Annotated in this window: 47 protein-coding genes and 1 pseudogene; 20 read left to right on the top strand and 28 right to left on the bottom strand. The window is 62.9% G+C overall.

All coding sequences use genetic code 11. The annotated features are described in order from the left end of the window. Positions 1 to 16: 16 nt before the first annotated feature. Positions 17 to 1,216 carry an imidazolonepropionase gene (gene hutI, locus VN004_RS16635; RefSeq protein ID WP_325612329.1) on the bottom strand — a complete coding sequence of 400 codons (1,200 nt, stop codon included), beginning with the start codon at positions 1,214 to 1,216 and terminating at the stop codon, positions 17 to 19. A gap of 100 nt (positions 1,217 to 1,316) precedes the next feature. On the opposite strand from hutI, the gene VN004_RS16630 reads away from it, so the two are divergent. Next, a complete protein-coding gene (locus VN004_RS16630) occupies positions 1,317 to 2,681 on the top strand; it encodes a formimidoylglutamate deiminase (RefSeq protein WP_414710336.1) in 1,365 nt (454 codons plus the stop codon). A gap of 44 nt (positions 2,682 to 2,725) precedes the next feature. Here the strand turns inward: VN004_RS16630 and VN004_RS16625 are convergent, their stop codons facing one another. The 4 genes from VN004_RS16625 to VN004_RS16610 form a co-directional block, all read right to left on the bottom strand. Then, positions 2,726 to 3,580, bottom strand: a complete 855-nt coding sequence (locus VN004_RS16625; protein WP_325612325.1) for a p-hydroxycinnamoyl CoA hydratase/lyase — start codon at positions 3,578 to 3,580, stop codon at positions 2,726 to 2,728. Positions 3,581 to 3,602: 22 nt separating this feature from the next. Next, positions 3,603 to 4,562 carry a Bug family tripartite tricarboxylate transporter substrate binding protein gene (locus VN004_RS16620; protein WP_325612323.1) on the bottom strand — a complete coding sequence of 320 codons (960 nt, stop codon included), beginning with the start codon at positions 4,560 to 4,562 and terminating at the stop codon, positions 3,603 to 3,605. A gap of 48 nt (positions 4,563 to 4,610) precedes the next feature. After that, a complete protein-coding gene (locus VN004_RS16615) occupies positions 4,611 to 5,255 on the bottom strand; it encodes an alpha/beta hydrolase (protein WP_325612320.1) in 645 nt (214 codons plus the stop codon). A gap of 61 nt (positions 5,256 to 5,316) precedes the next feature. After that, entirely contained in the window at positions 5,317 to 6,255 is a 939-nt protein-coding gene (locus tag VN004_RS16610) for a ring-cleaving dioxygenase (protein WP_325612318.1), read from the bottom strand. Positions 6,256 to 6,373: 118 nt separating this feature from the next. On the opposite strand from VN004_RS16610, the gene VN004_RS16605 reads away from it, so the two are divergent. From VN004_RS16605 to VN004_RS16565, 9 genes are all read left to right on the top strand, one after another. Next, complete coding sequence (locus tag VN004_RS16605) at positions 6,374 to 7,300, top strand: LysR family transcriptional regulator (protein WP_325612315.1); 927 nt, start codon at positions 6,374 to 6,376, stop codon at positions 7,298 to 7,300. A 152-nt stretch (positions 7,301 to 7,452) separates the two neighbouring features. Continuing rightward, positions 7,453 to 7,995 (top strand): chemotaxis protein CheW, encoded by a 543-nt coding sequence (locus tag VN004_RS16600; RefSeq protein ID WP_325612312.1) that lies wholly within the window; start codon positions 7,453 to 7,455, stop codon positions 7,993 to 7,995. A gap of 122 nt (positions 7,996 to 8,117) precedes the next feature. Continuing rightward, positions 8,118 to 9,014 (top strand): protein-glutamate O-methyltransferase CheR, encoded by an 897-nt coding sequence (locus VN004_RS16595; RefSeq protein WP_325612309.1) that lies wholly within the window; start codon positions 8,118 to 8,120, stop codon positions 9,012 to 9,014. Continuing rightward, positions 9,011 to 9,652, top strand: a complete 642-nt coding sequence (locus VN004_RS16590) for a chemoreceptor glutamine deamidase CheD (RefSeq protein ID WP_325612307.1) — start codon at positions 9,011 to 9,013, stop codon at positions 9,650 to 9,652. The genes VN004_RS16595 and VN004_RS16590 overlap by 4 nt, the downstream gene beginning before the upstream one ends. 11 nt (positions 9,653 to 9,663) lie before the next feature. Further along, a complete protein-coding gene (locus VN004_RS16585) occupies positions 9,664 to 10,743 on the top strand; it encodes a chemotaxis response regulator protein-glutamate methylesterase (protein ID WP_325612305.1) in 1,080 nt (359 codons plus the stop codon). Between the two features lie 447 nt (positions 10,744 to 11,190). Next, entirely contained in the window at positions 11,191 to 11,562 is a 372-nt protein-coding gene (locus VN004_RS16580) for a response regulator (RefSeq protein WP_325612333.1), read from the top strand. Positions 11,563 to 11,577: 15 nt separating this feature from the next. Next, entirely contained in the window at positions 11,578 to 13,821 is a 2,244-nt protein-coding gene (locus VN004_RS16575; RefSeq protein WP_325612301.1) for a chemotaxis protein CheA, read from the top strand. 61 nt (positions 13,822 to 13,882) lie between these two features. Then, on the top strand, positions 13,883 to 14,272 hold the full coding sequence (locus tag VN004_RS16570; protein WP_325612299.1) for a response regulator: 390 nt from the start codon (positions 13,883 to 13,885) through the stop codon (positions 14,270 to 14,272). Then, on the top strand, positions 14,273 to 14,746 hold the full coding sequence (locus tag VN004_RS16565; protein ID WP_325612297.1) for a hypothetical protein: 474 nt from the start codon (positions 14,273 to 14,275) through the stop codon (positions 14,744 to 14,746). On the opposite strand, the gene VN004_RS16560 is transcribed toward VN004_RS16565, so the two are convergent. Next, entirely contained in the window at positions 14,743 to 15,252 is a 510-nt protein-coding gene (locus VN004_RS16560; protein ID WP_325612295.1) for a hypothetical protein, read from the bottom strand. The genes VN004_RS16565 and VN004_RS16560 overlap by 4 nt on opposite strands. Further along, positions 15,249 to 15,875 (bottom strand): response regulator, encoded by a 627-nt coding sequence (locus VN004_RS16555; protein WP_325612293.1) that lies wholly within the window; start codon positions 15,873 to 15,875, stop codon positions 15,249 to 15,251. Before VN004_RS16555 ends, VN004_RS16560 begins: the two co-directional genes overlap by 4 nt. A gap of 208 nt (positions 15,876 to 16,083) precedes the next feature. On the opposite strand from VN004_RS16555, the gene VN004_RS16550 reads away from it, so the two are divergent. From VN004_RS16550 to VN004_RS16540, 3 genes are all read left to right on the top strand, one after another. Next, the gene (locus VN004_RS16550; RefSeq protein ID WP_325612291.1) at positions 16,084 to 16,422 is read left to right on the top strand and encodes a hypothetical protein; all 339 of its coding nucleotides are present in this window, start codon (positions 16,084 to 16,086) and stop codon (positions 16,420 to 16,422) included. A gap of 161 nt (positions 16,423 to 16,583) precedes the next feature. Beyond that, positions 16,584 to 19,448 carry a penicillin-binding protein 1A gene (locus VN004_RS16545; RefSeq protein ID WP_325612287.1) on the top strand — a complete coding sequence of 955 codons (2,865 nt, stop codon included), beginning with the start codon at positions 16,584 to 16,586 and terminating at the stop codon, positions 19,446 to 19,448. A 10-nt stretch (positions 19,449 to 19,458) separates the two neighbouring features. Continuing rightward, positions 19,459 to 20,469 (top strand): hypothetical protein, encoded by a 1,011-nt coding sequence (locus VN004_RS16540; RefSeq protein WP_325612284.1) that lies wholly within the window; start codon positions 19,459 to 19,461, stop codon positions 20,467 to 20,469. A gap of 48 nt (positions 20,470 to 20,517) precedes the next feature. On the opposite strand, the gene VN004_RS16535 is transcribed toward VN004_RS16540, so the two are convergent. Continuing rightward, positions 20,518 to 20,961 (bottom strand): heme-binding protein, encoded by a 444-nt coding sequence (locus VN004_RS16535; RefSeq protein WP_325612282.1) that lies wholly within the window; start codon positions 20,959 to 20,961, stop codon positions 20,518 to 20,520. Then, positions 20,945 to 22,138 (bottom strand): acetylornithine deacetylase, encoded by a 1,194-nt coding sequence (argE, locus tag VN004_RS16530; protein WP_325612279.1) that lies wholly within the window; start codon positions 22,136 to 22,138, stop codon positions 20,945 to 20,947. The genes VN004_RS16535 and argE overlap by 17 nt, the downstream gene beginning before the upstream one ends. A gap of 41 nt (positions 22,139 to 22,179) precedes the next feature. On the opposite strand from argE, the gene VN004_RS16525 reads away from it, so the two are divergent. Beyond that, entirely contained in the window at positions 22,180 to 22,833 is a 654-nt protein-coding gene (locus VN004_RS16525) for a DUF1028 domain-containing protein (protein ID WP_325612277.1), read from the top strand. A 10-nt stretch (positions 22,834 to 22,843) separates the two neighbouring features. Here the strand turns inward: VN004_RS16525 and VN004_RS16520 are convergent, their stop codons facing one another. From VN004_RS16520 to VN004_RS16495, 6 genes are all read right to left on the bottom strand, one after another. Further along, a complete protein-coding gene (locus tag VN004_RS16520) occupies positions 22,844 to 23,971 on the bottom strand; it encodes an ABC transporter ATP-binding protein (RefSeq protein ID WP_325612275.1) in 1,128 nt (375 codons plus the stop codon). Next, complete coding sequence (locus tag VN004_RS16515; RefSeq protein ID WP_325612273.1) at positions 23,952 to 24,770, bottom strand: ABC transporter permease; 819 nt, start codon at positions 24,768 to 24,770, stop codon at positions 23,952 to 23,954. The genes VN004_RS16520 and VN004_RS16515 overlap by 20 nt, the downstream gene beginning before the upstream one ends. Beyond that, positions 24,770 to 25,579 carry an ABC transporter permease gene (locus VN004_RS16510; protein WP_325612271.1) on the bottom strand — a complete coding sequence of 270 codons (810 nt, stop codon included), beginning with the start codon at positions 25,577 to 25,579 and terminating at the stop codon, positions 24,770 to 24,772. The genes VN004_RS16515 and VN004_RS16510 overlap by 1 nt, the downstream gene beginning before the upstream one ends. 136 nt (positions 25,580 to 25,715) lie before the next feature. Further along, positions 25,716 to 26,744, bottom strand: coding sequence for an ABC transporter substrate-binding protein (locus VN004_RS16505; RefSeq protein ID WP_325612268.1), 1,029 nt, complete (start codon positions 26,742 to 26,744; stop codon positions 25,716 to 25,718). A 222-nt stretch (positions 26,745 to 26,966) separates the two neighbouring features. After that, positions 26,967 to 27,383, bottom strand: coding sequence for a RidA family protein (locus tag VN004_RS16500; protein WP_325612266.1), 417 nt, complete (start codon positions 27,381 to 27,383; stop codon positions 26,967 to 26,969). 162 nt (positions 27,384 to 27,545) lie between these two features. Beyond that, positions 27,546 to 29,000, bottom strand: coding sequence for a 4-hydroxyphenylacetate 3-hydroxylase family protein (locus VN004_RS16495; protein WP_325612262.1), 1,455 nt, complete (start codon positions 28,998 to 29,000; stop codon positions 27,546 to 27,548). Between the two features lie 111 nt (positions 29,001 to 29,111). Between VN004_RS16495 and VN004_RS16490 the strand changes: the two genes are divergently transcribed. Continuing rightward, positions 29,112 to 30,074 carry a LysR family transcriptional regulator gene (locus VN004_RS16490; protein WP_325612260.1) on the top strand — a complete coding sequence of 321 codons (963 nt, stop codon included), beginning with the start codon at positions 29,112 to 29,114 and terminating at the stop codon, positions 30,072 to 30,074. On the opposite strand, the gene VN004_RS16485 is transcribed toward VN004_RS16490, so the two are convergent. From VN004_RS16485 to VN004_RS16455, 7 genes are all read right to left on the bottom strand, one after another. Next, the gene (locus VN004_RS16485; RefSeq protein ID WP_325612258.1) at positions 30,027 to 30,962 is read right to left on the bottom strand and encodes a glyoxylate/hydroxypyruvate reductase A; all 936 of its coding nucleotides are present in this window, start codon (positions 30,960 to 30,962) and stop codon (positions 30,027 to 30,029) included. The two genes, VN004_RS16490 and VN004_RS16485, sit on opposite strands and share 48 nt — an antisense overlap. After that, positions 30,959 to 31,414 carry a type II 3-dehydroquinate dehydratase gene (locus VN004_RS16480; protein ID WP_325612256.1) on the bottom strand — a complete coding sequence of 152 codons (456 nt, stop codon included), beginning with the start codon at positions 31,412 to 31,414 and terminating at the stop codon, positions 30,959 to 30,961. The genes VN004_RS16485 and VN004_RS16480 overlap by 4 nt, the downstream gene beginning before the upstream one ends. Positions 31,415 to 31,735: 321 nt before the next feature. After that, positions 31,736 to 32,752 carry a DUF4142 domain-containing protein gene (locus tag VN004_RS16475; RefSeq protein WP_325612252.1) on the bottom strand — a complete coding sequence of 339 codons (1,017 nt, stop codon included), beginning with the start codon at positions 32,750 to 32,752 and terminating at the stop codon, positions 31,736 to 31,738. Positions 32,753 to 32,898: 146 nt separating this feature from the next. After that, complete coding sequence (locus VN004_RS16470) at positions 32,899 to 34,176, bottom strand: TRAP transporter large permease (RefSeq protein ID WP_325612248.1); 1,278 nt, start codon at positions 34,174 to 34,176, stop codon at positions 32,899 to 32,901. A gap of 3 nt (positions 34,177 to 34,179) precedes the next feature. Further along, positions 34,180 to 34,653 (bottom strand): TRAP transporter small permease, encoded by a 474-nt coding sequence (locus VN004_RS16465; RefSeq protein ID WP_325612246.1) that lies wholly within the window; start codon positions 34,651 to 34,653, stop codon positions 34,180 to 34,182. A 49-nt stretch (positions 34,654 to 34,702) separates the two neighbouring features. After that, entirely contained in the window at positions 34,703 to 35,701 is a 999-nt protein-coding gene (locus tag VN004_RS16460) for a TRAP transporter substrate-binding protein (protein WP_325612243.1), read from the bottom strand. 55 nt (positions 35,702 to 35,756) lie between these two features. Further along, positions 35,757 to 36,962, bottom strand: a complete 1,206-nt coding sequence (locus VN004_RS16455; RefSeq protein ID WP_325612240.1) for an acyl-CoA dehydrogenase family protein — start codon at positions 36,960 to 36,962, stop codon at positions 35,757 to 35,759. Positions 36,963 to 37,103: 141 nt separating this feature from the next. On the opposite strand from VN004_RS16455, the gene VN004_RS16450 reads away from it, so the two are divergent. After that, positions 37,104 to 37,667, top strand: a complete 564-nt coding sequence (locus VN004_RS16450) for a MarR family winged helix-turn-helix transcriptional regulator (protein WP_325612238.1) — start codon at positions 37,104 to 37,106, stop codon at positions 37,665 to 37,667. On the opposite strand, the gene VN004_RS16445 is transcribed toward VN004_RS16450, so the two are convergent. The 6 genes from VN004_RS16445 to VN004_RS16420 form a co-directional block, all read right to left on the bottom strand. Then, on the bottom strand, positions 37,651 to 38,634 hold the full coding sequence (locus tag VN004_RS16445; protein ID WP_325612235.1) for an amidohydrolase family protein: 984 nt from the start codon (positions 38,632 to 38,634) through the stop codon (positions 37,651 to 37,653). The two genes, VN004_RS16450 and VN004_RS16445, sit on opposite strands and share 17 nt — an antisense overlap. An 85-nt stretch (positions 38,635 to 38,719) precedes the next feature. Then, entirely contained in the window at positions 38,720 to 40,345 is a 1,626-nt protein-coding gene (locus tag VN004_RS16440; RefSeq protein WP_325612231.1) for a CocE/NonD family hydrolase, read from the bottom strand. 155 nt (positions 40,346 to 40,500) lie between these two features. Next, positions 40,501 to 41,391 carry a VOC family protein gene (locus VN004_RS16435; RefSeq protein WP_325612229.1) on the bottom strand — a complete coding sequence of 297 codons (891 nt, stop codon included), beginning with the start codon at positions 41,389 to 41,391 and terminating at the stop codon, positions 40,501 to 40,503. Between the two features lie 30 nt (positions 41,392 to 41,421). Then, positions 41,422 to 42,291 carry an NAD(P)-dependent oxidoreductase gene (locus tag VN004_RS16430; RefSeq protein ID WP_325612227.1) on the bottom strand — a complete coding sequence of 290 codons (870 nt, stop codon included), beginning with the start codon at positions 42,289 to 42,291 and terminating at the stop codon, positions 41,422 to 41,424. Between the two features lie 46 nt (positions 42,292 to 42,337). Then, positions 42,338 to 42,706 (bottom strand): YciI family protein, encoded by a 369-nt coding sequence (locus VN004_RS16425; protein ID WP_325612223.1) that lies wholly within the window; start codon positions 42,704 to 42,706, stop codon positions 42,338 to 42,340. Between the two features lie 48 nt (positions 42,707 to 42,754). Further along, positions 42,755 to 43,687, bottom strand: a complete 933-nt coding sequence (locus tag VN004_RS16420; RefSeq protein WP_325612220.1) for a fumarylacetoacetate hydrolase family protein — start codon at positions 43,685 to 43,687, stop codon at positions 42,755 to 42,757. A 193-nt stretch (positions 43,688 to 43,880) separates the two neighbouring features. On the opposite strand from VN004_RS16420, the gene VN004_RS16415 reads away from it, so the two are divergent. The 4 genes and pseudogenes from VN004_RS16415 to VN004_RS16400 form a co-directional block, all read left to right on the top strand. Next, complete coding sequence (locus VN004_RS16415; protein WP_325612218.1) at positions 43,881 to 44,528, top strand: TetR/AcrR family transcriptional regulator; 648 nt, start codon at positions 43,881 to 43,883, stop codon at positions 44,526 to 44,528. 203 nt (positions 44,529 to 44,731) lie between these two features. Beyond that, positions 44,732 to 45,940: an acetyl-CoA C-acetyltransferase gene (locus tag VN004_RS16410; protein WP_325612215.1), complete on the top strand. Its 1,209-nt coding sequence runs from the start codon at positions 44,732 to 44,734 to the stop codon at positions 45,938 to 45,940. A gap of 11 nt (positions 45,941 to 45,951) precedes the next feature. Further along, positions 45,952 to 48,069, top strand: coding sequence for a 3-hydroxyacyl-CoA dehydrogenase NAD-binding domain-containing protein (locus VN004_RS16405; RefSeq protein WP_325612212.1), 2,118 nt, complete (start codon positions 45,952 to 45,954; stop codon positions 48,067 to 48,069). A gap of 46 nt (positions 48,070 to 48,115) precedes the next feature. Next, a pseudogene (locus tag VN004_RS16400) lies at positions 48,116 to 48,316 on the top strand (NAD(P)-dependent alcohol dehydrogenase); the annotation flags it as partial.

Below are 48,316 nucleotides of genomic sequence, written 5' to 3'. Positions count from 1 at the left end.
AAGTGATCTCAGTCATTCAGTGGCCGTTCCGGACGCGCGTATGCAAGGGATTGAAGCCGAGCCGGTACACCAGTTCGGCGGGGCGCTCGATGTCCCAGATCGCAAGGTCGCAGGCCTTGCCGGGTTCGATGGTGCCGATGTCGGACAACTTGCCGAGCGCGCGCGCGGCCTCCCGTGTCACACCGGCGATGCATTCCTCCACGGTGAGGCGGAACAGCGTCGCCGCCATGTTCATGGTAAGAAGGAGCGAGGTCAGCGGCGATGTGCCCGGATTGCTGTCGGTCGCGATCGCAATCGGCACCTTGTGACGGCGCAGCGCATCGACCGGCGGAAGCTGTTTCTCGCGCAGCATGTAAAAGGCGCCGGGCAGCAGCACCGCGACGGTGCCGGCCTGCGCCATCGCGGCAACGCCGGTCTCGTCGGTATATTCGAGATGATCGGCCGACAGCGCGTCATAGCGCGCGGCGAGTGCTGCGCCATGCAGATTGGAGAGCTGGTCGGCATGCAGCTTCACCGGCAGGCTGTTCGCCTTCGCGGAATCGAAGACGCGCGCGGTCTGTTCCGGAGAGAAGGCGATGCCCTCGCAGAAGGCGTCAACCGCATCGGCAAGGCCGGCCTGTTTGATCTGCGGGATCATGGCGCAGACCTTGGCGATGAAGGTGTCCTTGTCCTGCGCTTCCGGCGGCAAGGCATGGGCGCCGAGGAACGTCGTCGTGACGCCGACATCGCGCTCGCGGCCGAGCCGGCGCGCCGCCCGCAGCATCTTGGTTTCGCTGACGAGATCGAGGCCATAGCCCGACTTGATCTCGATGGTGGTCACGCCTTCGGCGATCAGCGCGTCGAGCCGCTTCAGCGCCTGCGCGACGAGTTGATCCTCGCTCGCCGCACGTGTCGCCTTCACAGTCGAGACGATGCCGCCGCCGGCGCGCGCGATCTCTTCGTAACTTGCGCCCTTCAGGCGCAGCTCGAATTCATGCGCCCGGTCGCCGCCATAGACGAGGTGGGTGTGGCAGTCGATCAGGCCGGGCGTGACCCAGCGGCCGTCGAGCTTGACCGTCCTCGCCGCATCCCAGCCGGTCGGAAGCTCGCTTTCCGGCCCGACAAAGGCGATCCGCCCGTCCCTGGCGGCGACAGCGCCGGTCACCTCGCCGAGGCCCTCGCGCTGCGGCGAGAGCGTCGCGATCCGGGCGTCGCGCCAGACGGTATCGAAATGCATACGCTGTCCCAACGGTATGGTCCGGTCCAGGCCGGGCGCTTCGCACGCAGCCCTGAATGACGATATAGAGGTCAAATACCGTATGTCGAGCGAGGCCAGGTTGCGCGCATTTCGATTCAAGAGAGCCCTTCTTCCGACGGGCTGGTCCGATGATGTGACCGTCGAGATCGGGGATGACGGCCTGATCGCCAGGGTGACGCCCGGGGGCGGCCCGGACGGCGCCGAGCGGGTGGCCGGGATCGCCATACCCGGATTGCCGAACCTGCATTGCCATGCGTTTCAGAAGGGCATGGCGGGTCTCGCGGAGCGGCGCGGGCCGGGCGGCGACAGCTTCTGGACCTGGCGCGAGGTGATGTACCGCTTTCTGTCGCGGCTGACGCCCGACGATGTCGAGGCGATCGCGGCTTATGCCTATGTCGAGATGCTGGAAGTCGGCTTCACATTGGTCGGCGAATTCCATTATCTGCACCACGATCCGCAGGGCCGGCCTTATGCCGATATCGGTGAAATGGCTGGCCGCATTGCGGCGGCGAGCCGCGCGACCGGGATCGGCCTGACCCTGCTGCCTTGTCTTTACACCTATGGCGGCTTCGGCAACGCCGCGCCCAATCCCGGACAGATCCGCTTCATCAACGCCACGGATCGTTTCGTGACCTTGATGAGCCGCTCGCGGGAGATTGTCGGACAGCTTCCGGGCGCCGTGATCGGCATCGCGCCGCACTCGCTGCGCGCGGTGTCAGCGGAGCAATTGCGCGAGGCCGCGGCGATCTTTGCCACGGGTCCCGTGCATATCCATGCGGCCGAGCAGACCAAGGAAGTCGATGACTGCATGGCGGCGCTCGGCGCGCGTCCGGTGCAATGGCTTCTGGATGAAATGGGCATCGATCAGCGCTGGTGCCTTATTCACGCAACGCACATGACCGATGACGAGACCGCGCGGCTTGCACGATCCGGCGCCGTCGCAGGCCTGTGCCCGCTGACCGAAGGCAGTCTTGGCGACGGCATCTTCAACGGCGAGACTTATCTCGCGACGCAGGGCCGGTTCGGGATCGGCACCGATTCCAACATTCAGATCGATGCGCCGGCTGAGTTGCGGCAGCTTGAATATTCGCAACGGCTGAAGGCCCGCGCGCGCAATGTCATGACCGCAAGCGAAGGTGAATCGACGGGACGTTCGCTCTACACGCGCGCCCTTGCCGGCGGCGCGCAGGCGCTCGCACAGCCGATGGGCGCACTCGCGCCGGGCAACCGCGCCGATATCGTTGTCTTGGATGCGGATCATCCCGATCTCGCGGGGGCGTCCGGCGACATGGTGCTGGACGTCCTCGTATTTTCGGCGGGACGCGGCCTGATCCGCACGGTGATCGCCGCGGGACAATGCGTGGTGTCGGACGGACGTCATCGTGCGCGTGAGGAAATTGCGAAGCGCTATCGCGAGGTCGTGTCGCGCCTCGCGCGATCCTGATGCGCGCTTGAAGCGCGCACTTGAAGGACAGCGTGGCGGGCCGCTCACTCGCGCCGGTAATTCTTCAGGCCCGGCCGGTAGGACTTCTCTTCGAGGAACTGGTCCATGCCTTTCTTGCGGCCCTGTTCGGGATCGGTCGAATAGGTCGCCTGCGCCTTCGCGTAGAGATATTCTTCCGCCTCGTCCCAGGACATCGACCGAAGGCGGCGGGTGGCGTCCTTCACCGCCCAGAGGACGTGCGGGTTCTTCTCCATCAGCTTGCGCGCCAACGCCGCGGTCCGCTCGCGCAATTGCGCGCGCGGCACGCTCTCATTGACGAGGCGCATCGCGCTGGCTCTCTTGCCATCGAAGGTCTCGCCGGTCATGGCGTAATACATGGCGTCGGCCGGGCTGACCTTGTCGGCAAAGGCCTTGGCCACATTGCCGGCCGGAATGATGCCCCAGTTGATCTCGGACAGCCCGAAGGTCGCTTCGTCCGCGCAGATCGCCAGATCGCAGGAGCATAGCGGCGTGAACGCGCCGCCGAAGCACCAGCCATTCACCATCGCGATGGTCGGCTTGGGAAAGGTCTGAAGACGACGCCATTGCCACGCCATCGAGTCGCGCCGGACCCGCATCACCTCGACCGGCGTCGCCTTGTCGACCTCCTTGAAATATTCCTTCAGGTCCATTCCGGAGGAGAAGGATTCGCCGGCGCCGGTCAGCACCAGGACCTTGCAACGGTCGTCGACCTCGAGCGCGTCGAGAACCTGGAGCATTTCCCGGTTGAGCGTCGGGCTGAGCGCATTCTTCTTGTCCGGCCGGTTCAGCGTCACCCAGGCAATGCCGTCATCGAAATCGATCTTGACGGTCTGCCATGAATAGAGACGCTCCGCGGTCGACGAGCCGGGATTGACCATTCGATATCTGTCCTTCTTTCGCTTAGCGTTTTTCCAGTCCGGCCTTTTCCGCGACCTCTTTCCAGAGCTTGACCTGGCTGCGAACCTTTTCGGTGACTTCTTCCGGCGTGCTGGACACCGGCACGCTGCCGAGACCCTTCAGCTTGTCGGAGACAGTCGGCACCGCAATGGCGCGGCGCACTTCCGTATTCAGCTTGTCGACGATCGGCTTGGCGACGCCCTTGGTGGTGGCGACCCCGGTCCAGGCGAGCACTTCAAAGCCCGGCGCGCCGCTCTCTGCAATGGTCGGCACATTCGGCAACGAAGCCCAGCGCTGCTTGCCGGACACCGCGAGGGCGCGGAATTTGCCCGCCTCGATCTGACCGAAGATCGCCGTTCCCGGCGCAATGATGAAATCCACGTTGCCGCCGAGCAATGCGGTCACGGCGCCCGCATCGCCCCGATAGGGCACATGCACGAACTTGCTCTTCAGCGACACCGCGAACAGTTCCGAGCACATATGCTGCCCGGTGCCGACACCGGCCGTTCCGACCGTCAGAGTGCCCGGCTTTTCGCGCGCGGCCTTGACGAGATCGTCGATCGTCTTGAAGCGCGAATCCGCGCCGACCACGATGAAGAACGGAAATTCCGACACGGTGGAAATGAAGGAGAAATCCTCGACCGGATCAAAGCCCAGCGACTTGTTCAGCGCTGGAGAGATCACGTGGCCGGTGGTGAAGAGAACGATCGAATAGCCGTCCGGATCGGACTTGGCCACGGCATCGGATGCGAGATTGCCGCCCGCGCCGACCTTGGCCTCGTTGATGAAACCGGCCTTGAAGGTCTTCGACATCTCCTCGGCGAGGACCCGGGAAATCGTGTCCGCATTGCCGCCCGGCGCGAAACCCTGAAGAAAGCGGATCGGCCGTGTCGGATAATCCTGTGCGATTGCGGCATCGAACGCGAACATCGCCCCGATCAGGGCGGCGGCAAACCGGATCATCAAAGTCCCTCCCGATGACATTTCTTGTTACCGGGAGGTTATAGAGACTTATGGCGGGCTGACAATCGCGGGCGCTTCCCGCCTGATGAAATCGCGGGCCAGCGTGACGTCCGCCTGCGAGAGGCCATGGCCTGTCGGCAGCGTCCGGTGGTGGACATTCGCACCCGCAGCGCGAAGCTGTGCTGCGAGCCCAGCTGCGTTGTCAGCGGAGACCATCGGGTCCATGGAGCCGGACAGGATCATCACCGGCTTGCCGGAGAGATCTGCCGCAGGCGGCTCGGCGAGCGGCACCATGGCGCGGATCAGCACGGCGCCTGCGAAGGCTTCCGGCCGCAGCAACAGCGTCGCCGCCGCGATATTGGCGCCGTTGGAAAAGCCGAGCGCGATCGGCGCGGGAAGGCCGTAGGCCGCGCGCGCTTCTGCGACGAAATCCGCAAGCTCGTGTGAACGCCGCCTGACGTCGTCTTCGTCGAAAACGCCTTCCGCGAGTCGCCGGAAAAAGCGAGGCATGCCGCCTTCCAGGACCTTGCCGCGCGGGGACAGCAAAGTCGCGTCAGGGGCGACCATGCGGCCGAGCGCGATCAGGTCGTTCTCGTCGCCGCCGGTACCGTGAAGCAACAGAAGGGGCGGCGCGTTGCGGTCTGCGCCGGGCTCGAAGCGATGCGTGAAGGAGAGCTGTTTGGCGGTGGTCATGATCGACCTCATTGGCGGAGGAAGACTCCTCCCGCCACAGTGGCGGGAGGAGCAGTAATCGTCAGGCGACTTCGGGCAGGACCTGTTCGATCTCGCGGCGCCGGCTTTCATAAACCGGCGGCAGCTTGAGCGACTGGCCAAGCGAAGCCACCGGCTCGTCGATGGCAAAGCCCGGGATGTCGGTCGCGATCTCGAACAGCACATGTCCGGGCTCGCGGAAGTAGACCGAGCGGAAGTAATTGCGGTCCCGCTGCTCCGTCGTTTGGAGACCGTGATTCTCCGCAAGCTTCCTTGCCATCGCCAGTTCTTCGGCATCGTCGGCGGCGCGGAACGCGATGTGGTGGACGCTGCCGGCGCCCATGCGGCCCGGCAGGAAAGCGCCGGCCTCATGGATGTCGACAATGCCACCGATCGCGGTGTCGCCCGCCTTGAAGCGAACCAGCGAACCTTCGCGTCCGACTTCACTGAAGCCGAGCACGTCGGTCAGGATCGCACCGGTCGGCGCGGCTTCCTTCAGCAAGAGGTTCACGCTGTGGAAGCCGCGGATCGCGAATTCCGCAGGCACCTCGCCGGTCCAGGCCGGTTCGCTCTCGATGCCGGGTACGCCGACCAGCGCGAGCCGTGTGCCGTCCGGATCGCGGAACGACAGAACGGCTTCGCCGAAGCGGCGCACCAGCGCGTCATACGCGACGCCCTTTTCGACGAAGCGATGCGTCCAGTAGCCCATCGCGCCTTCCGGCACGCGAAACACGGTCTCCTGAGTCTCGCCGATTCCAAGCCGTCCGGGCGCCGCATGCTCCCACGGGAAGAAGGTGAGGATGGTGCCGGGTGAGCCGGCCTCGTCTCCGAAATAGAAGTGATAGGTGCCCGGATCGTCGAAATTCACCGTCTTCTTCACGAGCCGCAGCCCGAGGACGCGGGTGTAGAAGTCGAGATTGCGCCGGGCCGGTCCCGCGATCGCGGTGACATGGTGGATGCCGTGCTTGGTGGTGGCGGTCATAGCGAGCCTTCCTTCCTCAGCCGCCGTGATTGGCAACGCTGTTTCGCCCCCGAAGGTATTGACCGCTCTTGTGAAATAAATAGAAACTAAGGAAATCCATTGTTTCCGAATTTTACCAATGCTCCCCGACCTCGAGGCGCTCGCGATCTTCGCCAAGGTGGCCGAACTGCGCTCCTTCTCAGCAGCATCGGACGAGCTTGGGCTGTCCAAGCCGACCGTCTCCAAGGCGATCGCCCGGCTCGAAAACCGGCTCGGCACCCGGCTGCTGAACCGTACGTCCCGCCGGCTGGCGCTGACCGATGCCGGCCGCAGCCTGCTCGATCGTGCGTCGCGGATGCTGGCGGAGGCCGAGGCCGCCGAGAATGAAGCGCGCGCGCAGTCGGCTGTCCCGCGCGGGCTCGTTCGGCTCGCCGCCCCGATGTCATTCGGATTGCGTGAGGTGGCGCCGGCGCTGCCGGATTTTTTCCGGCGATATCCGGAGGTCTCGGTCGATCTGCATCTCAGCGATGCGACCGTAGACCTGATCGGTGAAGGCTTCGACATCGCCTTGCGGATCGCAGCGCTCGAGGACTCGTCGCTCCTCGCGCGACGGCTTTGCGCGGTGCCCCGCGTCGTAGTGGCAGCGCCCTCGTATCTGAAGGCGCATGGCACGCCGCGACATCCCCGCGAGCTCGCGACCCATGTCTGTCTTGGTTACGCGTATTTGCCGGCGGCGGATGTCTGGCGCTTTACGAACAAGTCCGGTGAGGACGTCGCGGTGCGCATCAGCGGACCGTTGCGCGCCAACAACGCGGACGCGCTCATGCCGACGTTGCTGGCCGGATATGGACTTGCGGTGCAACCGCTCTTTCTGGTGCGCGATGCGCTGAGGAAGCGGCAGCTCGTCACGCTTCTCGACGGCTGGTCGTTGCCGGACATCGCATTGCATCTCGTTATGCCCGCGGGCGGGCCGCGCCCGGCGCGCGTCGATGTCCTTGTGGACTTTCTGCGCGCGCGGTTTTCGAGCCGTTTAAGCGCCGCGGACGAATTGAGCGCGCGCTCGTAGTTAACCCTTTCCTAAAGGTTTACCTGCAATTTTTGGCATCGAAATAAGCGGTGTCTTTCTGAGCCTGCGCGGTTGCTCCGTCTCTCCCAGGTCTCTCCCGTCGGACTACGTCGATTTGGCCTCAGAAAGAGGGCAGCGAGCGGAATCGTGCAATGACTCCTGGTACTCATCGGCCGGAGGCGGCGGCCGACATTCCCGGCGTAGGCGACTGGCAGACCACTGCCGCAATGCGCGCCTCCTCGGCGCCAAGCCAGATCATCAGTTTCGCGATCGATGACGACCAGTATGGCGTCGACATCATGGCGGTTCGCGAAATCAAGGGCTGGTCGGAGATCACGCATTTGCCGCGCCAGCCGGAGTCGGTGCGCGGCGTCCTCAATCTGCGCGGCGCCATCGTTCCCATCATCGATTTGCGATGCCGGTTCGGTCAGGGCCTGACCGAGGCGTCGCCAATTCATGTCGTCATCATCGTGCAGGTCGGGACGCGGCAGGTCGGACTTCTGGCCGATCGCGTTCTCGATATCGTGTCGTTCGACGCAAGCGCGGTACAGCCGGTTCCGAAGATTGCCCAGGCGTCACGCATCGACTTTCTGTCCGGGCTGGTGACGGTCGATAACGCAATGATCGCGCTCATTGACCTTCATAATCTTCTTTCGGTTCCGGTGAGCGATGCTGATCGGCCCCAGGCGAATTGAGCTGCGGTTCCGATGCTGACGCACCCGCGCTCTGGTACAGCTGCCGCGTCCTCTCGCGCCGCGCGCGGTAACGCCGCGCTGGTGCGCACGCCTGCACAGCTCCGGCAAGAATGCTAGCGGCAATGGCTGTACCGCGCGTAAAAGAAGCGTCTGCTGCGAGCGCGACGAGCGGGCTGACGACCGCAGAAGCGGTTCGCGAATTCGCGTTCTCCGATGCCGATTTCCGCAGTCTCGCTCAGCTCGCGCGGGAGCATGCAGGCATTGCGCTGTCGGACAGCAAGCGCAATCTTGTCTATACGCGCGTGTCGCGACGGTTGCGCGCGCTCGGATTGACCGCATTCAAGCAATACCGAAACTACCTCGCGCAGAATGAAGCCGAGCTGGAAAGCTTCATCAATGCCATTTCGACCAACCTGACCAAGTTCTTCCGCGAATCCCATCACTTCGATCATTTTCGCAATCATGTCGTGATCCCGTTCGTCAGCGGTCCGCGCAGCGGCGACGGGCGGTTTCGCGTGTGGTCCGCCGGCTGCTCGACCGGGGAAGAGCCCTACACCATCGCCTGTGTGCTGAAGCGCGAAATTCCGGCCGGGTCGCGCCATGACATCCGGATCCTTGCGACGGACATCGACAGCGATGTGCTCGCAAGGGCGGCCCGCGGCCTCTATCCGGTCAGTGCATTCGACAACGTGCCGCGCATCTACCGCGAGTATTTCAAGCCGGCGAGCGGCGGTCGCGATGGGGACAATCTTATGGCAAGCGAAGACATTCGCTCGCTGATCGTCTTTCGGCGTCTCAATCTGATCGAGCCGTGGCCGTTCCGCGGGAAGTTCGACGCCGTGTTCTGCCGCAACGTGATGATCTATTTCGACAACGCGACGAAGTCGGCGCTGATCGATCGGTTCATCCAGACCATCAAGCCGGGCGGCTTCCTTTACATCGGACATTCCGAATCCTTCCACGGGTTGCATCCCGAGCTTCAACTCGTTGGCCGGACCACCTACCGGAGGAAGCCATGAGCCTCGCGGCGGCGGTCCGCCCTCTCGATCACGTGAAGGCTGAGGTGGTTTCGCCCGGCACGCGTCGCTTCTTCGACGCTTCGGCCGGAACCTGGATGGTCAAGATCTTTCCGGGCGAGTTCTACGTCACCGACAAGCCTGACGAGACCCTGGTGACGGTGCTCGGCTCGTGCGTCGCCGCATGCATTCGCGATCCGCGCCTCGGCATCGGCGGCATGAACCATTTCATGCTCCCGCAAGGACGCAGCGGCGGCTGGGGGCGCGATTCGGAATCGGCCCGGTTCGGCAATTTCGCGATGGAGAAGCTGATCAACGAGCTGATGAAAATGGGCTGCGCTCGTGAGTCGCTCGAGATCAAGGTGTTCGGCGGCGGTAACGTCACTGACAGCAACATCGCCGTCGGATCGAACAACGCGCAATTCGCGCTTCGCTATCTCGAAGCGGAGCGCTTGCGCTGTGTTGCGCAGGATCTGGGCGGGCGGTTTCCGCGGCGCATTCACTATTCCCCGACAACCGGGCGCGTCGTCCGACGTCTCCTCGCGAGCGATGCGTCGAGCGCCGTCGCACGCGATGAACTCGAGCATGCAAAGCGTCTTTCGACCCGCGCTCCGGCGGGTGAAATCGAACTCTTCGAGTGAAGGACAAGGCCATGGGCAAACCGGTAAGGGTTCTTGTTGTCGACGACTCGGCCTTGATCCGCCAATTGCTGACGACGGTGCTTTCCGCGGACCCGGAGATCGAGGTCGTGGGAACCGCGGACGATCCTTATGTCGCGCGCGAGCGCATCAAGGCGCTCAATCCGGACGTCGTGACACTCGATATCGAGATGCCGCACATGGACGGAATCACCTTCCTGCGGAAGATCATGACGCTGCGGCCCATGCCGGTGATCATGATCTCGACTTTGACGCAGGCCGGCGCGGACGTCACGCTCGAGGCGCTGGAGATCGGCGCGGTGGATTTTATTGCCAAGCCATCGGCTGACGCCGCTCATGCGCTGCCGGCCCTCGCCAGTGAGCTGCAAGCCAAGGTCAAGGCCGCCGCGCGCACCCGCATTGCCGCTCGCGCCGCAAGAGCGCCGACCCCGGTCAGAAAAGTCGCGCGCTCTGTTCGTGCGAACGGCAAGATCGTCGCGATCGGTGCATCCACCGGCGGGGTCGAGGCGCTCAAGGTGGTGCTGATGAATCTTCCGGCGGATTGCCCTCCTATCGTCATCACGCAGCATATGCCGCCGCGATTCACCACGGCCTTCGCGCAACGTCTCGATCGCGAATGCCCGATGTCGGTCAAGGAGGCCGCGGAAGGCGATGTGATCGAGCAGGGACACGTCTATATCGCGCCAGGTTCTCACCATCTCCAGGTCGTGAACAGTGGCAGCGGTTATCGTTGCACGCTCGATGACGGCCCGGCCGTCACTGGACATCGCCCCTCGGTCAATGTGCTGTTCAGCTCGATGGCACGAGCGGTCGGGCGATCGGCAGTCGGTGTCATCCTGACCGGCATGGGCAAGGACGGCGCCGACGGATTGCTGGAATTGCGCAACGCCGGCGGGCTCACGATTGGTCAGGACGAAGCCTCGTCGCTGATCTACGGCATGCCGCATGTCGCGTTCGAGCGCGGGGCTGTCATGCAGCAATTTTCCTTGAACCAGGTTGCCGACGCGATCCTCGACGCGTGCGAAGGCAAACTCGAAGCGAACCGGGCGTCCCGGATGGCACACGCTGTTTGATACTGACGTAATGGGAATGACGAAAATTCATTCGAATGCATTGAGAGGCCGGTCATGAAACTGCCCAAGGTGCTTGATCTCGCAGCCGCCATCGGCCTGCATGAAGACATTCTGCGCGAAGCCCAATTCAAGGGCGGTGTGCAAATCGACGCCTCGGACGTCGAGGTGCTGACGCTGCCGTGCATCCAGATCATTCTGGCCGCGAAGCGGGACACGGCCGTCTCGATCGAACGGCCTTCGGAGGCCTTCATCAGCGCCTTTGCGGATCTCGGCCTCGACTGGGCTGAGGGTCTGCAAGCGGTGCCGGCCAGCCCCGCGCTCGAAATGGCCGAAGCGCCGTCCGGTACCTTGTCTTCGATGCCGAACGCGGCATCCGAGGTCGGCGCTCCCTCGGCGTCGTCAAGTGATGACAGTCCTGCGACGAGCCTCACCGAGGAGTCCGTATCGATGGCCAGCAACCTCCGCATTCTGACCATCGACGATTCCAAGACCATGCGCGACATGCTGATGCTGACGCTGGCCGATGCCGGCTTCGACGTCATTCAGGCGGCCGACGGCAAGGAAGGTGTCGATCTTCTTGAGCGCGAAAACGTCGACGTCGTCATTACCGACATCAACATGCCGAGGATGGATGGATACGAGGTGGTGCGTCAGCTGCGCGCGCGTCCTGAGCACAAAACCACCCCGATCCTCGTTCTGACGACCGAAAGCGAGGCCGAGAAGAAGAACATCGCGCGCGAGGCCGGCGCCACCGGATGGCTGGTCAAACCGTTCGATCCGGAGCGGTTGATCGCCACGGTGCGCAAGGTGGCCTGCTAGGCGAGGAACGAATCGATGGCGAGCTTCGAGCAACTCAAGCAGACCTTCTTCGACGAATGCGCAGAAGGCATGCAACTGATCGAGCAGGGCCTGAGCGATATGCGCGAAGGTCAGGGCTCCGACGACACGATCAATGCCGTGTTCCGGGCCGTACATTCGGTGAAGGGCGGCGCCGGAATTTTCGGGTTTGAAGCGCTGGTCGGCTTCGCTCATGTCTTCGAAACCACGCTCGACGCTGTCAGGCGCGGCGATCTTGCGGCAACGACCGACGTCGTTGACGTGCTGCTTGCGGCGAGTGACGTGCTCTCCGACCTCGTGCAGATTTCGCGGGCGGGCGATGCCATCCCGGCCGGGTTCGGGGATGATACGCGCCATGCGCTGGAGCGTCTTCTTGGGCAGGAGTCCGAGGAGACCGAAGCAGCGCCTGCGGAGTTCGAGGGCCTCGACTTCGTTCCGGTGCGCGCCGACACCGCCGACGATGAGGAGATGGCGGAGTTCGACGGTATCGATTTCACCCCTGTCAAAGCGGATTCCTACACCGAAGAAGACAGCGTTCGCGCGTTCAGGATCGAGTTCCGGCCGAACGCCGACATGCTACGGAACGGCAGCGATCCGCTGTTGCTGATGCGTCAGCTGCGGCAACTGGGTGACCTCGTGCTCACCGCCGATACCGCGCGATTGCCGGATCTGAAGGCGATGCGTCCGGAGATTCCCTACCTGAGCTGGACGGCGACGCTGCGAACAGCCGGCACGCGCGAGCAGCTCCAGGACATCTTCGATTTTGTCGGTGATTGCGAAGTCACGATCACGGAGACCACGGAGGCCGCGGAGGAGATCGCGCCGCTCCCGGTCATCGACACTGCGCCACCTGTTGCGCCAGCCATCGTTGCGCCGCCGGTAGAGGTGTCCGCGCCGCCACCACATCCGATCGCTCATGCCGACGCGCCAGTCGCCCCGCAGACGGCGCCGACACCGGCGCCTGCGCCAGCCCCTGCAGTCGCGGCTTCGGAGAAGCCAGCGGCGCGGGCGGTCAAGCCGCAGGCCACCACCACGCGGATCGAACTCGAGAAGATCGACCGCGTCGTCAATATGGTCGGTGAGCTCGTGATCGCGCAGGCCATGCTCGGCCAGATCGTGCAGGACCTGCCGGAAGGCGTCAGCAGCCGGCTGTCGCAGATCCTCGACGAGGTGGTCCATCACACCCGCGAACTGAAGGACGGGCTGATGTCGATGCGCGCGCAGGCGGTCGGCACAGTCTTCCAGCGAATGCCGCGCCTCGTGCGGGAAACGGCGACGAAGGTCGGCAAGAAGGTCCGGCTCGAATTGTCCGGTGAAACGACGGAGGTCGACCGCTCGATTATCGAGCGTCTCACCGATCCGCTGACGCATATCATCCGCAATTCGGTGGATCACGGCATCGAAGCACCGCACGTGCGTGTCGCCGCCGGCAAGCCCGAAGAAGGCACGATCCGCCTTTCCGCCGAGCATCGCGGTGGCCGCATCGTGATCGAGGTGAGTGACGATGGCGGTGGCATCAATACCGAGAAGGTGCTGCAGAAGGCCCGTGAGAAGGGGTTGATCAGCCCGGACGCCGCTCTCACCGACGACGAGATCAACAATCTGATCATGATGCCTGGCTTCTCGACCGCCGATGTCGTGTCCGACATTTCGGGCCGCGGGGTCGGCATGGATGTCGTGAAGACCAACATCCAGGAAATCGGCGGGCGGCTGTCGCTGCAATCCGTTCGCGGCAAGGGCACGGTCATCCAGTTCTCGCTGCCGCTGACGCTGGCGGTGATGGACGGCATGGTCATCAAGGTCGGGCGTGAAACCTACGTCATGCCGATGTCGATGATCGTGGAATGCCTGCGGCCGCCGCGGTCGAGCATCAACAACCTGGTCGGCACCCGCGGCATGCTGCAATTGCGCGGCGACCTCGTCCCGCTCGTGTATCTCGGCGATCTCCTGGACATCGGATCGGCCGCCGATCTGTCGGGCGAATGCGTGGTGATTATCACGGACGCCGGCGACGGAACGCGGCTTGGGCTTGTGGCTGACGAATTGTGCGGCCATCAGCAGGTCGTGGTGAAAAGCATCGAGGAAAGCTACGGGCCGGTGCCGGGCGTCGCGGCCGCCACGATCCTTGGAAACGGGAGCGTGGCGCTAATTCTCGACGTGGAGAAGCTGGCGGATCTCGCGAGCGAGCCGTCGTCGGCCATCACGATACATACCGGTCATGGATTTGCGAAAGTCGCGTAACGATCATCGGGTTCGGGCGGGGCTGACCCGGTGTCGTCCAGTTGAGTGAGGAGAAACGATCATGCCAAACGCGGTCGCACTGAAGGTCCTGGTGGTCGACGACCAGGAAAGCGTCAGGAAAATGACCTCGCTGATTCTGGAGCAGATCGGTATCCGCCAGATTCATGAGGCCGAGAATGGCAAGAAGGCAATGGAGATTGCCTCGTTGCAGCCGATCGATCTCATTCTGTCAGACTATTACATGGACGGGATGGACGGCCTTGACCTGCTGCGCGCCGTTCGCGGGCATCCGGTGGTGCGCCGTGTGCCGTTTATCCTTCTCACCGGCCGGGGCGATCGCGAGCTCGTGGTCAAGGCCGCGCAGGCCGGCGTCAACAATTACCTGATCAAACCCTTCACGCCGCAGGTCCTGCGCCAGAAGATCGAACAGGTGATGGGAAAGCTGTCGTAAATGAGCGCGATTGCTCCGCGTCAGATCGTCGAGTCGGATGCCGGAGAGGCGGCCGCTTCCGCACCAGACGATGCCTTATCGGAGGTCGCAGCGCTCCTTGGCGTTCTTGCGACGCTGTTTCTCGACAATGTACGGGAGCTCGAAGACACCGTTGCGCGCGTGACGAACCTCGTGCTGCGCGATGGCAAGCCGGATCGCGAGCTGATCGTGACGTTGCAGAGTTTCGATCGCCTCAAGCAGGAATTCGAGGCGTTGAGTGGTGCGCTCGCCCGCTACGCCGAATCGACCCACACGCTCTCGCCGCGTGCAAAAGTAGACGCTCGCGGGCCGTTCGGCCGCGACGTCATTGACGAGATTTCGCTGTCGGATCTGAAGGAGCGCTTCCTGGGCCGGCTGGAGAACGGGCTCGGAACTGTGTTCCAACCCATGGGTGATCTGAAGGAACACGAAGTCGAGGTGGACGTCGAGTTCTAACCGGCTCTTCCGGGAATGCTGCGGTTGGCGCGTTCGAGCATCCGGTGAAGGCCCCGTGTCATCTCCGGCACATCATCCGGACCAAGGCTGCGATAGGCGTCCTGCCTCGCAAGGTTCAGCGCGTCGACATGGCAGTCGACAACCTCGCCGTCATAGGGGGCACCGTTTTTCACGGTATCGATCACACGGCAGAGATTGTCTGCAATGAATGTGATGAGGACGAATCCCATCGTGGTGCCGGTGTCGCGCAATTGGCGGGCCCGGAACTGAATTTCGTCGAGCGCGGCATTGTCCACATTCCGGTCCGTGGCCTTGCGCAGCGCCTGGGTCAGCTGCTGCAGCTCGTGATCGACCCACCCGATGAATTCCGGCTTGATGTCGGCGATCTGGCTCTCGGCCTGCTGAATCGCAAGCTCGCGCGGCACGCCGCCCGGGCGTTGCGCCAGTTCCTGAAATCGCGTCTTGACCGAAAAGATCCGGACGTTCGGCGGCGTTTTGGCGGTCATTCGCTTTGCCCGGCGCGCGCTGCCTGGAACAGGCTGTCGATGTCGTCCTGTTCGAGATTGGGCTCGGTCGCCGCTGCGACCTCGATCCTGTCGCTGGCTCTGCGCCCGACACCGGTCGGATAGCCTTCGATCTTGAAGCGGCGGTCGGGACCGAAATAGGTCGGACAGTCGATGAATTGCCGACGGTCGAAGGCGATCCAGACCAGACGATCATACAGCGTCGTCGGCGACATCGGTTTTGCCACGACCATGTTGGCGCCGGCGTCCCGCGCCTCTTTCACTGTTGATTGCTGGGCGTCGCTGGTCATGATCAGAATGGGGAGCGTACGGTTCTCGTTGTCGGTATTGCGCCGGATCGCCTGCGTGACGGCAAGCCCGTTGTGCGGCGGCAGCTTGGCATCGAGAATGAGGATGTCGATCTTCTGCTGCATCAAGGCCGACAGAACGTCGGCCGCGTCCGCCGCCTCCAGGATGCGGTTGGCGCCGAAGCCGCGCAGCATCCCGTAGATCACCCGGCGCATGAAGTTGCCGGGATCGGCGATCAGGATGGTCAGGCCGCGCAGATTGACCGAAACGTTTTTCAGCGATCTCGGCTTTTGTTCTATGGCTTGCACGATGGTCACCTGACGCAACTGACGGCTTGTCAGCCACCCGCTTCGGACACAACCTGCACGATATTCGTGCAATTAATGTCTCATTGAGGCTAACGCCGGGTTAACGCCCCCGGCGCAGCGCCGATGCGCCTGCCCGGCGGCCGATGAACCCTGCCTCGCCTGCGCCGACCAATGCTCAAGCCTTGGAACAGCAACTCGGATTTCGGGTTTAAGGATTATGAGCAACGTTATCTCAATTGCCGCCGTTCGCGCCGACCGGGTGAAGCGGTCGCTCGCAGACCATGGTCAGAGGGGCGAATTCACCCTGATCGAGACGAAAACCGGGCTGATCTCGGCAAAGACGGTGGTTTGTCGGGAGCGTTTCGCCGAAATTCTGAATGTGTTCGGCGATTATTCTGTCGTGGACTACGCCGACATTCGTTCGGTCCGCCCCGTTGCCGTCGCGCAGCATAGCGTCATCAATGCACACGGCGATTTCGTCCCGGCACACGAGCCGGCGCGGGCGCCGGCGCCGGTCGCGGTCCTGCCGTTCACGCCACGCCGCAAGCAGGGCTAGCGGCCGCGTGGGGCGTTGCCGAATCCAGAGCGACCGCCGCCGCAGTTTTACGAACCGTGATCAAAACCCTGATATCATTTTAATTACGCTCCATATTTGGCCAACTTTCGGCTAGTATCATGTCACGCGAAGCCGGGGCGGCATTCGGGTAGCGGCGGTTCATGAACATCATACTGGTCAAGGTCCTGGCCACGGCACTCGCGTTCAGCCAGGCGACGACCCGGCCTGAGGCCATCAAGACCGAATTCAACGCAGTCACCGACAAAATCGAAGTGGAACAGCTGCTGCAGGCAGGCTGCCTGCACATGCGCAAGTCCTTCGATATCGAGCAGATCAATCTGGACGACCTGATCTCCACCGCAATGGACGACAAGGCCGCGCTCGGCGAAGAGATCAAGGCGCTGAAGGGCCTGTCCTTCGGGGACCTCCACGCCGTCTACCGGCAATATTGCAAGGGCGAGGCCGTCGAGAACTCGCCCGTCGACCTCAGCGAGGTGATCGCCTTCTACAACGACTCGCTGAAGGATCTGCCCGACGTCTCGCGGCTGAAGGGCATGAAGCTGCCGGGCATGAGTCTGATCCTCGATATCAAGGGGCAGCCCTTCACCGAGGTCTATTCGCCGGAGAACCGCCGCATCTGGGTGTCGATCTCCGACATTCCGGAAACCGTGCGCAATGCCTTCATCGCCGCCGAGGACAAGCGTTTTCTCCAGCATCGCGGCGTCGACGAACGCGGCCTCGTGCGCGCCTTTGTCGGCAATCTTGCCCAACCCGGCCGGCCGCAGGGTGGTTCCACCATCACGCAGCAACTCGCAAAGACCCTGCTGGTCGGCAACGACGTCACCTATGAGCGGAAGCTGCGCGAGATCATCGTCGCCTCGCAGATCGAGCGCACCCTCAGCAAGACCGAAATTCTCGAACTCTATCTGAACTCGATCTATCTCGGCCGCGGCGCCTGGGGTGTCGAGATGGCGGCGCGCGGCTATTTCGGGAAGTCGGTCGCTGCGCTCTCGCCGGTCGAAGCGGCCTTCATCGCCGGCCTTGCCAAAGGGCCGAGCTATTTCAGCCCGGATCGCAACGCGGCTCGCGCGCGCGCCCGTATGGCCTATGTCCTTGGCCGGATGCGCGAAGATGACATGATCGACCAGGTCGACGCGAAGGCGCAGTTGCCGCAGTTGGTCGCCTATGAGCGGCTGCGTCCGGACACCGGGTTCCATTTTGTCGATCAGGTGTCGCGTGAGGCGCGCTCCCTCCCGGGCATCGGCGCGCTCGACGGTTCGTCCTATGTCGTACGTTCGACGATCAATCCCGACCTTCAGCGCGCCACCGAATCAATCTTGCAGGAGGCGCTCGCGCGCTACGAACTCAATACGGGGCGTTACAAGTTCCAGGGTGCCGAAGCGAATATCTCCGAAGCCTTAAAGGCGATTCCCGAAGCGCGCGAGGGCAAGGAGCCGGCCTGGCTCGAAGCCCTGAAGGCGGTACGGCTGCCGCTCTACGATGTGCATTGGCAGGCCGCCGTCGTTCTCGAGAACGGGCGCACCAAGCGCGGCGAGGTCACCAATGTCGGTCTCCTGGATGGCCGCATCGTTCCTCTCAACCCCTGGAGCGCTGCGGTCAGGCGGAAGCTGCAGGTCAACGACGTGATCTATGTGCGGGTGCGGGAGGCTGCAGGCAAGCAGGCGGCCCGCGCCGAATTGCGGGTACGGCCGAGCGTGCAGGGCGCCGCGCTGGTGATGGAAAACAAGACCGGCCGCATCCTCGCGATGGCGGGCGGCTTTTCCTATCCGCAAAGCCAGCTCAATCGGGCGGTGCAGACCGTGCGCCAGCCTGGCTCGACACTGAAGCCGGTGACCTTCCTTGCTGCGCTGCGCAGCGGATTGCAGCCCAACACGCTGGTGATGGATTCGCCGATCGTGCTGCCGCCAATCGGCGGCACGGCGCGGGCGCGTGCGAAGGATTACTGGGCGCCGCGCGGGGGCTCGGGCGCCGCGGTCACGCTGCGCCGTGCCCTTGAGGATTCGCGCAACCTTGCGACCGCGCAGTTGATGGCGAACGGCATCGAAAGCAGCCCCGAACAGGGCCTCGACAAGGTCTGCGAACTCGCTGTCGAAGCCAAGCTCTACAAGGAATGCAACCGGTTCTATCCCTTCATTCTGGGTGCGCAGCCGCTGCGCCCGATCGATCTTGCCGCATTCTATGCGGCGATCGCCAATGAAGGCGCACGGCCAAGGCCGCATGTCATCGAGGCGGTCGAGCAGAATGGCCGGCAGATCTACAAGGCCGACAATAATGCGGTCGACTGGATCGGTTCGGTGGATCGCGCGGCGTTCTTTCAGCTCAGGTCGATGCTGCAAGGCGTGCTGGCTCGCGGCACCGCGCGCTCGGTCAGGCACCTTTCCGCTTACGCCGCGGGCAAGACCGGAACGACGGATAGCGAGCTGGACGCCTGGTTCGCGGGCTTCACCAACGATGTGACGGTCGTCCTCTGGGTCGGCTACGACAACGCGGAAGGCCGTCGCACGCTTGGCGGCGGCCAGACCGGAGCGCGGGTCGCCTTGCCGATGTTCGAGCCGATCCTCGAGGCGGTGTGGAAGCTGCATGCGCCGAAGGTGGCTCTTACTGGCCCATCGAAAGATGCCGCCCGCGAACTCGTGGCTGTGAATGCCGATCCCTATACCGGCGATGTGAGCCAGCATGGCGAGCGGACCGGCACCGTCGAATATCTGCGGCGCGACAAGGTCGGCGGCATCGCCGACACCCGCTACAAGATTGTCTCGCGCAGCGACAGCTACGACTATTACCGCGGGGGTGACGGCTACGAGGATGGCAGCCGCGTTCAGAGATCGCCGTATGACAACCGTTTCGGGTTTCGTGACTTCTTCCAGCCGCAGCAGAACTATTATTACTATTACGGGCAACAACGGGTGCAGCCACCGTCCCAGCAATTCCCCGATGACGATTATTATCGACGCGCCCCGCGGCGCGTCGATCCGGACTACTTCTTTGGACGCCGGCCATTTTGAGCGGTAACGGATGAGACGCCTCGGAACCGTTCTTGTGGCCATCGCGGGCCTGGCCGCCGCCTTTCTTGGCGATGTGCGTCAGGCGCGCGCCCAGGATTTCAAGCTCGAACCGGCGCCGTCGCTGGCGTCCGTTCCCCTGGACAAGCTCGCGCAGCGCACGATTGTGTTTGTCGAGCACCGTTCCGAAAAGGCCAGCGACGCCGCCAGCGAACTCATTCCGTTCGACGAGTGGGTGCGCAGGTATCCGCAGCAATACCGCTTTCTGTCATTGTTTCCGGGCTTCAAGGAGCCGTCCGGGATCAAGCTTGCGATGTATGTGGCGGAAGCCCGCTTCCGTCTGAACAAACCCGCGGCCACCCTGGACCTGTCCCGCTACGCCAACCTCGCTTTTCTCGAAAAGCTAGACCCGGCGATCAAGCACCGCACGATTGCCGCGGCGGAAGCCGTGCCCAATACCGATCCCGCGTCCTCGAATCGCGCGCCGCTTCGCGCGTGGTGCCAGGATGCGGCCGGATGCTTCCAGTCGCGCTACCGCTTCGAGGGGCGCATCCCCGCGGGAATTCTGCTGGTCAACAAGCTGCGCGACGAGACCAAGAAGCCGATCGCCGATTACATCGATTTCCAAAGCGAGATCCGGCTGCGCGCCGTGAGCGATCTGCAATTCGCCGGCTTCAATGAACTCACCGGCCTCGACGCGCCGGTGACCGGCGTGTTCGAGCAGAGCATCTTCTGGGTCAACCAGGTGATCCATTCCGGCAAGATTCTCGCAGTTATCCAGGAACACCCGACGGACAAGCGCGCAAGCATTGCCACCGTCTATCTCGCGCTGGCGATCCGAAGCGACGTGCTGACCAAGCAGCGCGATTTCCTGAGCGCGCCGATCCTGCGCAATCTCGTTCCCGCGCAGCTGCTCATGGGCCGCAGCTCGTTCAACAGCGGGGATTCGATTAGCGCCGGCTTGCCGCAATTCGCGCGCGGGCGCATCAAGGCCATCGCCGGGATCATCGAGCAGGAGCGCTGACCGGTCCCGGCGAGCGGTGTCGCTCGCGTCGCACGAAGCGAAGTCCAATCAAGGCATCTGGTCCTCGGCGCCGAGGCCCTTCAGCGCGGCGCGCGCGACTTCCACGTCCTGCGCACCGGTGCCTGAGCCGACGCCGATAGCGCCGACGCAGACGCCATCGATAATGATCGGCAACCCGCCTTCGAGATTGGTGAGACGGCCGCCGGCGGCGATCGCCAGCTTGACTTCAAGCGACGGGTCGAGCCGCGAGGTCGGCTGCCGGTGCGAGGCTGCTGTGATCGCCTTGCTTTTCGACGTTTCGGCGGACAGGAGCTTTGCGCCATCCATCCGGATATAGGCCAGCATGTTGCCGCCGTCGTCGACGATGGTGATGTTCTGCGGCACGCCAAGCTCCTCGGCCTTGGCGATGGCGGCCTGCAACGCGATCATCGCGCCGGCATGCGTGAGCTTCAGGAACGGGCGCGTGGCCGGCTTCTCACTGTTTGTCGTCATTCATCCATACCTTTGCGGGCTTGCCGAGTTGCGATGCCAGCCGTTGCATCATTGTGTCGGCGGCGGCCAATTCGGTTACGGCGATCCATTCGTCTGCCTTGTGCGCGCGTGCGATGTCGCCGGGCCCGCACACAACGGTGGGAATGCCGGCCTGCGCATAGATGCCGGCTTCGGTTCCGAAACTGACGGTCATGGCCGGACCGGCATGGCCGGCCAGCCGCTGCGCCGCACGCACGGCTGGACTATCGGGCGCGGTCATGAGTGCGGGGTAGGAGGCCATGTCCTCGACCGTGATGTCGGCCTCGGGCGCCTGCGCCTTCAACCGGTCGCGTTCGCGCGCAATCGCGGCATCGACCTGTGCCAGCAGCGCGGCCGCATCGGCGCCGGGCGTGTATCTGACTTCAAACTCGAGCGCCGCGCGGTCCGGCACGAAATTCAACGCGCTTCCGCCGTGCAGCGAGCCGACATGGATCGTGGTGTAGGGCGGATCGAAGGCCGCGTTGTGCGGGCCGTCCCTCGCGGTGCGCAGCGCAAGCTCATCGAGAAAGGCTGCGATGCGAGCCGCGGCCGAAACCGCATTCGCGGCCCGATGCGGCAATGCCGAATGCCCGCCGCGGCCCGTAACGACCACACGGCGCGCGACCTTGCCCTTGTGCGCGTAGCCGATGCCAAGGCCGGTCGGCTCGCCGACGATGCAGAGGAGAGGCGTTTCGCGCAGGCCGGCGATTTCGGCGACGAGATCGGGCGCGCCGAGACAGCCGACCTCTTCGTCGTAGGACAATGCGATATGGACCGGCGTCGCCGTCGCGGCAGCCTTGAAGTCGGGAACATGCGCGAGGACGGAGGCGATGAAGCCCTTCATGTCGGTCGCGCCACGGCCGATGATACGATCTGGGCTGCGCGTCGCTGCGAAAGGAGATGTCGTCCAGTTCTGCCCGGCAACAGGCACGACATCGGTATGCGCCGACAATACGACGCCGGCCCGATCGTCGGGTCCGATGGTGGCGAGAAGCGATGCCTTGCGTCCGCTCCGGTCCGGTATCCGGCGAGACGCGACGCCGTATTGCGACAGATAATCCTCGATCCATGAGACAATATCGAGATTGGATTCGCTGCTTACGCTGGCAAATCCGATCAGACGTTCGAGGATGGCCGTCGTGCTTTGCTCAGAAGCCATTGTGTGCCATCACGAATGCGGGACAATCGGGATCACGCGCCATGACCTATTCGATCGCCGCGCGATGCGAGAAGAGCGGAGCTTTCGGCATCGCCATCACCTCCTCCTCGATTTGCGTCGCGAGCCGATGTGCATGGGTTGGTCCGCTGGGATGCGTGTCGACGCAAAATATCACCGATCCGGCCCTGGGCCCCACCGGACTTGGATTGCTGCGGCAGGGCCTCGGCGCCGGCGCGGTGCTGCGGCTCCTGCTCCAGGGAACGCCGCAGCCGGAATTCCGTCAGATCAGCGTGGTCGACCGCTACGGTCAGGTCGCCATGCATTCGGGCGCCGAAGCGCTGCCGCTTGCAGCCATGGCCGAAGGGCCATCCTGTGTCGCCCTGGGTAATCTGTTGGCCTCGCCGGATGTGCCTGCGCGCATGATCGCCGGTTATGTTGCTGCGGAAGGTGAGCCCCTTGCGGAACGTCTGATGCGGGCGCTGGAAGCGGGGCTCGAGGCCGGCGGCGAGACCGGCGACGAGCATGCGGCCGGCCTTCACGTTGCAGATGTCTATGACTGGCCGGTGGTCGATCTGCGCGTGGATTGGCACGACGATCCGATCGCGGAGTTGCGGCGCATCTGGGACCTGTATGCGCCGCAGCGAGCGGCTTACATATCGCGCGCGCGCGCCCCCGGCACGGCTCCAAGCTTCTAGCAAGGTCACCTCACGCCGTCCGCGGAAAGGCCACCGCATCCTCGCCGAGGATGGCGATGGCCACCTTCGATCCCGCGTGCGAGAGGCCGGCCGCCTCGCGGGCGGCGAGGCGCATCATGAGCCGCCCGTTCGCAGCTTCCGGCGCATCGACATAGAGATCGACATGATCGCCCTGATAAATCGCGGCCGCCACCTGTCCCTCGAATGCCGCCGTATCGGGCGCGCCGACCTGCATATGTTCGGGCCGCACGAACAGATCGACCTGCGAACCCGTCGAGAGGCCGGACAGCGGCGCCGCGGGGACAGCGATCTTCGATCGGCCGACCGATACAATGGCGCTGTCGCCTGCCATCTGCTCGATGGTCGCATGCAACAGCGATCCCTCTCCGATGAAGGAGGCGACGAACCGGTCGGCAGGACGCCGGTACAGCGCCTCCGGCGTGTCGATCTGACAGATGCGGCCCGCCGACATCACCGCGATCCGATCGGACAGTGACAGCGCCTCGCTCTGATCGTGCGTCACGAAAATCGTGGTTACGCCGAGCCGGCGCTGGATCTCCTTGACCTCGACCTGCATCGAAGCGCGCAAATTCTTGTCGAGCGCGGAGAATGGTTCGTCGAGGAGCAGCACCTTCGGCTCGATCACGAGGGCCCGCGCCAGCGCAACGCGCTGCTGCTGCCCGCCCGACAATTCGCGCGGCTTGCGTTCCTCGTATCCGGACAGCTTCATCATCGCCAGAATTTCGGCGACGCGGCGCCGGATTTCGTCCTTCCGGACGCCCCGCGCCTTCAGCCCGTAAGCCACGTTGTTGGCGACGGTCATGTGCGGAAACAGCGCATAATTCTGGAACACGATTCCGGTCTGGCGCGCGAAGGCTGGCACGTCGGTCACGAGTGCGCCGTCGATGAAAATCTCGCCCTCGTTCGGTGCGAGGAAGCCGGCGACCAGATTGAGCAAAGTCGTCTTGCCGCATCCGGAAGGCCCGAGCAGCGTCATGAACTCGCCACGCCGCACCTTCAGCCAGGCCTGATCCAGCGCGACGCTCGGGCCGAAGCGCTTGCTGACGCCGTCGAGACGAACGGCTGCCTCGGCCGCGACCTGCTCGGTCGGCTGACGATCACCGGGCCTGCTCAACATTCAGTACCTTCCCCAGACCGAGAAACGCATTGGCGAGCGCAAGCAGCGTCGCTGTCACGACAATAAAGATCACCGAAAGCGCCGCCATCGTCGGGTCGGCATATTCGCGCACGTAATTGTACATGGCGACCGGTAGCGTTTGCGTGCGCTGCGCAGTCACAAACAGCGCCGCGGTGAATTCGTTGAAGGACAGGATGGCGGCAAACAGCCAGCCGCTGACAAGGCCGGGCGTCAGAAGCGGCAATGTCACGGTCAGAAGAACGCGCCAGGGCTTCGCACCGAGGCTCGCCGCGGCAAGCTCCAGCCGATGGTCGAGATTGCGAAGCGAAATGTAGACGCTGCGCAGGACGAAGGGCAGGACGAGGATGACCTGACAAACGATGACGACAGTGTAAGTGCGCGTCATTCCGATCTGGGCGGCGAAGATCAGCATGCCGAGGCCGACCGTGAAATGCGGTACGACCAGCGGTGCGAGCAGCAGCCCTTCGATGACGTTGCGTCCACGGAACCTGTACCGGTCGATCACATACGCAAACGCGGAGCCGACGACCAGTGCGATGATCGACGTCGCCAGCATGACGATCACACCGTTCTCGAAGCCCAGCCGGAAGTCGCGGTAGTTGATCGCGTTCTGGAACCAGCGCAGCGAAAATTCCTTCGGCGGGAAGGCGAGGATCGCCTTGTCGTTGAAGGCCGCGATGGTGACCACGAAGGCCGGCAGGATGATGAAGCCGAGCACGGCAACGACCAGAAACTTGCCGGTCAGACCGAGCAGGCGTTGCGACACCGGTTGCGCCATCAATGCACTCCGACCTTCTCGAGAGGCCTGAGCGTCAGCCGCATTGCAGCTATGGCGACATATGTCAGCGCGAGACCTGCGACGCAGAGAGCGGCGGCAAACGGGAAGTTGAAGTTCGCAAAGCCCAGCGTGTAGACGAGGTTCGAAACCATGTTGACCTTGCCGCCGCCGACAAGCTGAGGCGTGGCGAAGGCGCTGAATGTCCAGGCGAAGGCGGTGGTCAGTCCGGCGACGATACCGGGGCCGGACAGCGGCAGCGTCACCGTGAGAAATACCCGCACCGGGCCGGCGCCAAGGCTTTCCGCGGCTTTTTCGTAAGCCGGATCGATATGGGCAATCGCTGCGGCGAGCATGACAACGACGACCGGCAGCGAGACGTGAACAAGCGCGATTGTCACCCCTGTCACCGTGAAGAGGAGCTGGATCGGCTGCTCGATGATGCCGGCTTGCCGCAGGACCGAGTTGATGAAGCCGTTATTGCCGAGCACCACGGTCCAGGAATAGGTGCGCACCACTTCGCCGAGAAAGAGCGGCGTGACCGTGACGATCAGGATGAAAGATTTGACGAACAGGCTTTTCGACCGCACCAGCGCATAGGCCAATGGATAGCCGAAGATCAGGCTCAGGATCGCGGTGAGGAGGCAAAGCCAGACCGTGTCGATGAAGACCCAGGCATAGAGCGGGCGCGCCATCGCGGCGAAATTCGCCAGCGTGAAGCCGCCGACGTCGAGCGAGCCGGGGATGTGGGCCCGCACGCTGAATTGCAGGATCGCCAGCATCGATATGGCGAAAACAGCTGCAACGATCACGGCGGGCGCCGTGAACAGCTTCAGAAAGGGTCGCGTCTGCGCGCCCCCCGACGCCGGTCCAGACTGATCCAAGAACGTATTGCCTAGTGCGAAACTGAAGCCGGGCTCACCGCTGGGATGAGCCCGGCAACAATCATCAGTTGATGACGTTTTCGGTGAACCACTTTCTCCATTCGCCGGTCTTCTCGGCGCGGAGCTTGTGGTCGATGATCAGCGCTTCCTTGTTCCACTGATCAGGGGTGGTGAACACGCCGGGCAGCTTGGCGACGTCATCGGGAAGCTTGGTGTTGGTGACCACGGGGCTGCCCTTCTTGATGGTCGCCACTTCAGTCTGGACCGCCGGATCGAGCATCAGGTTCACGAACTTGTAGGCGAGGTCCGCGTTCTTCGTGCCCTTCATGATGGCGACGGTGTCGATGCCGAGCACGGCGCCTTCCTTGGGCATGGCGACTTTCACCGGAACGCCCTGGCTCGCGATGTGATAGGCGTTCATCGACAGCATCACCTGGACAGGTGCTTCACCATTCTGCAGGAGCTGCTGCGAGGCGGCGTCGTTGGCGTAATAGGCCTTGAAGTTTGGCTTCAGCGCCTTGAGCTTGTTGTTGCCTTTTTCCCAGCTTGCCGCATCGCCGCCGGACAGCATCGCCGACACAACGACCAGATGGCTGGCATCGAAATCAGGAGCCGAGATCTTGCCTTTCAGAGCCGGATTCCAGAGGTCATTCCACGATTCGAAGGTGATGCCGGCGGGCACCATGTCCGGCCGATAGCCGATCGAATAGACATAGGCCCATGAGCCGATGTGATAGGGACTGATCTTGGCCTGTTCGACGAGCGATTTGGCGTTCGGGATCTTGCTCATGTCGAGCTGTTCGTAGAGGCCATCATTGGCATAGAGCCAGCCGACATGCGACGTCGTGAACGTGATGTCGCTTTCGGGATTGCCCTTGGCGAGCTTCGCCTTGTTGAGCCGGTCGATCGTGCCGCCGGTGATGAATTCGACATCAGCGCCGGTCTGTTCCTTGAACTTCTTGGCGACGGTCTTCTCCAGGAGATCCTTCCAGCTTCCACCCCAAGTCGATACGACAAGCTTCTCGGCGGCGTGGACCGGCAGCGTCGAAAGCGCCACGGCGATTGCGGCTGATGCGAGAAATATTCGTTTCATGCTCAGACTCCCTCTGTTGATCGACCCGAGAGCAAGCAAGTTGCGCGCCATCGGGAGACGCAAATCGGGGAGGGCGGCTTTCCGCCATCCCTTGCCCATCCAAGTTTCCTCACCCGTGTCGCCCTGACCTCGATCAAAGGCACGGACATTGTCATTGTGGTTTCAAGTTCCACCGTCGACGCGCCCGACACGCGCGCGGCAGTTGTTCGCTAACCGCTCGACCTAAGCGCGGTCGGCGGGAATGACTGCAGTGACATCAATCTCCATCAGATATTCCGGTTTGGCGAGTCCTTCGACGATGAGGCCGGTCGACACGGGGTAAACGCCTTTGAGCCATTTGCCGACCACGCGATAGACCGGTTCCCGATACGCCCGATCGGTGATGTAGATCGTGATCCGGACGATATCCTCGAGCCTGGCGCCTGCTTCTTCGAGCAGGATCTTCACGCATTTCATGGCGTTTTCGGTCTGCGCCGCGGGGTCGCCGATGCCGACAACCTCACCCTCGAGGCTCATTGCGGTCTGGCCGCGCAGATAGACCGTATCGCCGGCGCGAACGGCCATGCAGAGATCGTTGTCTAGATTTTGTTCGGGGTAGGCGTCGCGGGTGTTGAATTTTCGAATACGGGTATGTGACACGACGACAAAGCCCCCTTCATGCTGCCGTTAAACGGTCGAGTTTGCGATCTTTGAACAAGACTGGATTGCGCGATTGCGAAAAAGCGTCGCCTCGCGTCAGAGAAACGACGCACCATGTGGTGCGTCGTGTCATTTCTTCAGGTTGTGCCGCATAAACGCACATCATGCCCTGCCGCCGGTGACGCGATCGGACAGGTCCGCCGCGCGTTTGACGAAATCGAGCGGCCCCGAGAAGTCGAAGGAATTGTAGACCGCGGCCAGATGGTTGAAGTGCGGCGCCTGCGCGAACTGGATAAAGGTCAGCCGGTGGCCGGCGTAATCCGAATTCAGAAGGTCGCGCGCGAAAGCGAGCAGCTTGCGCCGATCCTCGGCATGCCAGTTGTCGTTCAGGGTGTAGAATTTCTCGAGCCAGTTGCCGGAGCCGGGCGCCTTGAACGCCGCTTCGTTCGGGGTGACGCAAATCTGGCCCCCGCACAATTCGCGGGCGATATGCATCATCTGCGGCAGGTTCGAGCAGGCGAAAACGCGGCCGGCATAGAGCATCGGCTGGTTCGGCATCAGAAGATCGCCGGGGCTTTTCTGGGCCGCGGCGACAGCGGCTGTGAGATGCGCGTTGATGCCTTCGCGGTAACAGACGAGGTCGGCGAGCTTTTCTCGGACCGCCTGCATCTTGTCGAGGCCGGTCTGCTTTGCGTTCCACATTGCCGCGCCGATCATCATGTCGGCGACGTAAAGAATGCGCAGCACGTAGGGAAATGCGGAATAGCGGTGCAGCGTGCCGCGGATATATTGGGCAGCCTTGGTGTAGCGATAGAAGAACACGTCCTCCCAGGGGATGAGGACGTCGTCGAGCACCATGAGGAAGTCGACTTCGTCGAACTTGTTGGCGAGCGGATAATCGGCCGCGCTGGCGCGTCCGGCGAACCCTGAGCGGGCGATGTGCTTGACGCCCTTCGCGCCCATTCTCACGATGCCGCCGACCGCGTAATCGGACAGTTGTTCGTTGGTCCAGGCGCCGACGGTGGGCTTCAGAAAGGCCTGGTCGGCATAGCCGGAGGCTGTCTCGTATTTCGCGCCGCGGACGATGATGCCGGCATCGGTCTCGCGAACGACGTGCACCATCATGTCGGGGTCCTGATCCTGCGGCGCTTTCGAGCGGTCGCCCTTCGGATCGGTATTGGCCGACACATGGAAGGGATCGTTCTCGATCACCGCCTGGATGTGGTTGGCGATGTTGTTGCCGAAGCGCGGGTCGATCTCGTTCAGAACGTCGCGGCCGTCATACAGCGACCACATCTCGCCGACGGTTTCGTCGCCGACGCGGGTGACGACGCCCTTGATCTCGTTCATCACCGCGTCGCAGGCGGCGCGCTTGTCGTTCCAGTCCTGCTGCTCGCGGGGCAGCCGGTTGAAAATCGAATGCCGGTTGTTGTCTTCCAGATAGGTCAGCGTCGACGCATGCGCGTCCTCGTGCTGCATGTCGTACATGCGTGCGCGGATATCGATGATCGGTTTAAGGGCGGGATGCCGCGTCGGATCCTTGACCTGCTCGCCGTCGATCCAGATTTCGCGCCCGTCGCGGAGGCCCTCACGGTATTGCGCGCCCGTCCGGATCATTGCCGTGCCTCCGCCTTGATCAGTCTCAAGGATTGCGCAGCGCACCTAAATCGGTAAAATATTTTATTCTTCCAATCTCCATCGGAATTCCTGATGGAGGGACGGGGTGCGATGAATTTGTCCCTGCGCCAGTTGCGTTATGTCGTGGCGGCCGCTGACAGCGGGCATGTCACGGCGGCCGCGAAGCGCCTCAATGTGTCGCAGCCGTCGATATCCAGCGCGATCGCGGAGCTCGAGAACGAAATCGGCGTGCCGCTCTTCATCCGTCATCACGCCCGGGGCGTGACGCTGACGCCGGTCGGCGAGCGGGTCGTGAATGAAGCGCGGCTTCTGCTGAAACAGGCTCAGGATTTTGCGCAAAACGCGATCGAACTCGGCGACGCCGTGAAGGGCGAAATCACCGTCGGGTGCTTCCTGACGCTCGCCATCCGTTTCATGCCGGGCCTGCTTGCCGGCTTCGCGCAGAAATATCCCCGGATTACGGTCACGCTACGCGAAGGCGACCAGGAGGAGATGATTTCGGCGATGCTCGCCGGGCGGGTCGAACTCGCGCTTGCCTACAATCTCGCGGTGCCGGAAGACATCAATGCGGAGCCGCTGATCGACCTGCCGCCTTTTGCCATCGTCGCGGCCAATCACCGTCTTGCACGCCGCAAATCAGTGCGACTGGCGGAACTCGCCGACGAGCCTTTCATCCTGCTCGATCTGCCGCATTCCCGCGATTATTTCTTCGGGCTGTTCCGCTCCACAGGCCTTACGCCACGTGTCGTATTCAAGTCGCGGTCACAGGAATTGATCCGCGGCCTCGTGGCCCATGGCCATGGCTTTGCGATTCAGAATGCGATCCCCGCGACCACCATTGCCTATGACGGGAACGAGATCGCCGTGCTGCCTTTCGAGGAGCAATTGCAGCCGACCCGGATCATGACGTTGCGGCTGAAGCATTACGCAACGCGCCCGGCGGTGCAGGCATTCCAGACCTATGTGCGCGAAGCCTTCTCGCCGGGCGGGATCTTTGCGCCCGGATCAATAACCGCGCCGGGGATCGATCTGGTGAAGCGGCGGAAGTCCTGAGCGGACGCGCCGGATGCTTTCGGCGACTTCCCGCGCGGCGGCCTCCGGCACCGTGATGCTGGCGAGATGCGGCGTGATCAGCACATTCTCCATGCGCCAGAACACGTGATCCTTGGGCAGCGGCTCGACGACGAACACGTCGAGGGTCGCCTCCGCAATCGCGCCCGATTGCAGGGCCGTAATCAGTGCCGGCTCATCGACCACGGCGCCGCGCGACGCATTGATCAGTTTGGCGCCCGCAGGAAGTCTGGCGAGGCGCTTTGCGTCGAGGAGGCCGCGCGTCTCCGGCGTCAGCGGCAAAAGGATGACGAGGATCTCGACTTCGCTGAGAAAGCCATCCAGCGTGTCGATGCCGGCCTGGCAGGTGACGCCCGGAATCTGTTTCTGGCTTCGGCTCCAGCCCCGCACATCGAAGCCCGTTCTGGCCAGTGCCTCGGCCGCCGGACCGCCGAGTTCCCCAAGACCGAGGACACCGACGCGGATATCGGACAAGGCGCGCGGGTGGACATATTTCCATTCGCTGCGGCGCTGGGCCCGCTCGAACACATGGATATCGCGCGCATAGCGGATGACGGAGAACAGGACATACGATGTCATCAGCGACACCATGCCGGTGTCGGAAAGCCGCGATATCGGCACGTCCGGCAAATCGTCACGACCGACGAGCGAATCCACGCCCGCGCCGAGATTGGTGACGAGTTTCAAATTCGGAAAGCGGCCGAAGAAGCCGGTAGGCGGCTTCCATGTCAGTGCGTAATGCACGCGCGCCGGGTCAACGGCGTCCGGATCGGTGTGAAATTCAAGGTCGGGAAGTTCGGCGGTGAGGGTTTTCTTCCAGGCGGCCGGATCGTCGAACGCGCTGTAGAAAATCAGGGCATCGCCGCTCATGCCTGACGCACTTTCTCGATCAGTTGCACCATCGCGGTGATCGCAAGCTCATAGCCAAGGGGGCCAAGGCCGGCCACGATTCCTGTTGCGGCCTTGGAGATGAAGGAGTGATGCCGAAACGGCTCGCGCTTGTAGATATTGCTCATATGCACTTCGATGATTGGCTTTTCATAGGCCAGCAACGCATCGAGAAGCGCGATCGAAGTGTAGGTGAGGCCGGCGCCGTTGATCAGGAGGCCGTCGGTATCCTTGCGGGCCGCCTGGACCCAGTCGATCAATTCGCCTTCGTGGTTGGACTGCCGGAAATCCAGACTGGCCCCGAGACGGTCGGCCTGTGCGCGGCAGCGCGCCTCGATTTGCGGAAAGCTTTCGGTGCCGTAGGTGCCCTTCGCGTCCAGCCCGTAAAGATTTGCATTCGGGCCGTTCAGGAAAAGAAGTCGCGGCGGTGTCATGCCAGTGTCCGAGAGCGGAGTGCCGGACACAGTAAGATCACAGGACGCTTGATTTATCAAAGGTTACCCGAAAGCCGACAACGCCGCCTATCGATGCGTTTGCGAGACGACTTATCGAGCGGATGCCGGAGCGCCCATCGCACGCCAAAAAATGACCCCGGCCCGTACCGTTTCCGGCAACTATGGTCGGGGTTGAAGTGGCCAGGTAATGGGAGGATCGCCTGGTCCCTTTCCAAGTTTCACCGTGACCAATTGTTCCGCAGGACCGCCGCCGTAGAGCGACGCGTTTCCCTGCAGAGCGCAGGGAAACGCATCTGTTTGTCAGTTTCCGCGGGCCTTGAAGGCCGGAGCTGCCTCGAGGTCCTGCTTGGTCATGCCACGCAGAACGATGCGGTCCGGATTGGTCGTCCCGGAGTTCTCGTTGGCGCGGTTCTGGTCGGATCGCATCGTGCCGGTGGTGGCGGCGTTGCGATCGCGGGCCTGAACGTCAAGCGCCTCGAACGGGATTGCGACCTTCTTTTCGCCGATACCGAGGAAGCCACCGACGCCCACGACGACGGCCGCGACTTCACCATCCCGCTGCAGAACGATGTCGTCGATCTCGCCGATCTTCTCCTCATTGGCGCCGTAGACGGTGGTGCCACGCAGGTCCGAAGCCATGATGTGGTTGGAGCTTGCCGTCGCCAGCGGGGCGGTCTTCTGCCCGGCCTGAGTCCGGTGCTGGGTCTGGGCGTGCCGGTTCTGGCTTGCGCCGGCCGGCGCCTGTCCCACCTGAGCCGGATTTTGCGGCAGCGCCTGCGCATGTTGCAAATGCTGCTGCAAAGCCGGCAAGGTCTTCTGCGCCCAGGCCTTCAGGTCCGCCATGTCCCCGTTCTTGGCGTAATCATCGAACAGCCGGATGGCGGACTGGTGCGCTTCGATCTGCTGGGTGCGGTAGAGCTGATAGAATTGCCGGTCGTCGGCCGATTTCAGTTGCTCAAGCTTCTGCTGGTGCTGCTTGTCCATCTGATCCGGGAGTTTGATGCCCTGGATCTGTTGCGCCATCGACTTCAGTTCGCTCGACGTCTTGGTGTGATCGTCCACCATCTGCCTGGCGAAGCGCTGGACGGCATCATCCTTCGACTTGTCGAGGGCCATCTTGTTCGACTGAAGTTCGAACATGTCTGAAATGGCGACTTTCTCGACGAATTGCCTGGTCGCCGCCGAGGCTTCGGTCTGACCCTGAGGTGCTGACTGCGATTGGGTTTGCGCGCCTTGAGGTGCCTTCGGGGTGCCGGTTTGTGCGTAAGCTGGCAGGGCGATTGCCATGCAGGTGGCAACAATCACGCCGCGTCTCATATTATTCTCCTCGATGGGAAGGGCTGTAATGGGGGCCAAACCCTGAAGAGCGCTGCTTGTTCCGATGCAAGATGCCGCAGCGGCGCCGGTGACGTGGAACCGGGCGCTCGCGTGACAAGTGCGGCTTTTGCGCTGAAGCGATGAGCCTAGTTCAGCAGCAGCCAGACCCCCGCCAGCGACAGCCAGGGGACGTAGGTGATCAACGCAAGGCCGATCAGGTAAAGCGCCGCAAAAGGAAGGATCCCGCGATAGATCGTCTTCAGGTCGATGCCGAGGACGGACTGCGCGACGAAAATGTTGATCCCGAAGGGCGGCGTGAACAGACCGATCGCGAGGTTTACCATCAGGACAATGCCGAAATGGACCGTGTCGATTCCGAGTGCCTTCACAACGGGGATCAGCAACGGGGTCAGCAAGAGGATCGCGGACAAGGGATCGAGGAAGCACCCGATCAGCAGCAGCACGACGTTCACGATCAGCAGAAACGACCATTGGCCGACGCCGAGCGACTGCAGCCAGGCCACCAGCGCGGCGGGAACCTGATTGACCGTCAGCAGCCAGGAGAACACGCCTGCACATGCTACGACGATCAGAATCTGTGCGGTGAAGCGCGTGGTTGCGACAGCGGCTTCGAGAATGTCGCGCCAGGTCAATTCGCGGAACACGAAACGGGTGACGAGGATCGCGTAGATGCAGGCGACCGCCGCCGCCTCGGTCGGCGAGAACACGCCGCCATAGATGCCACCGAGAATGATGACCGGAGCACCGAGCGCCCACAATCCCCGTACCGTCGCCTGAAGGAAGCGCTTGAATTCGAACGGCTGGCTCGCGCCGAAATTGCCGCGCCTCGCCTGCCACATCACATAGGCGGCCAGGATCGCGGCGATCAGCAAGCCAGGGATCATGCCGGCGGCATAAAGGCGCGGCACGGATTCCTGTGCCGCCGCCCCGTAAACGATCATCGGGATGCTGGGCGGGATGATGATGTCGATGGCGCCGACCGCCGTGATCAGGCCGGCGGCGAACGGCTTCGGATAGCCGTCCTTCACCATCGGCGGATACATGACCTTGCCGATCGTCGCGACGGCGGCAGCGCTCACCCCGGAGATGGCGCCGAAAATCGTCGCGGTTCCGACCGTCGTGATCCCGAGACTTCCGCGCAGGGGACTTGTGCCGGACTGCACGAAATCGACGAGCCGCTGGGCGACGCTGCCCCGGCCCATCAATTCGCCGGCATAGATGAAATAGGGGATGGCTAGCAGCGCGTAGGCGTTCACCGAACCGAACAGGTTCTGGTGCAACGCCGCAAGCGGCAGATTCATAAAGAACACGAGCGCGACCGTGATTGCGGTCAGCAGCACGAGAAAGATCGGAAATCCCAGCAGCAGCAGGACGATCGGTACCAGCCCAAGCGCGAAACTCATGGCTCAGCTGTCCTTCGGAGCGGGCGCGGTCTGGCTGCCGGTCAGACGCTGCAGCGCGCGCAACAGCATCATCAGCGCAATGGCCGCAAAGCTCACCGTGATCGCGCTGTGCGGGATCCAAGTTGGGATATGGGCAATGTCGCTGACCGCGCCGAGCGCATAGATGCGTTCGACATACTTGAACGATTGCCAGGCGACGAATGTGGCGACGACGAACATCACGACGAGTTCGAACCAGCTCACCAGCCCGCGAATCCGCGGCGGGCACGACGTGATCAGCACGTCCATTCTCAGATGCATGTCGCGCCAGGTCACAAGGGCCGCGCCAAGGAAAGCGATCCAGACCAGGATATAGATTTCGACCTCATCGACACCGTTCAGCGCATATCCGGCAAGATAGCGTCCGACGACGTTGGTGAAGTTGAGACAGATTCCGACGATGAGGGCGACAGCAAGGACGCGCTCGATCCAAGTCACGAGCGCGTCCACATACTTGTCGATTGAGGGTAGCAAAAGACCAGCGTCCTCAGTTTGCGCGTTCGGCGGCGGCCGAAAGCGCGTCGAAGTCGGCCTTGATCGCGGCGTTCTTGCTCAGCAGGTCGGGCAGAACCGACTTGACCTGATCGAGGTAAGCCTTGCTCTCGGCCGGGGACAGTTCGATCAGTTCGCCGCCGTTCTTCTTCCAGACGCCGGCGGTGCGGTCGACGTCCTCGATGGCGAACTTCTGGATCTTTTGCTGCGCCTTGAAGGCCTCGTCACGAACCATTGCCTCCAGCTCCGGGCCAAGCGACTTCAGGAAGTTGCGATTGGCCATCACCGGCGCGATCAGATACGAGCCGGGAAGGGTCGTCAGGCCCTTGGCGACATCATAGTATTTGAAGGCCGTAAACACCGTGGCGCTGGCGATCAGACCGTCGATCGTGCGGTTCTGCATCGCCGACAGCACTTCACCGAGCGGCATCGACACCGGAGCGGCGCCGAGCTTCTTGAACGGTTCGATTTGAAGGGGAGCCGCGCCGGGAACGCGGATCTTCTGGCCCTTGAAGTCCGCGACCGCGCGGATCGGCTTGTGCGACAGCAGCAGCAGCGGCCCGTGCGGCACAATCGCGATCGGCTCGATGCCCTTGCTGTTGCCGAGGGTCGAAAGCTGCTTGCGCACCGCGGGATCGGCGAAGACCCGCTGGGCATGGGCCTGGTCCTTGAACAGCCCCGGCGCGTCGAATACCTGGAAGCGCGGCTCAAGACCGATGAAGAATCCGGAGGCGGGCACCACGGCTTCGATCGTGCCCATTGCGGTGCCTTCGACGGTCGCCGGGATCTGACCGAGCTGGTTGGCCGGATAGAACTCGACCTTGATCTTGCCGCCCGAGCGCGCCTCGATGCCGGCCTTGAACTCCTTCGCCCATTCCTGGCTGGCATCGTTCACCGTCGGCGACGAGATCTTCATGGTGTAGGTTTGCGCCTGGGCTGCCGTGGCGCAAAGCAGTGCGGCCGCGCCGGCCGCAAGGCTACGAAATACAGTCATTATTCCTCCGTTTGTGCTTCCTTTGCGGACGTTTGCCCTGATCAGTTAGCCGGGGTCAGTATTGTCCTTTCGGCTCAAGTCCGAAGACATGCTGGCCATACATGGAGCCGACCGCATCCCAGTTCAGGCTGATATGCGAGCTCGCGGCGTGGATATCGCGCCAGAAGCGCTGCACCGGATGGTGCATGCCGAGCGCGGAACCGCCCATCGCGACGAACACCGCGTCCACCGCCTGCACGCAAAGCTTCGTCGCGAAGGCGTGCGTCAACCGATTGCGCAGGCGCATGTCGACGTCAACGGTTTTGCCGGCATGCACGGCTTCGCTGGTTTCGCGAATGTCACGATGCACCATCAATTGCGCGGCATCGATGGACGCCGTCGCCTCGGCGACGCGAAGCTGCACAGTGGCGAATTCCGACATCCGGTTATTGCCGCCGGCGACCGCGCCGCGCGTCGTGCGATTTCCGACCTGGTCGATGAAGGCCTGCAGCGCACCGCGCGCCATGCCGAGCGCAGGCGACACGAGGCAATTCGGTACGACAGCAAGCATCGGCTGCCGGTAGATCGGATTGGTGTTGATTGCGGTCCCGGGGGTCTGGCCGGTCAGCATTTGCTGGAACGTGACGACGCGATGCTCAGGGATAAACGCATCCTCGACGACGATGGTCTTGCTGCCGGTGCCGCACAGACCCATCGTGTTCCAGTCGTCATGGATGGTGTAGTCGGACTTCGGAACCAGAAAAAAGCCCGGCTTCGCGCCATCGGCCATCGGGATAATCCCGCCGACAATGCCCCATGACGCGTTGTCGACGCCGCTCGCGAAACTCCAGCGTCCGCTCAGTCGATACCCGCCCGGCGCCGGCGCGGCCTTGCCCGCCGGCGCATACGACACCGCGGCGACCGTATCGTAGGAGTCGCGCCAGAAATCGTGCTGCGCCTCTTCGGGATAGCAGGCAATCATCCAGGGATGGACCGCGCCGAGGCTATAGACCCAGCCGGTCGAACCGTCGCCGCTCGCGACCCTGGACACCGCCTCGACGAAGACGTCGTACCCGTATTCGAAGCCGCCGAAGCGCTTCGGTTGCATGACGCGGAACAATTCCAGCTCGCGCATCAATTCGACGAGGTCAGAGGATACCTGCCGCGCTTTCTCGAATTCCGGGGCACGCTCGCGCGCGATCGCGCCGACCTTTTCGGCGCGCGTCAGCAATTCGGCGATGCTCGGAATAGACGGGGTCTGGGCGGTTGCGACACGTGCCACGTCTTCCTCCTTTGTTTTGTTTTCAGATTAGTCCGCCGGCAGGGCAGCGGCAAGCAGAAACTTGCATTTGCAAGTAATCACCCGTGAACCTTCCTTTGCTGCGGTGCCGTGCGTAGCCAAAAATACTTGAATGCGAAGATCATGACGCCTATCGAGGGAGCAAATCGTCGCAGCCAGATCCGCGAAATGCCACGCAAGCTGATCCTGCAGGACTTCCTGCCCTACCTTCTCAATCGTGCGGGTCTGCGTGTCGGGCTGATGTTCTCGCGCGACATCGAGCCGTTCGACGTTTCGCTGCCGATGTGGCGCGTGCTGGTCGAGCTGTGGCGCAACGGCGAGCACCGCCTCGGCGAATTGTCGGAGCGGACGTCCATCGATATGTCGACGTTGTCCCGCCTTGTCGTTGCGATGCAGCGAAAGGAACTGATCGTGCGCCGGCGATCCGGACTTGACGGTCGCGCACTGAGCCTGACGCTCACACCGCGCGGATTGACGCTGGCAGAGAAGATCGCGCCATACGCAATGCGTTACGAAATGGTGGCGATGAAAGGCATGAGTACGCGGGAAGTCGCAACGCTCAAGGACCTGCTCAAGCGCGCCTACACGAATCTTGAAGAGGCCGAGAAGAAGCCGGCGAAACGGCCGGCCGCAAAAGCGCGGCCGGCCAGAAAGCGGGCGAAACGCCGCGTCAAATCTTCAGCTTGAACAGCTCGACGCAGTTGGTGCGGCCGATCTTGATACGGTCGTTTTCGCTGATCGAGGCGGCGTCGAACCAGATCGACGCATGATCGATATTCTCGAACGGCCAGTCGGTCGAGAACAGGATGCGGTCAGACCCGACTTCGAGGATCGCATCGATCAGGGTCTGGGTGCGGAAATTGCCCGACGTGGTGAGCCAGAAATTCGAGCGGAAATAGTCGCCGAGCTTCTTCTTCGCCGGGTATTTGGGCGGCAGATGCAGCGTCCATCCATTGCGGTTGTCGACGCGCCACATCGAATAGGGCAGGCCCTCGCCCATGTGGCCGAGCACGATTTTCAGGTTCGGATGCGCGTCGAACAGGCCGGACGCCATCAGCCGCAAGGCATGGACGGCGGTCTCCTGGCCAAAGGCCCAGGTCGGTCCGAGCAGCCAGGGATGACCCTCGTAGATGCGTGCGTCCTGCGCCAGCGGATTGCGCGGATGCAGGTAGAACGGCACATCGAGCTTTTCGTTTTCGGCCCAGAATGACCAATATTGCTTGAGGTCGTAATAGAGCGGCACATTGGGATCGCCGGCCTGCGAGAAGCCGTTGACCAGCGAGCCGACAAAGCCGAGCTCCTTGACGCAGCGCTGCAATTCGCGCGCCGCGAGGTCAGGGTCCTGCATCGGCAGGGCCGCAAGACCCTGGAAGCGGTCCGGGCGCTTGGCGACCTGTTCGGCCAGGAAGTCGTTGGCCTTGCGGGCCAATTCGTTTGCCCGCTTCACGTCCGGGATGGCCTGGATGGCCGGCGCATTGAGCGACAGCAGCATCATCTCGATGCCGTGCTCGTCCATCTGCTGCAGCCGCTTGCCGTGAATGTCGAGGAGACGCGCGCTGAGCTCGGTCCAGATCGCGTCAGGCAGGAAGCCGTTTGAATCCTGCAGCGTGTCGTCGATGGCGAAATGCTCTTCGAGCGCGATTTTGCCTTTCATACTGCCCTCCCGGCGCTGACCTGATTAGTTCAGGACGTCCTATGGCAAATTATTTTCATGTGCAAATAATTTGTGTCCTGGGATTTCAGCCCTGCACGACCGGCAAGAGGATGTGCGAGGGGTGTTCGCTGCTGTGGTGCAGCGTGTCCCGTCCGACCTTGTCCGGCGTATAATCGTGCTGGAACACGAATTCGGTCAGCTGGGAATCGCCGTTGGCGATCTCCAGGCGAATGCGGCTTCCCTTCCGGAACCGGTTGGCCGTCGGCATCACCGCGATCTGGAACAGGTAGATTTTTCCGGGCTCGATAGGCTCGGGGGCGACATGGCTGTACCAGGGTGCACAGGGCAGCGACTTTTCGGCATCGATCGCCCGATGCGAGGCGCGCAGCCAGCCTTTCGTCACCACGCGTGAACGCGGCTGCGCTCCCTCGGGCGTTTCGGCGTCCCGAGGAAATTGTTCGGACAGCTTGACGATGAAATCGGTGTCGCTGTTGCTCGATGACGCGTAGAGATTGAGCTGGATCGGGCCTGCGATCTCCAGATCGCTGTCCAGCGGGGCGGAGGTGAAGGTGAGCACGTTCCGCACCGGGTCCGGCCTGCCGCTCTTGTCGAAGCCGACGACGCCCGCGCGCCATTGCGGATTGGGATAGTCGTAGCTCGTCGAGCCGGTCTGCGGGGTGTCGCTCAGGCTGCCATCGTTGAGCGAGGTCACCGACCCCGTCGGGCCAGCGCCGAGATAATAGGCGCGATAGGATATGTTCTCCGGCGGCCAGGTTTTCGCGGTGCGAAACTCTTCCGCGCCGGGCACGAAATAGCGGACGTCCGGTTCGTCGAGATACGATGTCTTCTCGCCCTTGAGATAGCAGTCGTAGAACGGACGCAAGTAAGTCTCGTGGAAAGCGATACTGGAAAAGTCGGCGACCGCGGCAAACAGCGATGACGAACCGAATACCAGCAGCTTCTTCGGCGATTGCGTGCGCTGGAATCCGACGATGTTGCCGTTCAGATGCAGGTCGACCTTGGTCCAGACCCCGATCGAGAACACCGGCACCTTGATCTTGTCGAGATGTTCCGCCGCGGCCCGTTCTTTCCAGAAGGTGTCATAGGTGGTGTGGCGTTTGACTTCCCCGACATAGTCCCATTCGATGAGGCGCGAGGGGCCGCTGGCCGGATACTGGTTGATGTTGCGCGTCGTCGAATTGTACCAGATCGACGGAAACGCGCCGGGAATGCCGCCCGTATAGGCGGACGAACGATAGGTATCGACATTGCCGTCATAGGGCGCGATGCAAGCCAGCCCTGGCGGGTTCTGGATGCCCATGAACCATTGCATGCGGGCATAATAGGATTGCCCGATTCCACCCACCTTGCCGTTCGACCAGCTTTGCTGCGTGATCCATACGATGACGTCGTAGAGATCGCGTTGCTCCTTCGGGCACATGTAGCGGTATTCGCCGCCCGAGCGGCCGGTGCCGCGAACGTCCAGGTGCACGAAGGCGTAGCCGTGTGACAGGTAATAATCGATCGGCCCGGTCTCACGCCACAGGAAGATCGGCGTCGCCGGGGCGACATTGTTGTCGAAGCGATAAGGCGAAGCGGCGAACAAAGTCGGAAAGCGGCCCTTGCCTTCGGGCAAATAGACGGCCGCAGCGAGCTCGATCCCGTCCGCGGCCCGAATGTTGGCTATGAAGCTCGGCTGTAATGCGTGCATGTCGAAAGCTCATTTCGCCGCCTGCCCCGCACGACGGGCACGAGGTTATGAAGGCGTCTTCTCGTCCTGGCAGGAGAGCAGACGGCGCGCAGGGGCGCCGTCTGCCATCGATCAGTTCGCGGCCGGGCTTTTGTCCGGTACGCCGAAAACGCGGCTTATTCCATCATCTCGTCGGGGGGCATCGGCCCCCAGAGATTTGCCGATTCCGGAGCCTTCGGCCAGGTCTTCGGACGCTGCGGATTGTCGCGATGCCACGGACGCGGCTCGAAATATCCGAGCTGCTCGTCCTTCATCTGGTCGAGCTCGGCGAAGAATTCGGTAATCAGCCCGTTCGGGCTCCGGTGATAGGAAAACAGGTTGTGCCCGATCCCGTGCCGGCCGGGACCCCACAGCGTCTTGTATCCATGCTGGCTGATGTAATCGAGCGCGGTCTGCATATGCGCCCAGTCGCGCAGCTCGAACGCCGTATGGAAATGCTTGTTCTTCCCGGTCTCCACCAGATTGATCGTGTGGTGATCCGGACCGCAACGCAGGAACGAGAAATAATCGCCCATCCAGTCCGACACCCGGAAGCCGAGCACGTCGCAATAGAATCGCGTTGCCCGTTGCGCATCGGTGACGTGGAAGGCGATGTGGCCGAGCTTGTGCGGCACCACGCCGCCCTTGCTGGTGAAAGGCTGCTTCTGCGGTTCTGGCTGCCGGAACACTTCCATCACCGTGCCCTTGATGTCCTCGAACGACACCATGTCGGGGATCGTGGGCTGTGAATCCCGTTTGCGCTCGGTGCGAATGCCATGCGCCGCCGTCTGCTTCTCGAAGCCGTCGAGGTCGTCGTTCGGTCCGAGCTGGAAGCCGATATGCGTGCAGCGGGGGTGCGAACCCTTGCGCAGCACCACCGAATGATGGTCGACGGTGTTCGCGAGATAGACAGCGTCGCTGTCGCGCCCCGTCACCGTGAGCCCGAGGATCTCCGTGTAATATTCAAGCTGATGTTCGAGGTCGGGGACCTCGTAGACGGCATGAGAGATTTTCCGTACGCCGATCATCGCGATGGCTCCTTCAGTTGCGTCTGGTGATCAGTTGCGTCTGGTGGTTTCGAAATATTCGAGCATCGCTGCGACATCGCGGTCGCCGATATTCGGAACGGCGCGCGCGAACAGATCGATCAGCGAGTCCAGAAGATCGGTGGCGACGCCGGCGTCCTTGGCCATGTCCTTCGCGGTGTCGAGGTAATGAGCGAGACCTGCCGCCGACCCCATCTGCGGCATGAACCTGCGCTCCGCCATTAAGGGTGCGCGGATCGCGAAAGCAGAGGAGCCGCCGCTGCCGGTTGCCACCGCCTTGATGAGCATGTCCTTGTCGACGCCGGTTTTCAGACCGAGCGCCATCGCCTGCGCGGTGCCGGCGATATGCAAAGCGACGAGGAAATTGTTGACCAGCTTCACCTTGGTCGCAGCGCCGAAATCGCCCAGATGCAGGCACAGATCGGCGAAATCCGCGACGATCGGCTCGAGCTTTTTCACCGCTTCAGCCGGACCGCCGAGATAGATCACCGCCTTGCGCGCCTGGACCATGCCCGGCGTGCCGCTCACTTCGCCGTCAAGAAAGACCGCGCCCTTTTCGGCGAGCGGAGCCACATATTGCTGTTTGACCGGGACCGGGTGCGAACCGAATTCGACGATGATCTGGCCGGGCCGCGCCGTCTTTTTCAGGCCATCCGGGCCGTTGATGACCTCTTCGAGCGCGTCGTCGTTCGGCAGGCAGGTGAACACAATGTCGGCCTGCGCACCGATATCGGCCGGCGATTTCGCCCTGATGCCACCAAGCGCCTCGAACTCCGCGAGTGACGAGCGGCGATAGCCGAGGACGCGGTAACCCTTCCTGATCAGGTGCTCGCAAATCGGCAAGCCGATTTTCCCGACGCCGATGAACCCGATGGTTTGCACGCGGCAACCTCCCTGATCCGCGGTTTTGCCCTCGCGCGGCGCGGCGTTATGCAATCTTTGCAGTCTGGTCCGAGAAGTTGACGGTGACGCTGAGCGAGCCTTCCATCACCGTCCAGGGCATGATCTTGAACGTGCGGATGCCGTGAATGACGAACGGGTCCTTCAACGCGATCCGCCGGGCTTCGTCCTCATCGGCCGCGCGCACGATGGTCATGCCGTCGGCCTTTGACGGATCGCCGAGCGGTCCGGATGCGAACAGCTTTCCCTCGCGTTCGAGCTCGATCATGTATTGCAGATGATCCGCGAGATAAGGCGTCACATCGAGGCCTTTGCCCTGCGAGAAAATGACGAACAACTTCAGTCGCAGCATCCCTTTCAGGAGTTCTGCGATCTTCATCTGGGCGGCCGACGGCATCACGCAACTCCCTACAAAAACGCGCTATGCACTTGACGCACTTCGGATCTACGCGGAGTCGGCAACCATCCGGTTGGTCAGGGTGCCGAGCTCGGCGATCTCGATCTTCACCTCGTCGCCGGGCTTGAGGAATTCACCCCTCGGAAGTCCGACGCCCGATGGCGTGCCGGTCGCGATGATGTCACCCGGTTGCAGCGTGACGTGCCGGCTGAGATAGGCGATCTGTTCCGCGGTGTTGTGAACCATCTTGCTGGTGTTGGAATCCTGCTTGAGGACGCCGTTCACCCACAGCTTGATGCTGAGATTGTGCGGATCGGAGATATACGCCGCCGGCGTGAGCCAGGGCCCCATCGGCGCCGCGTCATCGAAACATTTCTGGCCGATCCAGTCATAGACGAAGATCGAGCCTTCCCGCTTCATCAGATCGCGGGCCGACAGATCGTTGACGATCAGGTAGCCTGCGACCGCGCTGAGCGCGTCCTCTTCGGAAATATTGCGGGTCGGCCGGCCGATGACGGCGGCAATCTCGGCTTCCCAGTCGACCTGCTTCGAAAAGCTCGGCAAGCGGGCGGGGGCGCCGTCGCCAATGATCGACCCGGCGGCGGTCTTGAGGAAGAACCATGGCTCCGCCGGCTTGCTGACATGCACATCGCGCCCGGTCGTCTGCTTGGCGATGGCCGCCATCTCGTTGAGATGATCCCAGTAATTGGCGCCGGCGCAATAGAACGCGCCGGGATAGAGGACCGGAGCCAGCAGCTTGACCTGCGCCAGCGGGACGCCGCGCTGAGCAATAGCGCTGTCCGTCGCGGCTTTCGCAAGGCGCTGATGCGTTTCGTCCCAGGCGCGGAGAATGTCGATGACGGTCGAGAATTTGTCGCCGAGGATTTGCGTGGCGGGCACCACGCGGTCTTCGATCAGAACACCTGCGATCGGCGTTCCCTGATTGTCGGCATAGCTGATGAGCCGATAACCGGACTGCATTCATGTCCTCCCGAGCAGCGCGAAGTTTGTTCTGTTGCCTAGTACTGTACTGTACGTTACAGTCAAGCACTCGATGCGTGCAACAGAAAAGTTCTGGCGCGAGATGACGACATCCCCTGGTTTGGTAAATCGTATGTCAGCACAGGACATAAAGGCCGCCCCGGGGAAAGCGCGTGCAAAGGCGCGCACGAGTGTGAAGCGCGCGCGATCACGGCCGGTTGCAAAGGCGGCTCCTGTCTCCGATCCGCGGCGCGAGCGGCTGATCAGGCTCGCTGCGCCGCTTTTTCTCAAGAAGGGTTACGACAACGTTTCGATTGACGACGTTATCGGCGTTGCGGGCGGTTCGAAGGCGACGATCTACGCATGGTTCGGCGGCAAGCAGGGCCTGTTCGAAGCCGTGGTCCAGCAAAAATGCGACGATGTCACGCTCGCGATCGACATCGACGCCGGCGGCACTCTGGACGAGCAGTTAACCAAGATCGGCCGATCCTTCGTCACGACGGTGCTGACCGCGCCGATCCTGGAATTCCATCGGCTGATGGTTTCGATCGGCCGCACCTTTCCGGAAGCCGGGCGCTTGTTCTTCCAGTCCGGACCGGCGTCGGCCTATCTCATCGTTGCGCGCTGGATCGAGCGGCAGCAGAAGGAAGGCCTGATCATAAAAGAAGACCCCTATCGGCTGGCGGTGCTGTTTCTCGACATGCTGATCGGGGAACACCAACTCGGCTGGCTGACGGGTATGCCGCATGCTGCGCAGAAAGCGAAGCTCGAGGAGACCGTGCGTGTCGCCGTTCGCGTTTTTCTCGGCGGATGCCGCACGCAGAGATCGACCCGTCCCTGATCCTGGCTGCTCGCGCATTCAGATTTCGCTTTTTGCGCGGGTTGCAGGGCACGGATCAACCGGCGAGAATTCGAAGCCCCGCGGCTTGAACTCCTACCAGCGGTCCGATATCAATAATGAAACGTCATTCCGAACAACGGAATGAAGGAGAGGTGCCGCAGCGTTGATGTTCGCGCACGCGGCCCCCGGGCAGGAAACGCAGCATGGCCGATGCGTTGATCTATGATTCCTTGCGCACTCCGCGTGGCTCGGGGCGCGCCACGGGAAGCCTCCACACGCTTTCACCGATCGACCTCGGTGCGACTGTTCTAAAGGCGCTGGACGAGCGAACGGGCTGCACGCGCGCGACAATCGACGACATCGTGTTCGGCTGCGGCGATGCGGTCGACGACCAGGGGGCCGACATCGCGCGCTCTTCGCTGCTGCGCGCCGGCTTCGACGAGCGCATTTCGGGATCGGTGGTAAGCCGCTTCTGTTCCTCCGGGCTCGATGCCGCCAACGCCGCCGCGGCGCGGGTGATGGCCGGGCAGGCGGATTGCATGATCGCGGGCGGCGTCGAGATGATGTCGCTCATCTCCATGGGTGGCACGGGTGGCCCATGGGGCAGCGATGCCGAATTCAACACGATCACGAATTTCACGCCGCTCGGGGTCGCCGCCGATCTCGTGGCGACGCTCGACGGTCACAGCCGGGAGGATGTCGATGCCTTCGCGGTGGAGTCGCAGAAACGTGCGGCGCGCGCGTGGGACGAGGGGCGGTTTGCACGCTCCGTGATTCCGGTGAACGACTTCAACGGAACGCCGTGCCTCACGCGCGACGAGCATATGCGTCCCACGACCGACATGGCGACGCTTGCGAAGCTCAAGCCCGCATTCGAGACGATGGCGGTCAAGGGCGGCTTCGGCGACATCGTGCGTCACCGCTATCCGCAGGTGAACCGGCTCAACCATGTTCACACCGCCGGCAACTCGTCCGGAGTCGTGGACGGCGCGGCCGCAATGCTGATCGGTTCGCCCGCGCTCGGCAAGGAGCTCGGTCTGAAGCCGCGTGCGCGGTTCGTCAGCTTCGCCACGGTCGGCTGCGAGCCCTGTCTGATGCTGACCGCGCCGGGTGAGGCTGCGCGCAAGGCGGTCGCACGGGCGGGGCTGACGCTCGATGACGTCGATTTGTTCGAGGTCAACGAGGCCTTCGCGTCGGTGGTGCTGCATTTCATGGAAGAGACCGGCGTCTCGCATGATCGCGTCAATGTCAATGGCGGCGCCATTGCAATGGGCCACCCGATCGGCGCGACCGGCAATATCCTGATCGGCACGCTGGTGGATGAACTCGAGCGCACCGGCGCAAAGCGCGGGGTTGCCACACTCTGCGTTGGCCTTGGCATGGGCGTAGCCACGCTCATCGAGCGGGTGTGAGAAAGCGTACAATGATCCGGCAAGAGAGCCTCGGCGACGGCATTGCACTTCTCGTCTTTGACAGTCCCGGACCGGTGAACACACTCGGTGCCGAGGACAATGTCGAGTTTGCCGCCCTGATCGACCGTCTGCTGGCGGATGAGTCCGTGAAGGGAATCGTCCTGACCTCGGAGAAGCGCGATTTTCTCGCCGGCGGCGATCTCGACCAGTTGCGGCGCGTCGAAACTCCGGCGGATGCCATCGCAATCGTGACGCCATTTCTGAAGGCGATCCGCAAGCTCGAGACCGGCGGCAAGCCGGTGGTCGCCGCTCTCAACGGCACCGCGCTTGGCGGCGGTTTCGAACTCGCCCTCGCATGCCATCGGCGGATTGCGGCCGATGTGCCGTCCGCACGCTTCGGTCTTCCGGAGGTTACGCTTGGGCTTATGCCCGGTGGCGGTGGCACGCAGCGCCTGCCTCGCCTGATCGGGATTGCTGCCGCCGCGCCGCTGTTGCTCGAAGGCAAGCGGCTCAAACCCGCCGATGCGCTTGCAGCCAGGATCATCGATGAAGTGGTGCCGCCGGACGAGTTGCGCGCGGCCGCGAAAGCCTGGGCGCTCGCCAATCCGGGCGCGGCGCAGCCCTGGGACGTGAAGGGGTACAAGCTGCCGGGCTTCGCGCCGCAATCGGCCGAGGGCCGGATGTTCTTCATGGGAAGCTGGACGCGGCTGCACAAGCGCAGCGCCGGTTGCGATCTTGCGAGCGAAGCGATCCTGCAGGTGCTGCATCATGGTCTCGAGCGTGGGCTCGATGCCGGCATTGCCATCGAGACCCGCTACTTCGCGCGGCTCGCAGCGTCAGCCGACGCCAAGGCGAAGATCCGTACGCTGTTCGTCGGCACGACCGAAGCCAAGGCGATGAAGATGCGTCCGAAAGACGTGCCGCCGTCGAAGCCCGCGCGCGTATCGGTGATCGGTGGCGGGGTGATGGGGCGCGGGATTGCCTATGTCTCGGCCCAGGCCGGAATGCAGGTCGATCTTATCGACGTGTCGGATGACGTCGCGGCCAAGAGCCGGCAGGCCATTGCCAAGAGCGCCGAGCGGGACGCCGAGCGCGGACGGTTGCGCGGCGGTTCTCATGCCGATGTGATTGGGCGCATTCAGGCATCCTCATCGTATGACGGGATCGCGACAAGCGACATCGTGGTCGAAGCCGTGTTCGAGCGTCCCGACCTGAAGCGCGACGTCCTGAAGAAGGCGGCGGCCGTGGCGCGGCCAGGCACTCCGATCGCGAGCAATACTTCGAGCATCCCGATCTCCGAGCTCGCGTCCGCTATTCCCGATGCATCCTGCATGATCGGGTTGCATTTCTTCTCGCCGGTCGAGCGCATGCCCCTTGTGGAGGTGGTCCGCACCGATGCCACATCCGATCAGACGCTGGCGCGCGCGCTGGATTTCCTGAAGGCGATCGACAAGACACCGGTCGTGGTGCGCGATGGTCTCGGCTTCTTCACCAGCCGGGTTGTCACGACCTATTCCAGCGAGACCATGAATCTCCTCGCGGAGGGCGTTCCGCCGCAGCTGATCGACAACGCGGCAATCAACGCGGGTTTCGCGCTTGGGCCAGTCTCGCTCTGCGACATGGTCACCATGCCGCTGCTGAAGGACATTTTTGCGTCGATGCGCGGTGACGGTCATCGCATCGCCGACCAGGGAAGCGTGGCGCGCGAGACGGTCGGCAAGCTTGTCGATGCCGGCCGCGTGGGCAAGGTCCAGGGCAACGGCGTCTATTCATACGATGGCGAGGTGCGCGATCCTTGGGATGGTCTCGCCGCGTGTCTCGGCACCAAGCCATCGAGCCTTGATGAAACGGCAGTGCGCGAGCGCCTGCTTTATGTTCAGTCGCTGGAGGCGATCCGCACGCTGGAGGAGGGGATCGTGGCGCGGCCGATCGATGCCGATCTCGCCGCGGTCCTCGGCTGGGGTTACCCTGCGCATCTCGGTGGCGTTTTCGCCTATGTCGATCGCATCGGTGCCGCGGAATTCGCGCGCAAGGCGCAGGAATATGCCGATCGCTTCGGCGGGCGGTTCACGCCGCCGGCCATATTGCTCGACATGGCCAGGGATAACCGCAAATTCCACGCATTGTGAGCGCCGGCGCCGCGTCGCGTCTGCAGAAAAACACGGAGCTGCTTCGATGAAGGCCATGGTGATGGGCGGATTGGGCCTCTCCAACCTCGCGCTGCGTGACGTACCCGATCCCAAGCCCGGTCCCGGCCAGGTGCTGGTGCGCATGCGCGCCGCCTCGCTGAACTTTCGCGACCTGCTGACGCTCGACGGCAAGTACGGGGGAATGCAGAAGCGCGAGAACCTGATCCTCCTTTCGGACGGCGCCGGT

The sequence above is a fragment of the Pseudorhodoplanes sp. genome (assembly GCF_035565855.1).
Taxonomy (GTDB): domain Bacteria; phylum Pseudomonadota; class Alphaproteobacteria; order Rhizobiales; family Xanthobacteraceae; genus Pseudorhodoplanes.
Note: the sequence above shows the minus strand (reverse complement) of the source record. Positions and strands in the feature narration are given on the sequence as shown.

Bases quoted from the DNA above. Each gene is read 5' to 3' on its own strand.
- hutI (WP_325612329.1), bottom strand. From the start codon at position 1,216: ATGCATTTCGATACCGTCTGGCGCGACGCCCGGATCGCGACGCTCTCG.
- VN004_RS16625 (WP_325612325.1), bottom strand. From the start codon at position 3,580: ATGGTCAATCCCGGCTCGTCGACCGCGGAGCGTCTCTATTCATGGCAG.
- VN004_RS16620 (WP_325612323.1), bottom strand. From the start codon at position 4,562: ATGATCCGGTTTGCCGCCGCCCTGATCGGGGCGATGTTCGCGTTCGAT.
- VN004_RS16615 (WP_325612320.1), bottom strand. From the start codon at position 5,255: ATGACCACCGCCAAACAGCTCTCCTTCACGCATCGCTTCGAGCCCGGC.
- VN004_RS16610 (WP_325612318.1), bottom strand. From the start codon at position 6,255: ATGACCGCCACCACCAAGCACGGCATCCACCATGTCACCGCGATCGCG.
- VN004_RS16605 (WP_325612315.1), top strand. From the start codon at position 6,374: ATGCTCCCCGACCTCGAGGCGCTCGCGATCTTCGCCAAGGTGGCCGAA.
- VN004_RS16600 (WP_325612312.1), top strand. From the start codon at position 7,453: ATGACTCCTGGTACTCATCGGCCGGAGGCGGCGGCCGACATTCCCGGC.
- VN004_RS16595 (WP_325612309.1), top strand. From the start codon at position 8,118: ATGGCTGTACCGCGCGTAAAAGAAGCGTCTGCTGCGAGCGCGACGAGC.
- VN004_RS16590 (WP_325612307.1), top strand. From the start codon at position 9,011: ATGAGCCTCGCGGCGGCGGTCCGCCCTCTCGATCACGTGAAGGCTGAG.
- VN004_RS16585 (WP_325612305.1), top strand. From the start codon at position 9,664: ATGGGCAAACCGGTAAGGGTTCTTGTTGTCGACGACTCGGCCTTGATC.
- VN004_RS16580 (WP_325612333.1), top strand. From the start codon at position 11,191: ATGGCCAGCAACCTCCGCATTCTGACCATCGACGATTCCAAGACCATG.
- VN004_RS16575 (WP_325612301.1), top strand. From the start codon at position 11,578: ATGGCGAGCTTCGAGCAACTCAAGCAGACCTTCTTCGACGAATGCGCA.
- VN004_RS16570 (WP_325612299.1), top strand. From the start codon at position 13,883: ATGCCAAACGCGGTCGCACTGAAGGTCCTGGTGGTCGACGACCAGGAA.
- VN004_RS16565 (WP_325612297.1), top strand. From the start codon at position 14,273: ATGAGCGCGATTGCTCCGCGTCAGATCGTCGAGTCGGATGCCGGAGAG.
- VN004_RS16560 (WP_325612295.1), bottom strand. From the start codon at position 15,252: ATGACCGCCAAAACGCCGCCGAACGTCCGGATCTTTTCGGTCAAGACG.
- VN004_RS16550 (WP_325612291.1), top strand. From the start codon at position 16,084: ATGAGCAACGTTATCTCAATTGCCGCCGTTCGCGCCGACCGGGTGAAG.
- VN004_RS16545 (WP_325612287.1), top strand. From the start codon at position 16,584: ATGAACATCATACTGGTCAAGGTCCTGGCCACGGCACTCGCGTTCAGC.
- VN004_RS16540 (WP_325612284.1), top strand. From the start codon at position 19,459: ATGAGACGCCTCGGAACCGTTCTTGTGGCCATCGCGGGCCTGGCCGCC.
- VN004_RS16535 (WP_325612282.1), bottom strand. From the start codon at position 20,961: ATGACGACAAACAGTGAGAAGCCGGCCACGCGCCCGTTCCTGAAGCTC.
- argE (WP_325612279.1), bottom strand. From the start codon at position 22,138: ATGGCTTCTGAGCAAAGCACGACGGCCATCCTCGAACGTCTGATCGGA.
- VN004_RS16525 (WP_325612277.1), top strand. From the start codon at position 22,180: ATGACCTATTCGATCGCCGCGCGATGCGAGAAGAGCGGAGCTTTCGGC.
- VN004_RS16520 (WP_325612275.1), bottom strand. From the start codon at position 23,971: ATGTTGAGCAGGCCCGGTGATCGTCAGCCGACCGAGCAGGTCGCGGCC.
- VN004_RS16515 (WP_325612273.1), bottom strand. From the start codon at position 24,770: ATGGCGCAACCGGTGTCGCAACGCCTGCTCGGTCTGACCGGCAAGTTT.
- VN004_RS16505 (WP_325612268.1), bottom strand. From the start codon at position 26,744: ATGAAACGAATATTTCTCGCATCAGCCGCAATCGCCGTGGCGCTTTCG.
- VN004_RS16495 (WP_325612262.1), bottom strand. From the start codon at position 29,000: ATGATCCGGACGGGCGCGCAATACCGTGAGGGCCTCCGCGACGGGCGC.
- VN004_RS16490 (WP_325612260.1), top strand. From the start codon at position 29,112: ATGAATTTGTCCCTGCGCCAGTTGCGTTATGTCGTGGCGGCCGCTGAC.
- VN004_RS16485 (WP_325612258.1), bottom strand. From the start codon at position 30,962: ATGAGCGGCGATGCCCTGATTTTCTACAGCGCGTTCGACGATCCGGCC.
- VN004_RS16480 (WP_325612256.1), bottom strand. From the start codon at position 31,414: ATGACACCGCCGCGACTTCTTTTCCTGAACGGCCCGAATGCAAATCTT.
- VN004_RS16475 (WP_325612252.1), bottom strand. From the start codon at position 32,752: ATGAGACGCGGCGTGATTGTTGCCACCTGCATGGCAATCGCCCTGCCA.
- VN004_RS16470 (WP_325612248.1), bottom strand. From the start codon at position 34,176: ATGAGTTTCGCGCTTGGGCTGGTACCGATCGTCCTGCTGCTGCTGGGA.
- VN004_RS16460 (WP_325612243.1), bottom strand. From the start codon at position 35,701: ATGACTGTATTTCGTAGCCTTGCGGCCGGCGCGGCCGCACTGCTTTGC.
- VN004_RS16450 (WP_325612238.1), top strand. From the start codon at position 37,104: ATGACGCCTATCGAGGGAGCAAATCGTCGCAGCCAGATCCGCGAAATG.
- VN004_RS16445 (WP_325612235.1), bottom strand. From the start codon at position 38,634: ATGAAAGGCAAAATCGCGCTCGAAGAGCATTTCGCCATCGACGACACG.
- VN004_RS16440 (WP_325612231.1), bottom strand. From the start codon at position 40,345: ATGCACGCATTACAGCCGAGCTTCATAGCCAACATTCGGGCCGCGGAC.
- VN004_RS16435 (WP_325612229.1), bottom strand. From the start codon at position 41,391: ATGATCGGCGTACGGAAAATCTCTCATGCCGTCTACGAGGTCCCCGAC.
- VN004_RS16425 (WP_325612223.1), bottom strand. From the start codon at position 42,706: ATGCCGTCGGCCGCCCAGATGAAGATCGCAGAACTCCTGAAAGGGATG.
- VN004_RS16420 (WP_325612220.1), bottom strand. From the start codon at position 43,687: ATGCAGTCCGGTTATCGGCTCATCAGCTATGCCGACAATCAGGGAACG.
- VN004_RS16410 (WP_325612215.1), top strand. From the start codon at position 44,732: ATGGCCGATGCGTTGATCTATGATTCCTTGCGCACTCCGCGTGGCTCG.
- VN004_RS16405 (WP_325612212.1), top strand. From the start codon at position 45,952: ATGATCCGGCAAGAGAGCCTCGGCGACGGCATTGCACTTCTCGTCTTT.